Below are 57,671 nucleotides of genomic sequence, written 5' to 3'. Positions count from 1 at the left end.
GCCAAAGCTTATCTTCTATCATAAGGCTGCTGCAAATAGTGGCGCAAAGATAAAGATTGAGGTTGAGTTGCCCGACGGTACAACAAAGGAGGTTGCCAATATAGACGCAGCAAAGGATGGTGGCAATTGGACTGCATCGGCTGTTTCGCTTGCCGACTTTGCCGAAGAGGAGTTCCTCTCTGTAAACTTTGTGGCACAGGCCAATAAGGGTGAGGTGGTATACATCGATCGTATGTTCATACGCGATACATATACATACGACCTTAATGCCGAGATTGAAGCGCCTGAAAAGGCAAAGAAGGGCGACACCGAGACAGTTAAGGTTACTGTAAACAACTTTGGTTCTAAGGATGCACGTGGCTATAAAGTTGAGCTTTATGCCAACGGAGAACTGGTTGAGACAAAGACACCATCAGAACCATTGAAGGCTTATTGCTTTGAGACATTCAACTTTGAGTATAAGAGTAACATACTTGACGACAAGGAGGCAGTCGATTTGAAGGCTATCGTTATATACAACAACGACCTCAACACCGACGATAACGAGGTTTCTACATCAACTAAGTTTGAGCTTTCAAGCAAGCCACGTCCTGAGGCTGCAACTGCTAAGGAGACTGAAGGTGGAGTAGAGATTGCATGGACAGCTGTAGATTCTTCGTCTAAGACAACAACAGAGAGCTTTGAGTCGTACACTCCTTGGAGCACAGATGTATTTGGCGATTGGAAGTCGGTAGCTAATATCACTGGCACAACAGGCGGACCGCTTACTATAAAGTATCCGTCTCAGGGCACATCGTTTGCATTTACACTTGCCGATCCTCTCAGCAATTGGCTTACAGCAAGTCAGCTTGATCAGCTTCCGGGCTTTAAGGCACATACTGGTAATAAGTATCTTGCATCATTCTTCCGTGCCGATAACGATGGCAACAATGTATCGCAAGACAACTGGTTATTTTCCCCAGAACTTTCGGGCGAGAAGCAGACCATAACCTTCTGGGTAAAGAACGAGAACGACGAGGAGTACAACACCAAGTATCCTGAGACATTCGACGTGCTATACTCTACAACCAACCGCGATCAGGCTTCGTTTACAAAGATAGGCGAGACACATACCACTTCTAAGGGCGAATGGGAGGAAGTTAGTGTTGAGTTGCCTGCAGGTACCAAGTACTTTGCCATCAACCAGAACACTTATGCATCAAATGCCTTTGTGTTCATGATTGACGACATTACTTATACCTTCGGTCCTGGTGCCGTTACCGAATATAATATCTATCGTGACGGAACACTTGTAGGTACAGTATCAGCCGACAAGACATCGTTTGTGGACAATACCGCCAATGACAACACAACATATATATATGGTGTGACAGCTGTTTATGCAGACGGCGAGTCAGAGGCTGCTGTTGCTACAGCCATAACAACAGGCGTTGAGAGCATCTTTGCTTCGGGCAAGGCTTACGATGTCTATACTGTAGACGGCATTTGTGTTGCCAAGAACGTTAAGAATCTCTCTACATTAAAGAAGGGAGTATACGTTATTGACGGCAAGAAAGTTGTAGTTAAGTAATTAAAAACAAGCTAGGCCCCACCCCTGGTCGGGGGTGGGGCTTTTTTTAATATTATATATATATGAACAATCTCAAAAGATATACAATCATTCCTATTGCCTTTGCGCTACTTGCTGCCAATGCTTCAGCAGCGCCGCGTACCAAGGCACAGATGCAGGAGATTGCTGCAAAACTGTTTGGCAGCGGCAAGCTAAAGGCTGTGGCAAAAGGCAAGGCTCAAGCCGATATAAATAAGTTGAAAGAGCTTAATACAGCAGATGGCTATGCCATTTATGGTTTTGACGGCAATGGTTTTGCGGTGATAGCAACCGACGATGCATCGCCTGCCATACTTGGATATAGCGATTCTAAGTATGGAACAACAATCTCAAATCCCAACTTTGAATGGTGGCTATCTATGGTGAACGAGGCTGTTGTGGCTCGTGCAAAGGCGGGCAAGGCTCCAATAAAGAGCAAGATGCCAAGCACGTATGGATATGCCGAGTCGGTGCCTGCACTTTGCGAGACTCGTTGGGGGCAGGATGCACCATACAATAATCTTTGTCCTACTGCCACAAACGGCACACGCACATTGACTGGATGTGCTGCTACATCAACTGCTCAGGTGCTATTCTACCATCGTGCTCCAGAGCATGGTATAGGTAGTCATACCATATACTATCCTGCCAACAATATGGCTGGTATGAAGATAAGCGTGGACTTTGAGAAGGATAACTACGACTGGAACGCTATGCTCGAGACATACGACGCTGGCTATTCTACAGAAGAGGGCGATGCCGTTGCTCTTATTATGCGCGACCTTGGTGTTGCATTTGATATGGAGTATGGCAGCGATGCTGAAGGTGGCAGTGGCGCATTACACGAGAATGTGGCTATAGGACTGCAACGTTATTATGGTATAGACGATGCCAAGTATATTGTACGAAAGGATTATAGCGATGACGAGTGGATGCGTATCATATACGAACAGATAAACGACAAACAGCCACTTGTATATGGCGGATTTGACAAGTCGATGGGAGGTCACTCGTTTGTGTTCGACGGATACGATGCCGAAGGTAAGGTGCATGTCAACTGGGGTTGGGATGGCTCTTACGACGGCTATTATGATATGTTTATTCTCGATCCATCGGCTTATAAGTTCTCCAACAATCAGGAGGCAGTTATAAATATTGTTCCAGACAAGTCCTCATCAACCTTATCTGCCGATATCGCCCTTAATGAAGCTGGTACACTTGCTTTAAAATTGGATGCCGACAAATTATTCGGTTACGACTGCTTGAAGGTTAGCGGCAATATCAATGCAACCGACTTGCGCACTATACGCAGTATGGCTGGACGAGATGCCGAGGGCAACCGTACTCGTGGACATTTGCGCGAGCTTGACCTAACAGATGCTAATATTGTTGTCGGTACAGATTACTATATGATGGAGAATGGCAAGAAGCTGGTTGTGGAAAAGGACGCAAGTGTGCCCGACAAGGTGTTTGCACAGACCAGATTGCAGAAGATAATTCTGCCTAAGGCTGGAATAAAGAACTTTGGCAAGGGTGTGTGGGCTTACGCCAACAAACTAAAGGAGGTTCAGATGACGGCTACTGCCGATGCCGACTTCTGTTTTGTGGATGGTATCGTATATAATAGTGATAAGACTATTCTGCTTGAAGCACTTCCGTTGCAGACCGAGGGTGTGGATGTGCCAAAGGGTGTTACGACGATAGCCGACTATGCTTTTGCCGGTTGCAACCTTATGCCGCGCGTTTCGCTAAGCAACGATGTTAAGACTATAGGCAAGGAGGCCTTTGCCAATTGTTGGTCGATGAAGGAGTTTAAGGTTTTTGCTAAGGATGTGCCACAGCTTAATGGCGCCAATGTATTTAATGGTGCTAACATAGAGAGTTGCTTGCTTACAGTGCGTGCCGGACAGAAGACACGTTTTCAGAATACTGCCCAGTGGAAAGACTTTGCCAACATTGTTGAGTTTGGTACAACCATAAAGGCACGCAACGTGGCTCGTGAGTATGGAGACGAGAATCCACGTCTTACCTTTACTGTAAGTGGCGACAAGGTAGAGGGCAAGCCTGTACTAAAGTGCGAGGCTACACCCGAGAGTCCGTGTGGACGCTATACTATACATATTGAGCCAGGAACGGTTAATGATGAGGCTGTAGAGTTTGAGGATGGATATCTTGTAGTGACACAGGCTCCGCTTGACGTAACAGTAGAGGATGCAACACGTGAGACAGGCATGGACAATCCGATGTTCAACATTGTTTATAGCGGATTCAAGAATGGCGAGACCGAGGAGGTTATTGATGTTAAACCTGTTGCAACGTGTATGGCAGATGCCTCATCGCCCGCAGGATTATACGACATTACCGTTGGTGGAGGCGAGGCCAAGAACTATGAATTGTTCTACAACAACGGCGTGCTTACGGTGACACAAGCTACAGCCATAGACAGCATCCTTAATCATCCCGCTGCAATGGACATTTACACCCCTCAAGGCGTATGTGTTAAGCATAAAGCCACAAATTTTGACGGCCTTGCGCATGGTATATATATCGTGAACGGCAAGAAAATAGTGAAGTAATAAATGAGTGGGGGAGGTACGACATTAGGCCGTATCTCCCCCTCTTACTTTTTTTAGCCTTGTTTCAAATTGTCCATACACCATGCAAAGGCCCTTGCTGTGCGTTGAGGCTCGTCGCCAAAGTGTCCACCGTGGTTCCACTCCAGAGTGGTGCGGTGGTTGCCCAATTGCGTTTGCATAAGCAAGTGTTGCCTGCGCACGCTGTCGCCAATAAGCCTCATACGCTGGTTGCGGCAATGCTCCTCTCTGTCGCCCAGACTAAGGTATACGCTTTGTGCCATTATGGGGTTGGCCTGTGCATAGATGCTCCAACCATCTATCCACAACGAGGGCGAGGCGGCAGCCACAGCACCGAACTTGCCCGTTTGGCATGCAGCCCAAAGAGCCCACATAGCGCCTAAGGAATAGCCGCCAACAATGCACGGCATACGGCCGTAGCTATGCTCCAGCCAGGGCAGCAGCCGGTGTAGCACAAAACAAAGTGTATGGCGTGCATGCAGCCCCACCTCGCAGTCGGCAGACACAGCATCGTCGTGCCAAGGCATAAGGGCCCGAGCCCATTGGCAGGTGTCGAAGGCAGCAAGCACAAACCCTCGGGTGGAGGCTTGCGCTATAAGCTCGGCCTCGCGGTTCAGTCCGTCGTTCTTAAGTTCGTGCCGTGCCGAGGGCTGTATCAGCAGATATTCGGGGTGCTCGGTGGCAAACGTCCTTACAGGTGTAGAGTCTATGATCTGTTGTATAGTTTGCATAGTTGTATGGTTTGGCTTATAGTTTACGTTCTTTCTTTGGTTCATCCGATATTTGGAGTGATACAAACTGGAGTTAGTCGGGGAGGATTATATTTTTTTTTGAATACGGATTTTTCTGATTTTACTGATTTTATTGCCTCAAAAGCGAAGCTTCAGTTTAATCGGAATAATCCGTATTCATTTATTATTGAATATAGATTATTCTGATTTTACTGAAATACTGGCTCAAAGCAAAGCATCAGTTTAATCGGAATAATCCGTATTCATTTATTATTTAATATAGATTCTGCTGATTTACTGAAATACTGGCTCAAAGCGAAGCATCAGTTTAATCAGAATAATCCGTATTCATTTATTTACAATTCTGTCACTCCATATTCTGGATAAACCTTTTCTTTTTATTAGCGTAGTGAGGGGGGATGCTATTTCACCACAATCTCATCGGCAAACACCCATCCCTTTGCAGCCTTGGCCTTAATCCTGATGTATCGGGCGCTGGCCTTTCCACGCCACGACAGTTGCCGGTATTCGGAGGTAGGGGTTTCCTCGATAGGATATGTATTGCTGTATATCTCCTTAAACAGGGTGTTGTCGTGGCTTATGCCGACACGATATTCGGCAGGGAAGTAGATTTCGGGACCGCAGCTCTGCATAAAGTCGGTAGCTATGTACGATATGTTCTGCACCGACCCGAGGTCGAGGGTAATGTCCATGCAATAGTCCTTGCCAATGAATCCCTGCCATCGTCCGTCGCCAAATGCCCATCCGCCAAAGCAGCCGTCGGTAAGTGTGGCTTGGCCCTGAGCCCGATACTGGTTGTTGTAAGGCTGGTTGTACACAACCTTGCAGCCCCGTGCCTTGTGGTTTGCTATGCGCAACGAGGCAGGGCGCTCGCCATACTCGTGCTTAAGACAGAAGGCGTTGACCCCCCTTTGCCTAAGAAGGGCGGTATGAGCCAAGGCACGTTTGCGGAAGTCGGCAAAGTTCTTGGTCTTTGTTCCGTTCCATGCTGTCTCGGCTATGGCCAGAGCTCGGGGGTACAGCATGTATTCGGCATGCTGCTGGGTAGGCACATACTCGCACCAGAGGTTGCCCTGAATGCCGATAATCTTGGATTGCTCGGCTTCGGGCAAGTCGGCACCAGGCACATATGCGTAAACCTTGTCCAGCGGCAGGTATCCGCCTATAGCCTCGGGCTGTGTATGCGGAGCATCCTGATAGGCATCAAGATAGCAATAGGCACCAGGCGACAGCACCACGCCATAGCCATGCTGCAGGGCACGGTGGGCATATTGGGTGTCGCGCCACACCATAACAGTGGTGTTGGCAGGCAAGTTAGCGGCTATAACCTCGTCCCAGCCAACAAGCTGTCGGCCGTGGCGTTGAAGAAAGTTTCCCATACGAGCAATGAGGTGGGCTTGCAAACCGTCCTTGTCGCACGCCAGTTGTCGCATCATTTGTTGGCACAAGGGGCAGCTGTCCCACGACTTCTTGGCAGCCTCGTCGCCACCTATGTGTATGTATTTGGATGGAAATACGTCCATAACCTCGCTAAGCACATTCTCCAGAAAGTCGTATGTGGCAATGCTACCAGGGCAGAAGTCGGCTTGCTGGTAAGGCTGGTGTGTGCACGACAGTTCGGGATATGCTGTAAGCACCTCCTCGGAGTGTCCAGGCATTTCTATCTCGGGCACAATGGTTATGCCCCGTTGGGCAGCATAGGCAACAAGGTGGCGCAGCTGGTCTTGGGTGTAATAGCCACCGTATGCATTGCACGAATCGGCGTAAGTATACCTATGCCCATTGGCAGCCCATTCCTTCCATGAGGCTTGGGGGCGCCAAGCGGCAAAGTTGGTAAGGCGTGGATAGCGTTTAATCTCAATGCGCCAACCAGCAGCATCGGTAAGGTGCAGGTGCAGATAGTTGAACTTGTATTGAGCCATAATGTCCACCTGCTTCTCAAGGAAGCTGATGGGGAAGAAGTGGCGCGACACGTCAATCATAAGTGAGCGCCATTGATAGGCAGGGACATCGTCTATGTCGCAAGCCATTATGCCGTGCTTGGTGGACAGTTGGGCTATAGTCTGCCAGGCACGCAGAAAGGCAACGGCCGAGGCAGCACTAATAGACAATGTGTCGGTGGTGATGTGCAGACGGTAGGCTTCTGGCGAGGAGGCATTGTTGAGATGTTGCAGTAGGACAACGTGTTGGGCCTGCAAGGAGTGACGGTCGAGCACATGGGTGCTGTATATGTTGCGGGCATCGTTGCCAACAAGGTTAGTCACCTTAAACTTATCGGCATTGATGTTGAACGAGCCCTTGTTGGCCTTAAACGTTTGTGGCTTTGGCAAAAGGTTTTGCGACGCTACCGGTATTGTGGCGAGCAACGCAGACAAGAGGGTGGTGATAAGAGGCTTGATAGTCATATATATAATAAGGTGGAGAATTCAGTAGTTAAAGGAGTTAAGAAGTTCTTGCAAGCAAGCGGCAAAGCCGAGCGAAGCCAAATGCTTTTAATGCTATAAATCATGCAAAACTAATGGCTTCATTCGGCTTTGTCGTTTGCTTGCAAGTAAACGAATATTATAATAACACGCCCTGTAAGGGCAAAAGCATTCATTATCAACGCTTCTGCCCTTACAGGGCGCTTTGCTTTGGATGTATTACACCCAGGGCGCTGCCCTGGGCTAGGAGCTTCTGCCCCTTCGGGGCGTACCACTTGCGGCTTTTGACACACCCTCAAAGATATATTGCTTTGTTTGAAAGCTGTTTAGGGGGGATTGACAGCGGCGTTTACTGCATGTCGTAAACTACCTGCATAAGCTTCTTGCCCAGGGCGTCGGCCTCCTCCATAGTGGCAGCCTCGCTGTATACACGGATGATAGGCTCGGTGTTAGACTTGCGAAGGTGAACCCACTTGTCGGGGAAGTCGATCTTAACGCCGTCGATATCAGTAATCTTCTCGCTCTTGAACATCTCCTTAACCTTCTCGAGAATAGCGTCGATGTTGGTAGAAGGAGTAAGGTCGATGCGGTTCTTTGCAATCTGGTAGCTTGGGAATGTGGCACGTAGCTGGCTTGCGGTGCACTTCTTGTGAGCCAAAGACGAGAGGAAGAGGGCAATACCTACAAGAGCGTCGCGTCCGTAGTGGCTTTCAGGATAGATAACACCACCGTTGCCCTCGCCGCCAATAACGGCATGCTCGGCTTTCATCTTGGTAGTAACGTTTACCTCGCCTACAGCCGATGCAGCATACTTGCCGCCATGTTTCTCGGTAACATCGCGCAGAGCACGTGTAGAAGAGAGGTTGCTTACGGTGTTGCCAGGTGTGTGAGACAGAACATAGTCGGCTACGCTAACGAGGGTATATTCCTCGCCAAACATCTTGCCATCCTCGCAGATGAAAGCAAGACGGTCTACATCAGGGTCGACAACAATACCGAGGTCGTACTTGCCAGTCTTCATCTCGTCCATAATGCCAGTAAGGTTCTTCTCCAATGGCTCTGGGTTGTGGGCAAAGTCGCCGTTAGGAGTGTCGTTGAGTATAGTGAATTCTACACCGAGAGCCTTGAGCAATCCAGGGAGTATAACAGCACCAACGCTGTTTATAGCGTCGACACAAACCTTGAACTTAGCGTTCTTGATAGCCTCTACATCGGCAAGCTTAAGGTTGAGCACGCTTTCGATGTGGCGCTGGTCCATAGAGTTGTCGCGTGTATACGAACCAAGGTTGTCTACATCAGCATAGTCGAAGTCTTCCTTCTCGGCTATTTCGAGCACCTCGTTGCCATTCTCCTTAGTGAGGAATTCGCCCTCGCTATTGAGCAATTTCAATGCGTTCCATTGGCGTGGGTTATGGCTTGCGGTGATGATAATGCCGCCAAGTGCGCCAGTCCAACGTACAGCAAGCTCTGTAGTAGGAGTAGTAGCGAGGTCGATGTCGATAACGTCGAGACCCATACCCATAAGAGTACCGCAAACAATGTTGCGCACCATGTCGCCAGAGATACGTGCGTCGCGACCAACAACTATTTTGCCGCGTCCCTCTGTTTTAGCGTTGCGCTTCATGAAAGTAGCGTAAGCTGTTGTAAACTTAACGATGTCAAGCGGGTTGAGAGTGTCGCCCGTGTGTCCGCCGATAGTACCGCGGATGCCTGAGATTGATTTGATCAATGTCATAACGATAGAGTTTTTGAATTTTTAATAGATTTGACTTTTGTGTTTTTAGTATGTCTTTTTTTTTAAAGACAACGTTCGTATGTTATTTCGTACAGGCAAGGGTATACGCTCTGTGCAGCCGCACTCTGTCCCTGGGAATGTGGTACAATAAGCTTAACCTTAGCCAACTCGGCATCAGCGCTATCGTATCTGCCGAGATTGATGTATGTGAATGGTACAAGCCAGCCCGAAGGCACAGCAGTCGAGCCGTATGTAGTGTACATAATGCAGAACTGCTTAGAGAATGTACCCTTGAATGTGCCAGATGTATTCTTAACGTTCATCTTGTCGTTGCACCAAGCATACTGGTATATGTTTGTAAGCTGCAATGTCGAGTCTCCCTCAAGAAGGTTGTACTCGTTAAATCGGCATGTTACGTCAACATCCTCTCCATCCTTGAGTTTCTCGCCGGTGCCCTTGCTGCGTATCTGCATATATACGCCAGTGTTCTCGAACAGCACAAATTCGTTCTTGGCTGTATCGGTGGTGCAACCTTGCTGCTCGAACTGCGATTCCGATATAACATTTATCTTTTTGTTGGTAATGTATCGGTTTATGGCAGAGCGTTCCTTCTTCTTCATGTCGGCATAAGTCTCGGTGTCGCTGCACGAAGCAAACGCAAGTGCTGCAAGCACTACGCATATCAGCAATTTAAAGTTCTTCATTGATGTCTTCTTCTGTTTATATAATGTAATTTAAGTTTCGCAAGCGAAAGTAGTTAAGAAGTTAAGGAGTTGTCGCGCCCTACGGTCGCTAAGGAGTTCTTGCAAGCAAGCGGCAAAGCCGAGCGAAGCCATTAGTTTTTTTGCTTGATATAGCATTATAAGCATTTGGCTTAACTTCTTAACTCCTTTAACTACTGAATTCTCTGAACTTGCGAAAGTTCAGTAATGTAATATCCAATTACAAAAGTACAACTTTTATATTTAATTTCTATATAATAGGTGCTTTAAGTTGGCTATATTTAACTTTTTTCGCCATTATTTTGTCAATAAGTCCTCGTAATGGGCAAATGCTCGACGCACAACCCGCTCGGCTTCATCTAATGTGCAATGCAGACGTCCGCCGCTGGCATTGAGGTGTCCGCCACCGTTGAAGAATTCGGAAGCAACAAGATTGCAAGGAAAATCGTCTACCGAGCGCAATGACACCCAAATGGTATTGTCGCGTCGGTCGTCCTCGCGCAACGATATAGACAGGCGCATACCCTTAATCTTAAGAGGCTCGTTTACAAGCCCCTCGGCATCGCCTTTAATAAAGTGGAAGTCGCGCATGTCGCGTCGCGATATAGTGAAGTAGGCAGCGTGCAAGTCGTTGAAAATGTTTAGCTTCTGACTCATCAGGTATCCGCGCAGACGTATAGCCCAAGGGCTGAAGTTGTTGAACACGTTGCGGTATATCTTGTCCTTGTCGATGCCTTTGGTAAGCAACTGACTTACGATGAAGAAAATTTCGGGTTGGTTGCTGTTGTATGTGAATCCGCCAGTGTCGGTCATCATACCGCAATATATGCATACGGCACACTTGCGCGACATCTCCTCAAAGCCTCCCAACTGCCATATAATGCGGAACACAAGCTCTGATGTGCTTGACATCTGAGGATGCGACACCGTGAGCACAGTATCCATCGAAGGATCGAGGTGATGGTCAATCATAATCTTATGGGCAGGCGATTGTTCAAGGGCGTATTTCATCTCGTCCACACGATTGGTTCCGTTGAAATCGAGACAGAATATTAGGTCTGCCTTTTGCAATATCTCGTCAGCCTTGTCGGCAGCGTGCTTGTCGTATCTTATGATGCGTTCGGTGCCTGGCAACCATTGAAGGAAGTCGGGATAGGCATCGGGCACAATAATGTCTGGCTCCTTGCCTTGCGTGCGCAGATATTCTGCCCAAGCGAGCGAAGAACCGAGTGCATCGCCGTCTGGTGACTTATGACAGCATATCACAATGCGGTTTGAGTTGTCTATATTCTCTTTTAATGTGGCAATTTCTGCCTCGGATAACAATTCTATTTTCATTGCTTACGTTTGATTGAGCTGCAAAGGTAATAATAATAGGTGGGTTTACCAACTAATTATAGGTAGGTTTACCAACTTTTTGGGATATTTGCAACTTTTTGTTGTTGGCTTGCGTCAAATTAACATAAACATCAAAAAACATAAGTTGTGCAAATTTTAAAATATTAAATAAACAATTATTATGAAGACACTACGACATTTATCAGTATTGTTGCTGCTCTTGGCAGTGGGCGGCGTGTGTATGGCTTGCTATTCGAGCAAAGACCTAAAGGCACACGGCAAGCGTGTTACCGTTACACGCGATGTGGGTTATTTCTCTAAGGTTGACGCCTCTGGTTCTGTAGACATAGAGTTTGTGCAAGGCAAGGAGCAAGCTATGCGCATTGTGGGATCAAAGCAGTTTGTCGACAATATTGTTGTAGAGAAGAAGGGCGAGACGCTGTATGTATCGCATAAGAGCAACAGCGTTATCTCATTTTTCGACGACGATGTCACCTTATATATATATTCACCCGACCTTACTGAGGTAAATCTAAGAGGTTCGTGCACGTTCGACGTAAAGGGCGCGCTTGATACCGACAACCTTAAGGTGTCGGTTATGGGTTCTGGAGAGGCAGACTTTGACTCAATTGTGTGCGATGCTATCAACTTTGAGGTGCGTGGTTCGGGAGATATCGGTGCAAAGCGCATTGATACTAAGAATGCTGTGGCTAATGTATTTGGCTCAGGCGACCTCGACTTCGACCTGCTCAAGGCAGACAATGTACAGTTTACGGTGAGTGGAAGTGGCGACCTCGATGCTATGCTGTCGCAGGTAAAGACCATGCAACTAAATGTTGTGGGCTCGGGAGATATGGACATAAAGGCACAGAACTGTGGTGTTGCTAACTGCACTTCTGCTGGCAGTGGCTCGATAACACTCTCGGGTACAATGCGTGATGTTGTGAAGAATGTCACAGGCTCGGGCGATATAGATACAAGCAACTTGAGAGCAGTGTTGAAATAAAAAAATAAGTGTTTATTAAACCTTTTTATCTGTATATCGTCTATTTTTGTATAAAGCTAAGGATGTGTCAAAAAAGGAGTTGAAATTCCTGTTTGACACATCTTTCATGACTATACAGAAATAAAAACAATAAAACAGATAATGAAACAATTTCTAATCTCACTCCTGTTGCTTGTCTCTGCTACAACGGCATTGGCTCAACGCAACATCACGGGTACCATTACCGACCGCGACACACATGAGACAATGGAGCAAACTGCCGTACAATTGCTTAAGGCAGACAGCAGCTATGTAGCTGGAACAGTAACCAATGCCGATGGAGCCTTTAAGTTGCAGGCTCCACGTAATGGCAAGTATATTGTAAAGCTCTCAAGTGTGGGATACAAGACGCTGTTCCGCAATGTGACTATAAGCAACGACAATGACGCCAACCTTGGTAAGATTCAGTTTGCCGCATCGGCTATAGCTCTTAAAGGCACCACGGTTACTGCCCAGGCATCGAAAGTTGTGTTAAAGAAGGATACCTTTGTATATAATGCCACGGCATTCCGTACACCCGAAGGTTCTACAATTGAGGAACTTGTGAAGCGTCTGCCAGGTGCCCAGGTAGATGACGATGGCAAGATTACGATTAATGGCAAGGAAGTTAAGAAGATTAAGATAGATGGCAAGGAGTTTATGGTGGGCGATACCAAGACTGCCATGAAGAATTTGCCAACAAACATAGTTAACCAGATTAAGGCTTACGACGAGAAGAGCGACCTTGCAAAGGTTACCGGCATTGACGACGGTAATGAGCAAACGGTGCTTGACTTTGGTCTGAAGAAGGGTATGAACCGTGGTATGTTTGCCAATGCCAACCTTGCATATGGCACCAAGGACCGATATTCGGAGCGTTTTATGGGTGCTGCTTTCAGAAGCAACATGCGTTTTATGGGATTCGGATCGTTTAATAATACCAACGATATGGGACCTCATGGTGGCAGAGGTGGCGCCTGGGGACGTGGCAAGGATGGACTTAATGCTCCTAAGATGCTTGGCACCAACTTCAACTATGATAATGGAACAACTCTTTCTTGGGACGGTTCGGTGCGCTGGAACCATAAGGATGGCGATGCTTTGAAACGTTCTTCATCCGAGAATTTCGTAAGTTCGTCTTCATCGTTTGCCAATTCCTTGAGCCATAACTTTACCCGAAGCAATTCGTGGAACGCACAGATGCGTTTGGAATGGAAACCAGATACCCTGACCAATATTATGTTCCGTCCTACAATGTCGATAACATCATCCGACGGAAGCAATACCAACAACTCAGCCCAATTTAATGACGATCCTTATCAGTATGTCAATAATCCGTTGGAGGCTGAGTCGATTGAGATGCTTGCACAGCAGGGTAAAATGGTCAACACATCGAAGACAAGTTCTATAAACTATTCGGATTCGAAGAATTTTGGGGCTATGCTCCAACTTAACCGTAAGCTTAGCTCTAAGGGACGCAACGTAACATTGCGTGGCGACTTTAGCTATACAGATGGCGACACCAAGCAGTTGTCTACCAACAACGTACATCTGTATCAGACTAAGGATAAGTTTGGCAACGACTCAACATATCAGACAAACCGCTACAATGTTACACCTACCAAGAACTATAGTTACTCGGTACAGACCACTTACAGCGAACCAATATGGCGTGCCACTTTCTTGCAGTTGAGTTATAAGTTCAATTATTCTTACTCGAAGAGCGACCGTGCTACATACGACTTCTCTAATCTTGGCGAAGATTTCTTTGCAGGACTAACACCGAAGTATCGCCGTTGGGACGATTGGCTTACACGTCTTCAGAATCCATATACCGACTATGAGGACAAGTCGCTGTCACGCTATTCGGAGTATCGCAACTATACCCACGACATCGATCTTATGATACGTATGCTGCGACAGAAGTATCAACTCAACTTTGGTGTTAAGGTTCAGCCACAGACATCAAAGTTCATACAAAACTATCAAGGCGTGTATACCGACACGGTGCGCAATGTGGTTAATGTTACTCCTACTCTCGACTTCCGCTACAGATTCTCTGATGTCAGCCGACTGCGTATCAACTATCGTGGTACAACAGCACAACCATCGATGACCGACCTTCTCGACATTACCGACGATAGCGATCCACTCAACGTTACAAAGGGTAACCCTGGATTGAAACCTTCGTTCACCAATCGTCTGCGTGCCGAATACAATAATTATATAGAGAAGCGACAGATGGCGATAATGGCGAGTGTCAACTACTCTAACACACGCAACAGCATTGGATATAAGGTTACATACGATGAGAATACAGGTGGTAGAACAACACGACCTGAGAATATCAACGGCAACTGGAATGCAGGTGGTATGTTTATATTCAATATGGCTGTAGATACAGCTGGATACTGGAACATAAATACCTTTACAAATGTGGACTATCAGAACCGTGTGGGATACCTGTCGATTAATCGCAATGCCGACTCTGACCGCAATGTTACTAAGTCGACAACAATTATTGAGCGATTGGCTACCAGCTACCGCAACTCTTGGCTTGAGGTAGAACTCGACGGTTCGCTCAACTATATGCACACTCGCAACAACTTGCAGGCCACATCTAATCTTGACACTTGGCAGTTTGCTTACGGTGGTACAATCAACATCACTACACCATGGGGCACAAGTTTGTCAACCGACTTGCATCAGAACTCACGACGTGGCTATTCAGACAATTCGATGAATACAAATGAGCTGGTATGGAATGCTCAGCTTTCGCAAAGTTTCCTTAGGGGACGTAATCTAACATTGTCATTAGAATTTAACGATATATTGTCTAACCAGAGCAACTTCTCACGCACAGTGTCGGCAATGAGCCGCAGCGATGTAGAGTACAACTCTATCAACAGCTACGCTATGCTGCATGTAATCTATCGCCTTAATCTCTTTGGAGGCAAGCAGGCACGACGCGATATGATGAAACAGCGTCCTGGAGGATTTGGTAGACCAGGCTTTGGAGGTCGTCCACCAATGGGAATGCCTATGGGTGGCGGTCGCCGACCAATGATGTAAAAATAAAATTGGGTGTTTAGAAACTCGCAACTAAGAGTTTCCTAAACACCCAATTCTTTTATTCTACCTTAACCTTTTCATATCCCATAGACCTCAACATCTGCTCAAACTGCGCCTTCGCATTATTGCGTGCGGTTTGATAGTTGGCCTTTGTTAGGCAGCGCCGTTTCATCATCATGACAGCCCGGTTATACATATCCTTTCGGTCTTGGTGGCTCCACTTTCCCGATTCTATAAACGAACGTGTGCGAGCCTCATCAATAAAGTTGTTGTCGAGTAGACGTATCGGTGGCAATATGGCACGCAATGTGTCGTTTTCAATGGCAAGCCATCCCTCGTGTGCCTCTTTCATATTGATGCCAAGGCGTAAGGTTCCGTAGTATATGCGCACCAACTTGTCGTCGGAAAAGAAACCATGGCGCACAGTGTCTACCATCTCTTCGTCGTTAATCTCAAGAAACGACCACTCGCCAATTTGCTCAATAGAGCGTATCTGCGATGGTGTAATGTCTATCTTCTCGTTCTTGGTTATTACGGCAGGCGTTGATGTAGACGACACCTTATTTATATAGTGGCGTGCTACGAGCACAATGGCGACTACCGCCACCACCACAAGCACCACCTTAATTATTAAGGCGCGTACCGGGGCAAATATCCAAGAGCATCGTTTGTTCTTATCCATATTATCAAGTCTTTTAAGTATCTATATTGCTACAGTAGGTGTGGCTTGTTGCCGTACCATGCCAGTGGCTTTTTCTTATTTCTTTTTCTTCTCAACCGTTGTCTTGTCAATCAGAGCCCCAACACCATGTTTTGTAAGGTCGTGCCTGAAAGAGATGGTGATGTTTTCGGCCTTGAACCCCATCTGTTGCAACATTGGTACCAATACGTTAGCCGCTCCAATACGAGCCGACTCTAAGATATTGGTCTTTCCTATATCGGCTATTATGGCTTGGCGCCCTTGCTGTTCGAAGGCAGACAGCTCAGCATCGGTAAATCGGCTGCGTGTAAGTGCCACGTACTCTTGTATGTCGTTGTGATTGATACGTGACGACGACAGTACGATATGCGGATCGGGCAATATTATTTCTATATGCGACGAATCGCGCACCACATTCTCCGCAGAAAAGTTGGCAAAGTCGATGTATGCCTTTACTGTAGCATCTACCGGTATGGCAACCTTTCTTTCGCCAAAAGGCAGCTTTACGTCGTAGTCGTGGTTTAGCACCTTGCCCTTGAGCGACAGTTGGTCGTCGTGTGTAATTACCTTGTGCATACGATACTCTGTGGTGTAAAGGCGCGAGCACTTTTGCGCTTGCATTACAAGCACTGCAGTTGTGTCTACTTTGGGTTGTTCAACCTCCACCTTTTGTTCCTGTCGTTTGCTGCACGAAACGGCAAGCAAGGCTATCATCAGAAGTGATACGAATGTTATTCTTTTTGTCATAATCGTCTTGTTTATATTAAACATGGATGCCCGCTGCCACAATACGTTTATTCGGCCTGATTGTCTAAAGGCTTGCGATAGTTGCATCCCTCACGCCAACGGCTGCATCCGTAAGCCGTTTTGCCCTTAATGATGGTTCCCTTGCCACATATTGGGCATGTTGTACCTACAAGAGGGTCGTTGTTTGATGTTGCAGTCGGTGTGTCGGTTGATGTTGTTGAAGTGGCTGCCTTCTTCTTTGGTGTAGCCTTCTTCTTGGCTTTCTTCTTAAGGTCTTCCTCGCTAAGGGTGGTAACGCGACGGTTGCTGTTGTCGCGCAGCACATCATTCACAATCTCCGTAATCTGCTGCTTCAGACCATTAATAAAGTCGGCTGCATCGTCCTTCTTGTGTTCTATGTCACGCAGACGCTTCTCCCAGATACCCGTCAGCTCGCAACTCTTAAGCAGTTCCTCATGAATAGTGTCTATCAGTTCTATGCCAGTAGCTGTAGCCACAAGGTTCTTGCGCTCGCGTCGTATGTAATGGCGCTTGAATAGAGTCTCTATGATTCCTGCTCTGGATGATGGACGTCCTATTCCGTTCTCCTTTAAAGCGGCTCTCAATGTTTCGTCTTCTACAAATTTGCCCGCTGTCTCCATAGCTCGCAGCAATGTAGCTTCGGTATAATACTTAGGAGGTGTGGTCCACTTCTCGGATAGAGTAGGTATATGCGGTCCGCTCTCACCCTTTACAAATGTAGGCAGTGTGCGTTCCTCGTCGCCTTTGCGTTCGTCATCATCAGCTGTTGCATTCTGTTGTGCATAAACATCACGCCATCCAGCAGACAATATCTCCTTTCCAGTAGCCTTAAACTCCACATCCTCCACAGTTCCAAGAACAGTAGTTGTAGAGAATTTGCAGTCAGGATAGAACACGGCTATAAATCGGCGTGCAATAAGGTCGTACACATTGCGTTCCATATCTGTAAGGCCGGTTGCTGGCACTCCTGTTGGTATGATGGCATGGTGGTCGGTAACCTTAGATGTATCGAACACACGTTTCGACTTAGGCAATTTTTTGCCCTTTAGTGGTTCCATCAGTGCCTCGTATTGCTTACTTATGCCCGAAAGTATTGATGGACACTTTGGGTATATGTCATCGCTAAGAAACTGAGTGTCTACACGTGGATATGTTGTAAGTTTGCGTTCGTACAAACCTTGTATAAGCTTGAGTGTTGTTTCAGCACTGTACGAGAACTTGCGGTTGCATTCCACCTGCAACGATGTAAGGTCAAACAGACGTGGTGGTGCCTCTGTACCATTCTTCTTCTGTACAGCTGTAACGGTGAATGGCTTGTCGGCAATGGTGGCAAATGCAGCCTCGCCTTCCTCCTTTGTACTGAACTTGCCCTTGGTTGCGGTAAATGTAGTGTCGCGATATACGGTTGCAAGCACCCAGTAAGGCTCTGGCTCAAACGAGTCAATCTCCTTCTGTCGGTTAACAATAAGCGCCAAAGTAGGTGTCTGCACACGTCCAATACTCAGAATCTGTCTGTTCTGTCCATATTTAAGAGTATATAGTCGGGTGGCATTCATACCTAAAAGCCAGTCGCCAATAGCACGGCTCAATCCGGCAATGTATAGCGATTGGTATTCGTTTTGGTCTTTCAGCGATGCAAATCCCTCGCGTATGGCTTCGTCAGTCATAGACGATATCCACAGACGTTTAACCGGACACTTTGCACCAGCCTTTTGCATGACCCAGCGCTGTATTAGCTCACCTTCCTGTCCGGCGTCACCGCAGTTTACAATGCCGTCTGCCGATTGCATAAGCTTTTCTATCACGGCAAACTGTCGTTTAATGCCGTCGTCGTCAATTAGCTTTATTCCGAATCTTTGAGGTATCATCGGCAGTGATGACAGGCTCCAATGCTTCCACATCTCTGTGTAGTCGTTAGGCTCTTTAAGCGTACATAGGTGACCAAATGTCCAAGTCACTTGGTAGCCGTTGCCCTCCATATATCCTTGGTGCGAGTTTGTTGCGCCCAGAATACGGGCGATATCCTTAGCAACACTTGGTTTCTCGGCAATGCAGACAATCATGTTTTCTTTCTTGAGTTTTATTTGTTTATGATGCAAAGTTAGCTATAATTTTGCTATTATGTGGGTGCCTTGGCGAAATAATTATCACATATATGTGTCTTCAATGTCCTAAAAACTTGCCCGAACGAAATAAAAGTGTTAGCTTTGCATTATCTTTTTATTGACCACATGAAGAAAATATTGTTGTTAGGTTCAGGCGAGTTAGGCAAGGAGTTTGTCATCGCCGCAAAGCGTGCAGGACAATATGTCATTGCATGCGACAGATACAAGGGTGCTCCGGCAATGCAGGTTGCCGATGAGCATGAAGTGTTCAACATGCTTGATGGCGATGCTTTGACTGCTGTTGTTGAGCGTCATCATCCCGACATTATTGTGCCTGAGATTGAGGCTATACGCACCGAGCGTCTTTTCGACTTTGAAAAGGAAGGCATACAAGTGGTGCCAAGTGCCCGCGCCGTGAACTATACAATGAACCGTAAGGCTATTCGCGACCTTGCAGCTAAGGAGTTAGGACTGCGTACTGCCAAATATTTCTACGCTACCACTCTTGAGCAATTGCGCGAGCACTCAAAGGAGATTGGTTTCCCATGTGTTATCAAGCCTCTTATGTCGTCGTCGGGTCATGGTCAGAGCATTGTTCGCAAGCCCGAAGATTTGGAAAAGGCTTTTAACGATGCTATGGAAGGAAGCCGTGGCGACGTTAAGGAGATTATCATTGAGGAGTTTATCCACTTCGACTCTGAGTTTACATTGCTTACCGTTACACAGAAGGATGGCCCCACATTGTTCTGCCCGCCTATAGGTCATGTGCAGAAGGGAGGCGACTATCGTGAAAGTTGGCAGCCGTTCCAGTTGCCTGAAGACGAGCTTCGCAAAGCAGAGGATATGGCAGAAAAGGTTACACGCGCGCTTACCGGAGCTGGTCTTTGGGGTGTGGAGTTCTTCCTTACCAAGCAGGGTGAGGTTATCTTCTCTGAACTTTCGCCACGTCCGCACGATACAGGTATGGTTACGCTTGGTCATACCACCAACCTCTCCGAGTTTGAGTTACATTTCCGTGCCGTTATGGGACTGCCTATTGCTGGTATACATCTTGAGCATGCTGGTGCAAGTGCAGTTGTACTCTCGCCTTCAGAAACCAACGACCCTCTGCCATACAATCTTGTTGATGCATTGAAGGAAGACTATACACGTGTACGTATCTTCGGCAAGCAAGAGGCTCATGTTGGTCGCCGTATGGGTGTGGTTCTGTGCTATGGCCAACCCCAAGACGATACAACCCTACTTCGTGATAAGGCTAAGCGATTGGCAGCTACCGTGCTTGGTACCGATCCTTATATGGAGAAGTAAGATATCTAATTTAAGTTTAGCATGTCTTCCACATGCTTACAGTAAACGAGTAGACAAGTAAACAAGGAGATTAGCCTTATAGGTTTAATCCTTGCAAACAGCGATAATCAAGGAAAATATATTTCCTTGTTTACTCCTCTACTGGTTTTTAATTCCTCACCACATGAACTACAATTCGTTATTCTTTCTTTGTGCATTTCCCGTAATTTTTATTTTATATTATGTTGCAACCTCTATGTTGTCAACATCTGTTCGTACGAAGACCGGAAACGCATTGCTACTATTATTCTCTTATGCCGTACTTACATTCGAAAATTCGTTAGCTTGTATATGGCTTGCGTATGTAACGGTGGTTACGTTCTTTGGTGCTAAGTATGTTGTTCGTCATCGTTTGCCATTGTTTGCCACGTTGATGCTTGCTGTTTTGCCACTTTTAGTGTTCAAGTATTATGGCTTTGCTTGTGCTATATTGACAGATATAGGTTTGCCTTGCAGTAGCCATAGCCTTGTGGTGCCTATAGGTATATCTTTCTTTACACTACAGTCTATAGGCTACATCATAGACGTATATCGTGGCAAGATGCAGCCCGAAACAAGTTTGCTTGATCATTCGCTATTTCTTGGTTTCTTTCCACAGATTGTTGCAGGCCCGATAAATCGTTATAGTAAGTTGATGCCTCAAATCAAGGGCAATCGTGTCTTCAACAGTCAGCAATCAGTCGAAGGTCTGCGTATGCTTTTATGGGGAATGTTTCTCAAGGTAGTAATAGCCGACAGGCTATTGCTTTATGTAGACAATACAGTAGAGCATCTTGCTGCAGCCGATGGTTCTGCATTGTTGTCTATGGCTTTATTCTATTCGTTTCAGATATATAGCGACTTTGCCGGCTATTCGTTAATGGCTATAGGTACAGCCAAAATATTAGGTTTCGACTTGACCGACAACTTCCGCCGTCCATATTTCTCTATTAGTGTTACCGATTTTTGGCATCGTTGGCACATCTCTCTATCCTCATGGTTGCGCGATTATGTATACATATCGTTGGGCGGAAATCGTTGTAGTCGTTGGCGCCATTATGCCAACATCGTACTAACGTTTCTTGTAAGTGGTCTATGGCATGGTGCCAACTACACTTTCTTGGTGTGGGGATTGCTTCATGGTGTATTTCAGTGTATAGAGAAAGCAGCAGGTTTAAATAACAAGGTAGCCAGTGGCAAGCTATTAAAGGCTTTGCGCATATTGGTTACGTTTATCATTATTACGCTGTTGTGGGTTGTGTTCCGTATGCCAACACTTGCTGATGTATGTACCGTGTTTGGCAGAATAGCTACTATAACCAACTTCCACCTTGTTATGCCAGAGAAGTATGTACTACTTTTATTGTCTATAGCATTGCTAAAAGATGCTGTTGATGAGTATCGTCCGCAATACGATTTGTTTCATCATCGTTCGCAATGGCTTAGATGGGCAACCTATGTGTTTGTAGGAATGTCAATAATACTCTTCGGAGTGTTTGATTCTGGTCAATTTATTTATGCTAAATTCTGATAGTTTTATGAGGAGTTTTTTATTTCGACTATTATGCTATGTTGCTTTAATGGCTGCTGTTTGTGGTGGTGCTATACTGTTGCTACACCTTGCCGAACGTAAGGCTGGAGGAGCAACGGGTCGTACATTATATATCAACGATTCGCTTATGGCAGACGTCTTAGTATTTGGCTCGTCAAGAGCACTACACCATTACGATCCTACAATTATGCAGCCCCTACTCCAACATGATGTTTATAATTGTGGCGAAGACAAGATGGGCATAATATTTAATTATGGAAGATACTGCATTGTGTCGCGTCGATATGCGCCTAAGGTCATTGTATATGATATAGAACCCGATTACGACTTGCTTTACGACGACAATACCTCGTATATATCTGGCTTGCGACAGTATCAAGATATGGCCGAAATTCGCAACTTGTTAGTTGATGTTGACTCATCCGAGCGTATCAAAACCTTGCTATGGCCTTATCAGCTTAACAACAGGTTGCTACCAATGATTAAAGATATAGTGTCGCCTGCTGATATTTTTAAATTAGGATATCTGCCTTATGAGGGCATAATGGAGGTGTTCTTGCCTGAGAAACTTCCACAGGACAATTACGATTTGCTGAAACGTAAGTATCTTGAGAAGTTAGTAGCCCACTGTCAAGGCCGTACACAGATAGTGTTTACTGCCAGTCCGCAACTGTCTTATAGAAGCGATAGCGTGTATGTGCCGCTAAAGAAGTATTGTGCCGAGAGTGGCATACCATTTCTCAACCACTTCTGCGACACCGCCTTTACCAATCATCCGCAACTGTTTCATGATGCCAACCATCTGGAGCGTCGCGGAGCCGAACGCTTTTCAGCTATGATATCAAAGGAGATAAAGAGGTGCCTAAAGTAGAACCAACCAATATGGCAAGCCTTATTGACACCTTTACTTACAATAAAAATATACAATTTGCGTTATACTAATAGATAGGGAGGCATTGTGTCCTGCCGTCAATTTTATCATAAATGTAGTATCGACAATGAAAGTTTCTGACGCTAAGATAATTGAAATACAAAAGATAGAAGACCGTCGTGGCAATCTGTCGGTTGTTGAAGAGTTCAAGGACGTGCCCTTCCATATTGCTCGTGCCTATTGGTTGTATGATGTGCCTGGAGGTGAGAGTAGGGGAGGACATGCACACCGTAAGCTCAAGCAGTTGCTTATAGCCCTTAGCGGCAGTTTCACAGTTACATTAGACGATGGTAGGGAGCAACGCAAGTTTTTGCTCAATCATCCCTACCAAGGTTTAGAGATAGAAACAGGCATATGGCGCACACTCGACGATTTCTCGTCGGGTGCTGTATGCCTTGTGCTTGCTTCTGAGCCTTACGACGAATCGGACTATATCTACGACTACGATGAATTCTTAAAATACAAGGGATGCTCACGGTAATAAGATACAATCACGATAGAGCTGCCGAGTGGGATGCGTTTGTTGCTGGAGCCAAGAATTCAACCTTTCTCTTGATGCGTGGTTATATGGACTATCATAGCGACCGATTTACAGATTGTTCGCTGATGATTTATAAACATAAAGACGAGGTAACAATTAATGCTACGCTTGTTGCACTTCTTCCGGCAACTATTCATGGCGATGAGCTGCGCTCGCACGGCGGTCTGACATACGGTGGACTAATTATGAATGCTGATATGACAGCCGAATTGTGTCTTGATGTATTCGCTGCTATCAATAGTTTCTTACGCAACGAGTGCGGTGTAAACAGAGTTGTGTATAAGCCAACACCATGGATTTACCACACAATGCCTGCAGAAGAAGACCTTTATGCTATTGTCAAAGTGTGCAAGGCGCAGATATTGGGTCGCGAAGTATCTTCAACCATTTGTCTCTACAACCCACTCAAGTTTACAAAACAACGTCATCGTGGTGTCAACAAGGCGCGTCGCAATGGCATACGAGTGGTAGAAAGCAATGACATTAAGGCTTTCTGGCATATTCTCGACAATAATCTTATGGCCAAGTATGGTGTGCATCCCGTTCATACCATAGCCGAGTTGGAGCTTCTTTGCTCTCGTTTCCCCGACAATATACGTTTATTTATGGCTTATCTTGGCGATGAGGCTCTTGGCGGAACATTGGTGTTTGAGTGTGGCAGAGTGGTTCATACTCAGTATATCTCTGCTTCGCCACGTGGCAAGGAGCTTGGAGCCTTAGACCTTGTTTTCTATTGGCTTGTCAACGAACACTATAATGGTATTATGTATCTTGACTTTGGCAAGTCTACCGAAGATAAAGGTAGCTATCTTAACAGCAACCTTATACACCAGAAAGAGGGATTTGGAGGTCGTGGTGTATGCTACGACATTTACGAATGGACTATAGAATAAGAACTACGAGATGATAAAATTTCTTGACTTAAAGGACGTCACGGCATTGCATAAGGACGAAATCAACCAAGCCGTGGCAAATGTTGTCAATGGTGGATGGTATCTACAAGGTGCTGCCAACGACGACTTCTGCCATAAGTTTGCCCAGTATATAGGCACACGCTATTGCATAGGCTGTGGCAATGGGCTTGATGCCCTTACCCTTATCTTGCGTGCATACAAGGAGATGGGAGTGATGAAGGAAGGCGACGAGGTTATTGTGCCTGCCAACACCTTTGTGGCTACCATACTTGCCATTACCGAAAACCGTCTTAAGCCAGTGCTTGTAGAACCTCGATGGGATACTTTCCAAATAGACGATAGCCTTATTGAGCAAGCTATTACCCCACGTACCCGAGCCATATTGTTGGTGCATCTCTATGGTCGCTGTGCTTATACCGAGCTTATTGGCGACATATGCCGCCGGCATAACCTAAAGCTTATTGAGGACAATGCCCAGGCTCATGGCTGTATGCATGGTGATAGACGTACTGGTTCACTTGGCGATGCTGCTGCCCACAGCTTTTATCCTGGCAAGAATCTTGGTGCCCTTGGCGATGGTGGAGGCATAACTACCAACGACAAGCATCTTGCCGATATGGTAAAGATGCTTGGCAATTATGGCTCCGAGCGCAAGTATGTCTTCTCGCATGTTGGTGTCAACTCGCGCCTTGACGAGATACAGGCTGCCGTGCTTGCTGTAAAACTGCCCTATCTTGATCAGGAGAATGCGCGCCGTCGCGAGCATGCACTATATTATATAAGGTGTATCAACAATCCTGCAGTATCGGTTCCTACCGAGGATTATTGGCAAGAGAATGTATTCCATATATTCCCGCTAATGTCTCCGCATCGCGACGAGCTGATGCAGTATCTTTTGGACAACGGTGTTCAAACCGCCATCCATTATCCCATACCGCCGCACAAGCAGAAGGCTTATGCCCAGTGGAACAATATGTCATTGCCTATTACTGAGCGCATACATAGAGAAGAATTGAGTCTACCTATCAGTCCAACGCTCACCGATGGCGAGCGTCAGAAGGTGGTAGATTTAATCAACAGCTTTGTTCCGTCACGTGTTTGACGTGTCGTCTTGGCACATATCTACCTGTATTACACATTATACATAATATATACACTACACAAATGAGCAATAACAACAATCATAAGCTTGGCGAGGCACCTTGGTTTCACGTCATCATATCTACAGGTTTTGGCACGGGTTTCTTTCCTTGGGGGCCTGGCACCTTTGGCGGTCTGATAGCCTTGCTTATATGGATAGGTCTTTATTTCGTGCTTTCGCCATTATGGCTATGTGTTGCAACAGTGGCCTTGGTGTTGGGCTCGTTATTTATTGGCGTGTGGACCGATAATGTAATGGAGCGTTATTGGGGCGAAGACCCGCGCACGGTAATCATAGACGAGTACTTTGGCACATGGATGGCTACGCTGCCCGCTCTATTTGTAGACGGTCCGGCATGGCGCCCAATACTGCTTGCATCTCTTGGTTTTGTGCTTTTCCGCATAATAGACATCACAAAGCCTCTTGGTTGCCGATGGGTAGACCGCAACATACATGGTGGATGGGGATGTATGCTTGACGACGCATTAGCAGCATTCTATGCTATAATAGTGGTGACGATTGTACGCTTTGTGATATAAAAATGTTTAACAAAGTTTGGCTTTTTCGTCAAAAGTGCTTATCTTTGCACAATCCTAACATTAGGATGATAGTTATCCAACAATAAAAAACAATCAAAAGCATTGCCTATCGGAGCACATTTACTTAATTATAAAAGATTTAAGAAATGAAAAATTTGCAAGATATGACCGACGAAGAGTTGGCCTTATCATACGCTGATGGGAACAACCGGGCTTTTGATTTGTTGTTGCTGCGCAACCAGTCTAAGTTATTCTCATACATACTCTTCGTGGTGCACGACCGCGAGACTGCCGAAGATATCTTCCAAGAAACCTTCGTCAAGGTAATTTCGCGCCTACAGGAAGGACGTTATACGGTTAGCGGTAAGTTCGGTGCGTGGATTATGCGTATTGCGCATAACGCCATAATGGACTGGTATCGCGACCAGGCTTCTATGCGCATTGTCGACACTTCTGCCGACAACGACCTCTCAAATATCCCTGGTGCCGATATCTTTGAAGGCAATATAGAGAACCGTTTTGTCAATTCGCAGATAATGACAGATGTGAGACGTCTGCTCGACGCACTGCCTCCAATGCAGCGCGAAGTGGTATATATGCGCTTCTATCAGCAGTTGTCGTTTAAGGAGATTGCCGACTCTACCGACGTTAGCATAAACACTGCCCTTGGACGTATGCGATATGCGCTACTCAATATGCGACGCATGGCAAAAGCAAACAATATGGTTCTGCAACTGGCGTAAAAAAGAAACTATAAAAAACAAAAGAGGTTGGTGCAGGATGCTACCAACCTCGTAAAGACGGATTTCGTAAAAAACGAAATCTCTAAAAATGATACCGCAAATATATAGCTTTATCTTGAACAAAACAAATATTTAGTGCAAAAAAGTGGGTTATTTAACATATTAAGCTATTTTTGCACCTTGTTAGGCATATAAACACTTATTTATACTATGGGTAGAAACAAATACTCGAACAAGGAGATTGACGGCATTGCTAAGCTGTTGCGACTTAAAAATTCGGCCAATCGTGCCAAGCAAAAGGAATTGAGACATAAGTTGCGCGTGGAATATGAATTCAATATTTCCGACTTTAATGTCCCAGGTCGTTCCTTTGGCGAACAAGAATTGTACGACGCTATAAACCGAAGAGCTATAGTTATACTCGACGATAAAACCATTGCTGATATGAAGGCTAAGCGCCAACGCGATCGTGAACGCGATGAGGCTATACGCCAACAAGAAGCTGTAGAAGCTGGCGAACAGACCGACTGGAAAGAAGCTATGAAGCAGTGGGAAGACTGGGAAGCGCAAGAAATGTCGAAGATAGAAGATTAATTGTGTCTTCTATCTTCTTAAAAACATCAAACTCTAAACCTGTTGAAAATCAGTGTGTTGTACTAATAATGAACTTATTTAGACTTTATTGTAACAAATAAAGATTTAAAAATTCTTGCCGTAATATTTAATTTGCTTATCTTTGCAAACGTGTTACGGACAACACTCAACGTGGTTGAAGCAACACGACAAATAAAACAACTATCAAAATTTATAAAATTAAAATCTGTATTATTAACTAAAAAATCAAAACTATTATGATTAAAAATTTACGCTCAATCATTGCAGTTGCATTCATGACAGTATGTGCTTCAGTTTCTGCACAGTCAACATTCGATTTCAACGCTCTTTATGAAAGTAAGGTAAATAATAAAGGTATATTCTATTTGGGTGACCCAAAGAAGCCTAAAGAAATAACCGTTACATCTACAGTGGATGATGTTACTCTGTCTTTTATTGCAGGTAATTGTAGTTCTGCACCTCAGTACATAAAGTATGACGAAAATGCTACTAAAGCTACAGGCTGTGTTGCTCTTTATGGAGGTAAACCAGGTAAAGATATTGCAGCAGAGGGTTCACAGATGAAATTTGTCAAGGCTAATGGTAACATGAAAGAGATTATCTTTGAAGCCAACAAAGTTGCAGGAAATGGTATATTTACTGCATCTACTGGAGAGTTGAAGATGGACAAAAAAACTCGTAATTACACTTGGACAGGTGATGCAAGCGAGGTAACATTTACAATTGGTAAGAAGGATCTTGCAAAAACATCTGCTCTAAATTTTAATGGTGTAATTGTTAACACAACAATTACTGGTATCACTAACATCACAGCCGAGAAGGCTCAGAACGGTGTTCGTTACAACCTCGCTGGTCAGCGTGTAAGCAAGGACTTCAAGGGCGTTGTTATCGAGAACGGCAAGAAGATGATTGTAAAGTAATCGGGAATATATTTAAGAATCTTAATGAGTTAAGGGTTTGTTGAGGCTGCAGTCTCGACAAACCCTTTCTTCTTTTATGTCATGGCATATGGACTTATTGGCTCTGTTTTCACACCATAAATATGCCTCCAAAAAGTAATATAATATACTTTGCCATTTAATATAATATACTTTGCCATTTAATATAATATACTTTGCCATTTAATATAATATACTTTGCCATTTAATATATATTACTTTGACCTTTTAATATATTGACTTTTCTTTGTTTTTTTCCGAAACGTCCTCTTAATATTAAATTAACCTATTTTTAACCCCATATCCCTTTGTTCGTATATATTATTTGTATAACTTTGCAATATCATAGGGTGCTACCCTAACAATGTGTAAGAAACTATATACATACAAACATCTATAAACTTTAAAACAAAACTATTATGATTAAAACTTTACGCTTTACATTGATGGCTGTGATGATGCTCATTTGCGGAGCTATATCAGCACAGACTGTTGTGACATTCACTGCTGGCACAGATAAGTCAGAAGGTGCAACTCTTACTAAGGGTGGTATTACACTTACCTTGGATAAGGGAACATCTACTTCAGGCCTTGGCAAGTTGGCAACAACAGAGTACAGATTATATAAGGGCAATGTCCTTACTGTATCTTCTACAATAGGGGACATTACTAATATTGAGTTCACTTGTACAGCTAAGAATACTGCTAAGTACGGTCCTGGTTGCTTTGCCTCTCAGACTGGTTATACCTTTGAAGGTACTGTAGGTACATGGGTTGGTAGTGCTACTTCTGTAGATTTTACAGCTGAAACAGCTCAGGTTCGTGCTAAGACTATTAAGGTTACTATTGGTGGTGCTGCTGGCGAGACAAAGAAGGCTGCTAAACTTGCTTTCTCTGAAGAAAAGGTTAACCATGAGGTAGGTACAGATTTTACATCTCCTACTTTCTCATGGGAGACTACTGCTACAGTTAAGTTCTCTTCCGACAACGAGGCTGTTGCTACAGTAAATGCTGAGGGTGTTATTGCTCTTGGTACAGAGGAAGGCAAGGCTGTTATTACAGCTGAGTCTGCTGAGAACGACGTATACGCTGCTGGTACGGCTACTTGCACTGTATATGTATGGCACTACGTAACATACAAGAAAGCTACTGCGATCGAGTCTGGCAAGAAGTATCTCATCGTTGCACAGCGTGATGGAAATACATATTATGCTATGCCTTGCAAGGAGAGCTATAAGTATGGTTACCTTAGTACAGTGATGAAGGAAGGAACTTTGGACGAGTTGAAGGTAGAGTCTTCTTACGACGACAACTTCGTATTTGCTGAATGCGAGGATGGTTACTCTATTCAGGACTGCTATGGTCGTTACCTCTATATGGATGATGATCCTAACCACAAGAGCTTCCAGCTTGGTACAGAGCCTGTAGCTTGGGAACTTGAGGCTTCTGATAACGGCACATTCTCTCTTACAAACAATGGTAAGTTTATCCAGTTTGGTCAAGGTACATTCAAATCATTCGGTGCTTACGCTACCAAGCAGGACAATACAGTTCTTCCTATGCTCTTCAAGATGGTTGAGGGTACGACTGGTATCAACAACATCCAGACTACAACAGCTGTTAAGAACAATGTGATGTACAACATCGCTGGTCAACGTGTTAACAAGGACTATAAGGGTCTTGTTATCATGAACGGCAAGAAGATGATGGTTAAGTAATTATAGGCTTGTATAAGTCTTTTGTACAACAATAAAATTAATTAAAAAACGTCCATTACATGCGTAATGGACGTTTTTTAATTATAGGAGGTACGGTCTCCGAACCGTACCACTCAAGCAATTTTTTATCTATTTGTTTTGTTATACCCTGTCTTTTTATTACTTTTGCAACCCTAATCAATAAAAGAAAGACACAATGATAGTATTTGCAGACAAACAGGATATAACACGTGTAGGATTGATACACGTGGCCGACAGTTTGAGCGAGGCACCACAATATCGCAGCGTAGAAGACAAAGCTACGCTGATAGAAACACTTAACGAAGAGTCGGATGCTGCGGTTTATCTCGACTATACTATGTTCGACATTAACGATGTGGCAGAGCTTCAAATCATAGCCCAGCGTTTTCCAAATGCCTTATGGGTATTGTTTTGCGACGAACTAAGCTATGAGTTTATCAATCAGACTGTGGCAAACAACCGTCAGTTTGGTATTGTGATGAAGGATTCGCCATTGTATGAGATACGCGAGTCGATGATGTATGCCTTGCGCCACCAAAGGTTTATCTGCCAACATATAGCCGAGATGTTGCTCAATCCGCCTGTAGTAGACGATATGTCGCCAGCTATTGCCTGCCTTACCAAGACAGAGAAAGAAATACTGAAGCTTATAGCCATGGGACTTACTACAAAGGAGATAGCCGAACGCCGATTCTCCTCATTCCATACAGTAAACACTCATCGCAAGAATATCTTCCGCAAGCTTGGTGTCAACAATGCACACGAGGCTACCAAGCTGGCGCTACGTGCCGGAGTGGTTGATAGTGCTGAGTATTATATCTGATGTTACCATAAGGCAACTTTGCCGTAGCCACCCATATCGAAGCTTGCGCTAATTCCCATTGCACGGAACACTCTTGCAATAGTTCCAAAGGATAGGTTTTTACCATTTTCAATACGGCTAACTTGCGACTTTGTTACCCCCATTAACTCACCAAGTTGTTCTTGGCTTAGTTTCTTGGCTTTACGGGCTTTCTTAATAGTCTCGCCCATTAGGTAGGAGTTTATATCCGCTTCGTATTTGTCGCGTAGCGGTTCTCCTTCCTTTCCTAATACTTTGTCAAGCATTTCTTCATGCGTGTATAGTTTCATCTGTTCCATAATCTTTATTTTTTAGAGTTGAAATATTTTGTTCGTATAGTCTCAGCTTTGTCTATTTCTTTTTGGGGAGTTTTTTGAGTTTTCTTTATAATTCCATGAGTTGCTACTACCAATTTGTTCTCGTCTGTGTCCCAAAATGCAAACAGACGATATGCTTGTTTATTGTAGAGAGTTCTAAACTCCCATATTTCGGTGTTTTCTAATTTCTTGAATATCTCTTTGTCTATATAATACATACTTTTTCCGATGTTGTATGTTATCTTGCTTTTCACCTTGTCATCAAGTGAAGCAAGAAACTCTATTGCTTCTTCTAAGTATGCAATTTTAAATAATGGATCTTCTTTCATAGGCTGTTTGTTTGTTATTCGTTCAACTTGTTCATTGCAAAGATATGAAGAATAGTTGATATATAACTCAACAAATAAAAATGTTTCTCTTTCTAATATATTATTTAACATTTGGTTGATGCCATACAAAAAGGCTCACGAACCAATCCCGGTCCATGAGCCTCAAAGGTAAATATAGATGTTTAGAAATTAGTCGTTTTAGTGCATTTGCACTATATCTTAGAATGTCGCCATAAAGGCGAATCGTATACCGTTTTCCTTGATGTCCGGTCCGTGATAGTTCATACGGCGAACATAGTCTATAGCAAAGAACTTGAATATGTTGTGCACACCCACTACTATTTCCCAGTATGGTGTCTTCTTGTCCATAACCTTAGTGCCTTCAGGGAACTGGAACAACAATGGGTCGTTCTGGTTCTGTGCCAGCATTGGGTTGTTCTTGTCGGTAAGTGTGCTCCACATACCCTTTACTCCAATCCACTCACGCCACTTAAGTTTGCGTATCAGCGGTATACGGTTTAATATTTTTCCGTTTAGGTCCCACGATATAGAACCATAGCAGTAGCGGTCGTTAAGGAACTCCATGTTCTTCATCATCGACATAGTGTTCTCAAGCTCAAAGTAGGTAAGGTTTACTGGAGGCATGCAAAGCAATGGGAAAGGCACCTTGTTCCACTGTGCTCCCGCATTGATGTGCGTGTCGATATATCCCCAGCTACCCATCCAGAAGCGTTTGTATATTCCGGCTTCGGTGAAGTTGAGCTTGTATTGTCCGCCAAGCACATTGTTCAAGCCAACTGTATGGCTTACCGTAAACTCAGGAGCGTCGAGGTTTACCGGCCAGCGTTGCTGCTTGGTGTTGATAAATGTCTGTCCTGGGCAGTAGCGCAATCCAATCTTGAATTCGGTTGTGCGTATACGGTTTACATATTCGTTGCCGTCGGCAGTAGGATTAGTTATTGCTCCAGGCATCTTCTTGAATACAAGGTCGCCAGTTGGACGGTTGCTTTCTGCCTTTACAGATGTGTTTATAGAGAATCCCCAGTCGGTTTCATAGTCGAACGACAGCTTCTGTCTGTTGTAGAAGTACATCTGTTCTACCTTCTGTGTGCGCAACGACATAAATACGTTATCCTTGTTGTGTATGAGGAACTTGTCGGAAGGCGACATAACATCATATCCCGTCTCGAAGGTGATGTTGCGCTGTGGAAACTCAAACGGCACATTCTTCTTCTTGTTGAGCGAGTAGGTTATCTCCGTGCCATAATAGTGTTTTTGCGACTCTGTACCATAGGCATAATATCCCTTCCAGAAGAGATGCTTGTTGAGGTTGGCTGTAGTACGGCCACTGACACGCAGACGATACTTGTCGACAAAGTTGGAAGATATAATGGTGTTAACCGGACCAAAATCGAACTTCGACTTTGTTCGCATAGAGCCCGTCTCAACATAGTTTTCGAGCAAGGCACGCAGTCCGAATATAATCCATTTAAAGTTCTTCGACTGTTCGATGCGGTGTATAAAGGCATTCATCGACGATTCGCCCTTAGTAAGTTCCACTGCACGATATTGATTCCAAAAAGCCTCGTCGCGCACCATAGCATCAGCCTCATGCTTTACTTTAGCTTTGCCCTTAAACAGTTTCTTAGGCAAATCGTCGAAGGCATAGTCGTCGTATCGTGTAGTTTTGGTAACAAGAACCCCACCAAGGAACTTGTTTACCTTAAGCTCAGCAGTAAGATCATCCACCGAAAGAGCCCATTCGCCGTTAGGCAACTTGGTGTACTCTTGTGTAATCTTCATATCCTCAACAAAGTTCACATCTGTGCGCTTAGGCAAGGTGAATGTGCACTTCTTGACATGAAGTGTAGAGTCGGCAAGCACAAACAGCTCGCCACGGAATCCAAAGTCCTGCTGGTTGTTAGGTATAAACTCAAGATGATAGCACAAGTCGTGGTTTACATACACTGTATCCTGGATGTAATAGCGATAGAACGAGATAGCGGTCTCGCCTATAGGCGATACAAACTGATACTGCATAAGGCGCATGTGGTCGTCGTAGATATCAACATCGGTGAAAACCTCCTTAAGCATGGTATTAAGAATCTCGCCAGTCTGAAGCAAGTTGTTAACACCCTCTTGGCGCTGACCTTTAATAATGTCTTTCTCCTCCTTAGGGTTCTTGCGGTAGATGTGCTGAGTAACAGTTTCGTCTACCGACACTGGAAGTATAAGCTTGCCGTTGTATGGCGAAGTCTCTATCTGGTCCTTAACATACGACTTGTTCTTAAATCGGCCCGTAGTAAGGTCTTCGGGCTTGATGTCGTTAAGGGCAAACGAAATCTTTTGGTACTTGTTATACTGATAATAGTCGTTGTTTTCGAGATGGGTACGTTTCTTGGCGGCAATGACACGCTTCATAAGCTCCACTGCCGGATTGTTCTTGCGCGAATAACGTTCGCGCTTCTGTTTGATAACCACCTCGCCAAGCGAGCGTGAGTCTTCCTTAAGCACAATCTTTAGGTGCGATGGTGTGCTTGAGCTAACCTTTATAGTTTGCGGTTGGAAGCCTACCGAACTGAACGTTAGTTCCCATCCGTTATGACGTGCAATAGAGAACTTGCCGTTAATATCGCTTGCTTCGGCCACATGGTGCCCCTTGTATATAGCACTTGCCAATGGGATGGGATAGCCATCACTATCGTATATCTCACCTGTAATTTGTTGTGCGCTTACTACGGTTGTCAACAACAATAGCAGCAATGTAATACCAAAATACCTTTTCACCTGTAATTAACTATTTATCCTTTTAGATTTCTACTGCAAAGTTATATATAATAAATGAAAAAAGGATAGAAAACTTTTCGCATTTAAATATTTTTCTATAATTTTGCATCCTTAGTAGGGGATGAGTGCCTAATAAGTAAGGTTTAAAAGAGGTATAGTCCCCATTTTCTACATTATTATATATAGTAACAAAACAATTATATTTTACAGACATAACGTGCGATGGGCAATCTTAAGAATACTATTGCCACGTTTGCCAAAGCCCAATGTTCGGCATGGGTAGCATCATGCGTAGACTTCGGTATAACGCTGTTGCTTGCTAATGTGCTGGGTATGTGGTATGCTTATGCCACATTGTTGGGAGCCTTCAGCGGTGGACTTGTCAATTGTGGCATCAACTACCGTTGGGTTTTTCATGCAATAGGGCTTAAGAAGAAGTACGTGGCGTTGCGCTATGTGTTTGTGTGGATAGGCAGCATAGCCTTCAACACCTTAGGCACATGGCGGCTAACCGAACTGACGGGTATGAATTACATCATATCAAAGACCATTGTGGCTGTGCTGGTAGCTGTGCTGTGGAATTATCAGATGCAGCGCACCTTTGTGTTCCATTATGGAAGGTCGTGCGGGCAATAATGCTTGATATCTGCCACCGACGATGGCAAAGCATAGTCAACCAATAAAAGAAACAAAATAAATTAAAGAATATGAATTATAGGGATTTTTTACAGAAGGTGATATATGTCATCATCAACCCTCTGATTAAGGGAATGATAAAGATAGGCATCACTCCCAACTTCATTACAACAACGGGTTTCTTGCTTAATGTTGTGGCAACAGCAATGTTTATTTATGCAGCCGAACTGCCTTCAGAAGAGGCAATGGCATGGATAGGATGGGGTGGAGGTGTAATCCTCTTTGCCGGATTGTTTGATATGATGGACGGTAGATTGGCACGTATGGGCAATATGTCGTCTACATTTGGAGCATTGTGGGACTCGACACTCGACCGATACAGCGAGCTTTGCACCCTCTTTGGCATATGCTACTTCTTGCTTAGCATAGAAGGATGGGAATGGGCAGGCATCGTTACCTTTGTAGCTATGGTAGGCTCGGTAATGGTAAGTTATGTGCGTGCGCGTGCCGAAGGTCTGGATATAGAATGCAAGGTTGGACTAATGCAGCGCCCTGAGCGTGTAGTTGTTACAGCCATAGGTGCAATATTCTGCGGCGTGTGCAGCAATGTATGGGTGCTTGTAGTACCTATGATTATCATCGCTGTGCTTGCCAATATCACTGCCTTTTGGCGTGTGGCACATTGTTATAAGGAGTTGAACAAGCGCGACGGCAAGAAAGCCTAAGCCAGTTGTAGGCAATAGAAAATCTATTTGATATAAAATGTTCAGCATTTACATTATATTATTCTGGTTGCTCCTTGTGGTCTTGCGTCCTACACGCAAGGTGGCATTGGCTCTGTTGCCGTGGCTTCTCTTTGCCGTGAGCTACGACTCTATGCGCTTTTATCCCAACTACAAGGTAAATCCCATTGATGTTAGAGGACTATTTGAGGCCGAACGCTCGCTGTTTGGAATAGCCACAACATCGGGAACAGTTATACCAGGCGAATGGTTCAACATGCACAACTGTGCCGTTGCCGACTTTATGGCAGGCGTGTTCTATCTATGTTGGGTACCGGTGCCGTTGGGTTATGCCATTTGGTTGTACCTTAAGGGCAAGCGCGAGATGTATCTTCGCTTCTCGTTTGCCTTCCTCTTTGTCAACCTTGTAGGCTTCTGTGGATATTATATACATCCGGCAGCGCCACCTTGGTATGCCCTTAACTATGGTTTTGAGCCTGTGCTTAATACCCCAGGCAATGTAGCAGGCTTAGGTAGATTCGACCAGTTGCTTGGCATTCCAGTGTTCAAGTCTATTTACGGCAACAACAGCAATGTGTTTGCTGCAGTTCCGTCGCTGCATGCAGCCTACATGCTTGTAGCTACCATATATGCCGTAAAGGCGCGCGAGCATAAACTTACCATCGCCGTTTTTGCCTTCATCTGTATGGGTATATGGTGGACAGCTGTCTACAGCACACATCATTATATTATAGACGTATTGCTCGGTATACTTACAGCCATTATTGGGGTAGTGGTGCTTGAGGGCTGCATACTGCGCAATGCAGCTGTGGGCAATGTGTTGAAGAAATATATTGCAAAGATATCCTAACAATAATGAAGTATATTGCAGTATTGACAATAGCCGGTTCGGACAGTTGTGGCGGAGCCGGAGTGCAGGCAGACATCAAGACGATGTCTGCCTTAGGTGTTTATGCGGCATCGGCAATAACATCGATAACCGTGCAGAACACTATGGGGGTGAAAGCCATTCAGTCTATTAAGCCCGATATTGTATCGGGACAGATAAAGGCTGTAATGGACGACATCAAGCCTGAGGCGGTGAAGATAGGAATGGTAAACGATGTGGCAACAATAAAGTCAATAGCCAATACTCTGCAAGAGAGCAAGCCGGGCATAATGGTTATTGATCCAGTAATGGTGTCTACCAGTGGATCAATGCTTATGCAGCCCGAAGCCTTAGACATATTCTGCCGTATGTTGTTGCCAATGGCTACATTGCTTACACCAAATGTGCCCGAAGCCGAGGTTCTGTCAAACATCAAGATAAACAGTATGGACGATATGGACCGTGCCGCACATAACATACTCGACATGGGATGTAAGGCTGTGCTGATAAAGGGAGGACATCTTGAGGGAAACAAGAAGATAGACCGACTGTATATTAATAACGGCGAAACGCACCAGTATGTGCACGAAACCATACATACACGCAATACACATGGCACTGGTTGCACTCTATCCTCGGCAATAGCCTCTTTTATGGCACGTGGCGAAGATATGCCACAAGCTGTGGCAAAAGCCAAGACATATCTTTCTATGGCTCTTGTAGCCGGAAAGGATGTGAATATAGGCGAGGGACACGGTCCTGTTGACCATTTGTTTAATCCTGAGAAATTGATAATAAGATGATACAATTCATAACACACTCAAATACACGTTACGATTATGTGGAAGGCGCACGTCTTGCTCTTGAGGGCGGATGCCGATGGATTCAGTTGAGAATGAAGGATGCCCAAGAAGTCGACTTCTTATTGGCTGCCAAGCAGATTGGTGCTATGTGCAAGGAGTATGGCGCCACATTTATTCTTGACGACCATGTAGAATGGGTAGGAATTACTGGTGCCGACGGTGTGCACTTAGGCAAGAATGATATGCCAGTGGACGAGGCACGCAACCAGCTTGGTGCAAACCGCATAATAGGAGGCACGGCAAACACCTTTGAGGATGTAGAACGCTTGTGGCGTCAAGGTGCCAACTATATAGGTTGTGGACCCTATCGATTTACAACAACCAAGAAGAATCTGTCTCCGGTATTGGGACTTGATGGCTATCGACACATTATCAGTAAGATGAAGGCGCATGACATCAACATCCCCGTTGTAGCCATTGGCGGCATCTTGCAGCCCGATATAAAGGATGTAATGGCAACAGGCGTTAGTGGCATAGCTGTTAGTGGCGCTATACTTAATGCCGAGAATCCGATGGAAGAGATGAAACGCTTTATAGACAGCTTGTTGTAATGTTTATATTAAGACAAAACTTGATTGTATGAAATGGATTGTTATAACCTCTCCAAAGTTTCTGCAAGGCGAGGCACACCTCATACCCCGGCTATTTGCCCATGGTGTAGACCTTCTTCACCTTCGTAAGCCAGGTGCAAGCATAGAGGAATGCAGCCAGTTGCTTGACAAAATACCTCAGGAGTGGCACAACCGTATAGTGTTGCACAGCCATTTTGAGTTGGCAAGCACTTACCGTCTGCATGGCATACACCTCAACCACCGCTGTCCGCAAGCCCCCGAAGGCTTCAATAAGAGCATATCATGCTCGTGTCACAGTTTGAAGGAAGTGGTGCACAACAAGCCAAGGATGAATTATATGTTCCTTAGTCCTATATTCGACAGTATATCCAAGGAAGGCTATGGAGCCGCCTTCACACCCGAAATGCTGAACGACGCAGCTGCCAATAAGATTATAGACAATAAGGTGATAGCATTGGGAGGCATAGACGCCAGTCATATACAAGCCTTAAAAGAGTGGCATTTTGGTGGCGCAGCCTTCTTGGGCGACATATGGAACCGCATCGACGACAAGGATGTGGACAATTATTTAGACCTTTTAAGCCATTTGCTTAAAGGCTGACAACAGGTGGTACGGCCTAATAACTGTACCACTCAAATTACTTTTATCCTTCGTTCCTATTTGCTACTATTGATAGTTTTGCTTTCTTGTTTTGTAAGAAATTGTCATTTTTCTTGTCTTTTTAGTTGCTATAACATTTATTTTTCGTAAATTTGCCGACACTTTATTAAACTTAATGTTACGACACGGTGCCACACGCCCCACTGTCGCGCAGTAAGCTAAGCAGACAAAGGTGTCTTGCTCATACCTCTCTCGTATTGAGGATTGGGACAGAAGCCAGTCTCGCTGCGTAGACAAGCTTAGGCATCGAAACACAATCAGCCTCCTTTGTATGGAGGCATTAACCAAAGAACAAGAAGAAAATGAAAGTATTAAAGTTTGGCGGAACCTCGGTAGGTTCCGTGGAGAGCATTCTTAGTCTCAAGGCTATTGTAGAGAAACAGGCAGAAAAACAGCCAGTAATTGTGGTGGTTAGCGCCCTTGGAGGCATTACCGACAAGCTCCTTGCCACATCCCAACTTGCCCTTAAAGGTGACGATGCGTGGAAAGACGAGTTTCAGGCTATGGTAGACCGCCACCACAAGATGATAGATACCATCATTACCGATACACGCAAGCGTGAGAAACTGTTTAATATTGTAGACTCGCTGTTCGAGCAGTTGCGCTCTATCTATTTCGGCGTCTACCTCATCCACGACCTTTCCAACAAGACACAGGATGCTATCGTAAGCTATGGCGAGCGTCTTAGCTCAAATATTGTAGCCACACTTGTGCAAGGAGCTAAGTGGTTCGACTCGCGCGATTTTATAAAGACAGTGCAGAAGAATCACAAGAACATTCTTGACTCCGAACTTACCAATCGTCTGGTACGTCGTACATTCAGCGACCTACCACGCGTATCTCTTGTTCCTGGTTTTATAAGTATGGACCGCGACTCTAATGAGACAACCAATCTTGGACGTGGTGGTTCCGACTATACCGCTGCTATTATTGCAGCTGCCCTCGATGCCGACATACTCGAGATATGGACCGATGTCGATGGCTTTATGACAGCCGACCCGCGTGTAATAAAGACCGCTTATACTATAAACGAGCTTAGTTATATCGAGGCAATGGAGCTTTGCAACTTTGGTGCAAAGGTTATTTATCCGCCAACGATATATCCTGTATGCGTAAAGAATATTCCAATTCGTGTTAAGAACACATTCAATCCCGAAGCAGAGGGAACTATTATCAAGGCACAGATAGACAACGACTCTAAGCCAATCAAGGGTATATCGAGCATCAACGGCACTACGCTTATAACAGTAACGGGTTTGTCGATGGTGGGTGTCATTGGTGTAAACCGACGCATCTTTACAGCCTTGGCCGACAATGGCATAAGCGTGTTTATGGTGTCGCAGGCTTCTTCGGAGAACTCTACATCTATAGGTGTGCGCGATCAGGATGCCAAGGCTGCCGTAGATGTTCTTAACAGCGAATTTGCCAAGGAGATAGAGACTGGTGCCATGTTCCCTATGCACGCCGAGAGTGGACTTGCCACCATCGCCATCGTAGGCGAGAACATGAAGCATACACCTGGCATTGCCGGTAAATTGTTTGGCACATTGGGCCGAAGCGGCATTAGCGTTATTGCCTGTGCACAAGGTGCATCCGAGACCAATATCTCGTTTGTAGTAGACTGCACCTATCTGCGCAAGGCATTGAATGTGTTGCACGACTCGTTCTTCCTTTCAGAATACAAGGTACTAAACCTCTTTGTCTGCGGTGTAGGAACAGTGGGCGGACAACTTCTTGAGCAGATACACGATCAGTACGAGGAACTTAAGCGTACCAAACGACTTAAGCTGAACGTTGTGGGCATAGCGTCGTCGAAGAAGGCCATATTCAATCGCGACGGCATCGATCTTGCAACCTATCGCGAAGAGCTTGAGAAGGCTCCGGCATGCAACGACCAACTGTTGAAAGACGAGATTATAAAGATGAACATCTTCAACAGCGTGTTTGTGGATTGTACGGCAAGTAAGGATGTGGCTGCATTGTACCAATCGCTTATCGAACATAATACATCTGTCATTGCCGCCAACAAGATAGCTGCATCGTCGTCGTACGACAATTATATTAAACTTAAGGAAACTGCCCTTGCGCGTGGTGTCAAGTTCCGTTATGAGACCAATGTGGGAGCCGGACTACCTATCATTGGCACCATAAACGACTTGCGCAATTCGGGTGACGTAATACTTAAGATTGAGGCTGTGCTTAGCGGCACGCTCAACTTTATATTTAACGAGATATCTGCTGATGTGCCTTTCTCAGAGGCAGTGCGCCGTGCCAAGGAGCAAGGCTACAGCGAGCCCGATCCACGTATCGACCTTAGTGGCAAGGACGTTATACGCAAACTTGTAATCCTATCAAGAGAGGCAGGCTATAAGGTGGAGAAGGCAGATGTGGAGAAACATCTATTTATACCCGACTCGTTCTTTGAAGGTAGCATAGACGACTTCTGGCAGAAACTGCCAAGTCTTGATGCCGACTTTGAGGCTCGTCGCAAACAACTTGAGGCAGAAGGCAAGCGCTGGCGATTTGTAGCCACATTCGACCATGGCAAGACTTCTGTGGCCTTGAAGGAAGTTGGACAAGCACATCCGTTCTACAACCTTGAAGGCAGCAATAATGTTGTGTCTCTAACAACCGAGCGTTACCGCGAGTTCCCAATGCTTATCCAAGGCTACGGAGCTGGTGCCAGTGTTACTGCTGCCGGCGTGTTTGCCAATATTATGTCAATAGCTAACGTATAAAGGTCTTTTGCGTATGAAACACATTATAATACTTGGCGACGGTATGGCCGACCATGCCGTCGACCGTCTTGGAGGAAAAACACTTCTCGAATATGCCAATACTCCTAATATGGACCATTTGGCACGTATTGGACGTACCGGACGCCTGCTTACCGTGCCCGATGGTTTTCTGCCTGGTAGCGAGGTTGCCAATGCTACTATCCTTGGCTATGATATGAATAAGGTGTACGAGGGTAGAGGTCCATTGGAGGCAGCCTCTATAGGTTACGAAATGGAACCAGACGACCTTGCATTGCGCTGCAACATCATCTGTCTTGAGAATGGCAAAATAAAGAATCATCATGGCGGACATCTTACCACCGACGATAGCACTCAACTGATTGACCTCCTTAACGAGCGTCTTGGCAGCGACCGTATACGCTTTGTAAAGGGAATACAATACAGACATCTCCTTATTATAAAAGGTGGAAACAAGTACATCGAGTGTGCTCCACCTCACGACCATCCCAATGAGGAATGGCGCAAGCTACTTATCCGTCCAAAGAAAGGATACGAGCAAGAGGCTTTGCCAACTGTTACATTGCTCAATGAGCTTATCATCAAGTCGCAAGACGTGCTGTACGACGCTCCACTTAATGTAAAGCGACGTGCCGAATGTAAAGACCAGGCTAACAGCATATGGCCATGGGGTGGAGGATATCGTCCGCAGATGAAAACCCTTTCGGAGATGTATCCACAGATAAAGCGTGGCGACGTGATATCGGCTGTAGACCTAATACGCGGCATAGGCCATTATGCAGGGCTGCACAATATCATTGTGCCAGGAGCAACTGGACTTGCCGATACAAACTATGAGGGCAAGACACAAGCGGCTATAGAGGCCCTACGTAAGGACGATTTTGTATTCCTGCATGTTGAGGCAAGCGATGAGGCTGGTCATGATGGTGACCTTGAACTAAAGTTGCGCACTATAGAGAACCTTGACAAACGTATGGTGGGTCCTATCTTTGAAGAAGTGTCCAAGTGGGACGAGCCTGTAGCAATAGCTATTATGCCCGACCATCCTACACCAGTAGAGATACGCACACACGTCAAGGAACCTGTGCCATTTGTGATATGGTATCCAGGCATCAAGCCAGACGATGTAGAGACATATAGTGAGGTGAGTTGTGTAAGTGGCAGCTACGGCATGCTGCACCTGACAGAGTTTATGAACGAGTTTATGAAGGAACCTTCCCTCTAAAAGAATAGGATTCTTCACTCTTCCCTCTTCCCTTATAACAATTGGATTCTTCACTCTTCACTCTTAACTTTTCACTTAAATTATGAAATATTACAGCACCAATCATACAGCACCCCAAGCCTCATTGCACGAGGCAGTAGTAAAAGGACTTGCTCCCGATCGTGGACTCTATATGCCAGAGCGTATTAAGAAGTTGCCTAAGGAGTTCTTCGACAACATAGACAAACTCTCGTTTCAAGAGATAGCATATAAGGTGGCAGACGCCTTCTTCGGCGAGGACGTCAAGGCCGACGACCTAAAGCGTATAGTATACGACACTCTGGCGTTTGACTGTCCTATAAAAGAGGTAGAGGATAATATTTACTCGCTCGAACTATTCCACGGACCAACACTTGCATTCAAGGATGTAGGTGCACGCTTTATGGCGCGCATGCTGCAATACTTTATACGCGAGGAAGGAACTAAAAACGTTAATGTACTTGTAGCCACAAGTGGCGATACAGGTTCGGCTGTTGCAAACGGATTTCTTGGTGTAGAGGGCATACATGTGTATGTGCTCTATCCCAAGGGCAAGGTAAGTAAGATACAGGAGAGCCAGTTTACCACACTCGGACAAAATATCACAGCAATTGAAGTGGACGGAGTGTTTGACGACTGCCAGGCTCTTGTAAAGCAGGCATTCATGGACGATGAGCTCAATAAGCATATGAAGCTGACGTCTGCCAACTCTATCAATGTGGCTCGTTTCTTGCCACAGGCATTCTATTATTTCTATGCCTATGCCCAGCTAAAGCGTATGGGCAAAGAGCATGGCTACGTGATATGTGTGCCGAGCGGCAACTTTGGCAACATCACGGCAGCTATCTTCGGACGAGAAATGGGCTTGCCCGTGAAACGTTTCATAGCTGCAAACAATGCCAACGACATTGTATACAAGTACTTGCAGACTGGCGAGTATAATCCACGTCCAAGTATACAGACCATTGCCAATGCTATGGATGTGGGCGATCCAAGCAACTTTGCACGTATATACGATCTCTTCAAGGGCGACTGGAAGAAGATTTCGAGCCTCATGAGTGGCGCAACATATAGCGACGAACAGATACGCCATGCTATGCGCCAATGCTATGAAACCAACCACTATATTCTCGACCCGCATGGAGCATGCGGATATCAGGCATTAAAGGACTTGTTGCTTGATGGCGAGGTTGGTGTATTTGGCGAGACTGCTCATCCCGCCAAGTTTAAGGATACAGTAGAATCGGCAATAAACGCCGAGGTTGCAATACCCGAACGTCTTGCAGCCTTTATGAAGGGCGAGAAGAAGAGCATCGCCATGTCGAAGGAGTTTAGCGACTTCAAGAACTTCTTGATGGTTCAGCCGTAAAGGTGTGTAGATTGAATAAAAGGTATGACGGATGGTCTTACGAGAGCGAGCTCTCGACACCCATCCGTCATACCTTTTATTTTCTGTCCATAACCCTCCAGACATAAGCTATATACCCGAACACAAACGGCACGAGCAGCGACACATAGAACATTGTGCGGAGCGTGAACTCGCTACTGCAACTGTTGGCTATTGTCAACGAGCATTGCAGGTCGGTGTTTGAGGGATAGTAGGCAGTGTTGCCCCATCCCGCAACAAGCAGCAACGACAGCACAACAAGCACCACGCCGATACCAGCCGGCCATATACCTTTGATATATGTAGAGCTTAGAATGGTGCGCACTATTCCATACAGCAACAGTACAACACCTATAACCGTGAGCACAGCCAATGGCCACATGTCGAGATAGTTGTGCAGATACTTCATTGGTTCCATAAATACCACCACAGTTGCAGGGTCTACTGCATATCCGTCTTTAAGCATTGTGCGTATAAAGAAAGCCAGGAAGAACACAAGGAAGGGCACCGTGCTGCCTACAAGTCTAACCGAACCTCGGGAGCGTATGTCCTCGTCGTCCACATTATTCATAATATACAATATGCCGAGAATACGGGCAAGGAACATTACGGCAAAACCTAACACCAAATTCCATGGGTCGAGCAAAGCATCAAGCCCTGCCGAGGCATTAGCCCAACGGCTTATAACGGGAGCGCTTATGTTTGTAAGCGACGCCTTCTCCACAAAGAAGTTGGAACCATTGAATAATGTGGCTACAGCCGCGCCCAAGAGCAACGGACCTATAATGCCGTTCAATACAAGGAACCAGCGGTATGTACGTGTGCCAAGCAGATTGCCTTTGCGGTGTTGAAACTCATAGCTTACGGCTTGCAGTACAAACGAGAATAGTATAATCATCCATAGCCAGTAGGCTCCGCCAAAGCTTGTGCTATAGAACAATGGGAAAGAAGCAAAGAAGGCTCCGCCGAAGGTGACAAGAGTGGTGAATGTAATTTCCCACTTACGTCCGGTCGACTCTATAATCTTGCGTTGTCCATCTTCAGTATAGCCCAAGCTGTATACAAGCGAGTTAGCCCCCTGTACAAACATTAGAAACACGAGCAACGCTCCGAGAAGTGATATTATAAACCACCAATATTGCTGAAGAAATATATATGTCATAATACGAATGTTTAATTTTTTTGACGATGTGGTTGAGTTTAATCGGCTTGTTCTATTTGTGGCTTATAGTTCTTTATCACGTGACACATTATCCTAATCTCCGCAAAGAGTAGAACGCTGAACAACACGAGGAAGATGAAGAATGTTAGAGCAACGCTGCCTGAACTAATATCAGAAATTGCTGCAACAGTAGGCAGCATATCTTGTATAGCCCATGGCTGTCGACCCAGTTCGGCTACAATCCATCCAGCCTCGCTTGCCAGGTATACAAGCGGAAGCATAACCAATGCAGATATCCATAGCCAACGACCACGTTTTGTAATGTCTTGACGCCATGCCACATGACCAATGATGAGGAAGAACAACAGCAGCAATGAGCCAATACCTACCATAATGCGGAAGGCATAGAAGTTGATGGGGATGTATGGCACAAGCTCGGCACGGTCTTTAATGTAGCCATATCCAAAGTATGGCATGTCTTTCTTAAGTTCTTCAGCAAGCACTGGCAGACGTTTGTCATTGTCATTGAATGCCTTAAGCTTGCGATATTCGGCAAGGGTAGTTATGGCTTTACGACCTCGTTGTATTTTCTCTTCTGCCGACAATTCTTTTGTTCCATCGGCGCGTGTATAACCATTAAGAATGTCGTTAATGCCAGGTACATATCCGTCAAGTGTATTTGTGGCAAGCACGGACAATCCATTGGGTATGGCTATGCGCAATGGAGGTTCTTCGCCTTTGGTATAGTCGGGTTGTCGTAATGGATTAATGGCAGCCACCATAGTGAGCGAGGCACTATTACCTCCATTGTACAGTCCCTCCATTGCTGCAAGTTTCATAGGCTGAACTTCTGCCACCTTAACAGCCGACGAGTGACCTGTATACATTGCCAATATCGAGGCAACAATACCAACGATGCTTGCTATCTTGATGCTTTGACGTGAGAGTTCGCATTCGCGGCTACGCAACAGATACCAGCAACTAACGGCACACACAAACACGGCACCTACTATCCACGATGATATTACGGTATGGAAGAACTTGTCTACAGCCATTGGCGACAATGCCACATCGATAAAGCTTATCATTTCGTTGCGCACGGTATCTGGATTGAACTCGCAACCTATAGGGTACTGCATCCAAGAATTGGCTACCAGTATCCACCATGCTGATATGGTGGCGCCTATACCCGTAAGCCAGGTAGAGGCAAGATGAAAACCGCGCGAAACTTTCTGCCATCCAAAGAACATAACAGCAACAAACGTGCTTTCCATAAAGAAAGCTACTATGCCCTCTATGGCAAGCGGGGCACCGAAGATGTCACCAACAAACCAGGAATAGTTGCTCCAGTTTGTTCCAAACTCAAACTCTAGAATGATGCCAGTTGCAACACCCATGGCAAAGTTTACTCCAAAGAGGCGTTGCCAAAACTTGGATGCCTCTTGCCAGAAATGTTTTCCTGTGCGATAATAAATAGTCTCGATAATGCCCATGATAACGGCCAAACCCAATGTAAGAGGCACAAACAGCCAGTGATAGATGGCGGTAAGCGCAAATTGGGCACGCGACCAGTCGATGAGCGAAGCGTCAATTGTTAGCATATAATTCATAAGCTTAATTGTTTATAGTTAATAGTTATCATAAATTGAAATGTTCATTATATGCCGTTAGTGCTAACGGTCAATTAGTTCTCTTGCCACATAGTCGGCTTGGTTGCCTCCTTTTGCCTTCTGTTCAAGCACGTCAGGGAAGAAGAATAGCTTGAGTATCAGAAAGATTACAGCAAGCTTTATCAATATAACCGTCCATAGCACACGTCCTACAGTCATATTGCGGAATCCGTCCACATAGAAACGGAACACCTTATTTAATATATTAGTATTTGCCATAACAAGTATTTAAAGGTTGTAAATTATACAGGTTAGTAAACTTTTGCAAAGATATAAAATAATTCAATTAGTTGTTTTGTTTTTGGTATAAAAAAATGCCTCAACCTTAAACTTATGTCTTAAACATTTTGCCGTATCACTTGAAAGTAGTAACTTTGCATTACGAAAAACGTAAAGGCGACTCAATCTTATATGGGTCGTGCCAGTTCGATCGGGATACTCATCAATAAAAAAATCGAAACCGAGAAGACTTCTCTTGCTAATGGCGGGCCATATAAAACCTTTAGTGGACTAAGCTGTAAAGCCGGTGGATTACAAAGGCGGAGAGCTCTCAAATCTTGTATACTCGGAGTTTCATCACATCACTGGGCGGCCCTTTTTAAAATATAAAAGGAGACAAAGGATTTTCTGATAATCCATTGTCTCTTTTTTTGTATCTAATTGCTAACACTCAATTGCCATTAAAGGGGGTCAGTGGAAATTTAGTGGGGATAAGCATAAATCTTTGCAAGTCGATACAGAAAGAACTTTTCATCAACGATACCCCTTAGTGATGCTCTGAAGGCTTTGATTTTCGCATTAAAGGATTCAGCTGCAGCATTAGATGATCTATTTTTATAAAAGTTAAGAATATCATCGTAATGTTCATAGAATGTTGCAGCAATAACATTGAAAGAACGGAAGCCAGCTTCTTCCACTTTGTTGTACCATTTAGCCATAGAAAGTCTTGCGGCATCCTTAACAGTATTTTTTGAGAAAATCATTCTCAAAGAATGCGAGAGTCCATAAGCTGTCTTCAAATCTGGATATTCTCTAAATAGGATCTCTGCTCTCTTGCTTTGTGACAGCGTCCATTTCTCTCCTGATTTGAAAAGAAGATACCTACTCCTTGCTAGCAATTCCTTTCTCGTATCTCCGTTCTCATATCGAAAAGGCACGTATTCGCGTCCTTCAAGTTTTGCATTCTCCATGTCGTCATTGGCCTCTTGTATAGCATCCCAACGATGCTTAATGCGCATTTCTTGCACAGCATCGCAAGCAAGCTTCTGTATGTGAAATCTATCAATTACTCTCATTGCTTTTGGAAAGCATGTGCGAACAATCTTTCTCATGGAGTCTGACAAATCTAATGTAACCTCCTCAACGATATTCAGAAGTGCTTCCGGTATATGCTTCAAGGCATTGATAACGTCCTCTGACTTAACACCCTTGACAATTGCAACCAGACATTGATCTTTTCCGTGTCTGTCCCTGTTGGTGACGATTGTGCGCAATTCACCGTTAGACATAGAGGTCTCGTCTATTGCCAAATTACGACCTACGTTGTCAGGAAAGACAAGCCATTCATCGGCATGTTCTAGTTCTGACCAGGTACGATAGTCACTCAAGACATCCTTGTATTGTTTATCCAACGTATTGGAGTTTACATGGTAGTATTGCTCAAGCGTACGGCAGGTCGTCGGGGATATGTCCATACGTCTCTTTTAAAAAAGCCGCAAACTCTTTCGAGTAGCGGGTTCCTGATTCGGTAACACTAATACGGTCGACAAATGTCTCTCCTGTTTCCTTGTTTCTCCATCTACGACGACGAAGTACAAGAATCACTTTATGGTCACGAATCGGAAAATCAGTTATGCGTACAGCATCCATAAAACCTTTGGATTCGTAGTCCTCAGATTTTTGGAGATAAGCATTCATACGCTCGTCTAGATAGATGGTCATACTCATTGAGTCAATATCAGACTCATCTGTTTCTATCTTGACGATATCGAAATTGTCCAGTATTTCTTTGGGAAGAACTATACGGGCTAATTGTTCAAGCATGTTCATAATGCAAAGATACAAAATACTATGAAACAAAAAAAACATCCACAGTACTTTTCCACTGAGCCATTAAAGGTATTGCTCAAAGAGGCAAATGTTCTATGGGATGGTTTTTCGGTTTTAAGCTTCACCTAATATGTAATGAAAAAGGAGAATTGCTTAACTTTATGATTACTCCTGGTGACATTGACGACCGTAAGCCCTTGGAATATAAAGCATTTGTCGATTTTATCTACGGCAAACTTGTTGGAGATAAGGGATATATAAGCAAGAATCTATTCGATAAACTTTTCGTTGATGGAATACAGCTTATTACGAAACTAAAAAGCAACATGAAAGGCTCTATTATGAAAATATCAGACAGGCTCTTGTTGAGAAAACGGGCTATCATTGAGACCGTAAACGATGAACTTAAGAATATCGCACAGGTGGAACATTCCAGACACAGATCTTTTGATAACTTCATTGTCAATACTCTTGGAGCTTTGGCTGCATATTGTTTCTTCCCTAAGAAACCAACAATTGCAGTCCAAAGGACTATAGATAGACAATTAACCTTATTCTAATTCGTCGAACTCACGTTATATTACGTTCCAGACATTAGTATTACGATTGTAAATGGTAACATATTTGCATGCATCGTTAGTTGTAGCCCTGTGTCGTCACAATTAATCACTCCATATTCCGGATGAACCGTAAAATAGTTACCATCAGGCTCTTTTGACGCAGTGAAATCCTGTCAACTCATATTTACTAGTCTGTATAATATGTCTACCTATATAAGTATAAGACAGTATCACTAATTCAAGCATGCCTTTTCCAAAAATTAAACTATAACAAGTCATAATCAACAACATAGGAAATGGCCTCAGAAATGTTCAAGACGCCTAGTTTTTTGAAAATTGCCTGCTTATGTGATTTTATTGTTGCTTCTGATAGATGCATAAAAGATCCAATTTGCATAGCACTAAGACCTGTTGTAGATAGTGATAATATCCTTGATTCAATCTCTGTTAATTCTGTATTAGTAGAAATATCCCAACATCCGTTATTATATTGATAATGAAATTTAGAACGCTTCATCTTTATAATAGCATTTCCTGTGTTTGCTCTAGAAGGAAATGTAAAAGCACACAATGAAAGCCAAACATCCCCATTGACATCCAGAGCATAAGGCGTTATTGTTCTATGTAACAGAGTTTTATTGCCATTTATAAACATGCATAAATCAGTATGTAATATGCATTGTGTTTTTTGCTCATTGCTTAAAGTCTTCAGGAATGAGTAAAATGCACTATCTATTTCTCTAATTTCCTTTATTTGTACTTCTGAAAACATATTCTTGACACAATAGTCTATGTCTTTCACAACGTTGTCATTCGAGAAGGGAAAATCATCTGGAACATATGGTAGATAGCCGTCGTGATAGTCTATCAATAATATTCTATTACTCACAAGGCAATCCATAGCTTTTGCAGACTTAATATAAAATGGGAGAAGGTCGGCAGTTTGATCAGAGATACAGTCTGCGTAATTTATTGTTGTTATGAAGTTCACTCTTTTCATGGTGCAAAGTTAATAATAAAGAGCGAAATACAACAACAGTTTGATACTAAAGTATGAAAAATAAGAGAAAAACTTCACTTATTTACATAAAACTATGTACGTTTGCTAATTTTAATCTATCTTTGTAATCGTTAGGTATTAGTAACCCTCATACATAACCTGAGCACAACAGATATTGTGTCGTTTAAGTAGATTCGTGAAAACCTGCATTGTTATGTTCTTTTTCTAAATCATATCACTAATGAAAAAGGTAGTTTTTTATTTCGTGAGCTTGTTACTCGTTTTCGCGAGTGTTAGTTGCTCATCTGAGACAGAATCTGTTGTGGCAGAAGAATCTGAAAGTAATCAAGAAGCAGTGTCTCTCCTAAAAGAGGATATTGCAGCTATCAACAATGCGTATCTCCCACAGCAATCATCAAAGGGAGTACGACGTATGCCAAAATGGTTGCGATGGATTATCAGTGCGGCAGCAGATGCTGGCGGAACTTTGCTAAGTGGAGATCTTAGTACAGGTATAAGTGCGTCTACTTTAATTTGGAATGTTACAAAAGAAGAAAAGTCTGTAGCAACTGATAAAAATTTTAAAACCGAGAATATAGGCTATATAGAGCCAAATTCTTTGGGAGACATGCACAATAGAATAACAAGGGAATTGTATGAGAAATATGGCGATAAGGTAGATACCATGTCTATTCAAACTATAGTTGAACGTGTTGCAGAAGTAAGTCATAAATCGATTTCTAGCACAGAGAAGGAGAAAATGATACGTATGTTAACAGTTGTAAAGGATAATTTCGATACAAATTCGTCCATATCTGAAAATATCAATCGTCTAAAAACGTTAGCTGATACACAAGACAAGAAAGATGCTTTGGAAATTAGCGGAATGGTGCTGGATGGTTTGCAGTATGTAGAAGATGCAGATACTACCTATATAAAGCGTATTGACCGAACTATCACAGACTCAAATATAAATCCTAATTTAAAAAGGATGGTAAAAGATGGAGTGTCTGTTGCTAATGCGAGTGCCCTTCTTTGGAATGGAGATGCTGTACGATAATAACATTTGTGAACAACATTTACATATAATACATATAAAATGCCAGTAAGCCATCTTGATTGTTGTGAAATAATATATAGTCACATAGCAACACTTTTGTGTTTATTATTCATACAGGTGTCTTATTGGCATTATTATAAGCTTTAGTATTTGAATGTGTTACACATGAAGATTTTTGACTTTTTAAGTATCAAGCAGAATATAATTAATTATAGAAGATTTTCTCTGTTAACTCCCATTAATAATGAGAATTGACTAGTATACCTATAACGAAGTATTGTGATTGATACGTATAAAGATTTAACAAGATGCGAAAAATTATTCTAATATTCTTTATATCTGCGTTCCCTATACTGGCCTTTTGTCAGACCGGAAAGTTTAATCTTGGTATCTTTACTCAAGGCGGTGGTTTCAATAAAGAGTTTACGCCTTATGAGGTAGGATTCGTCTTAGACTATGAAGTCTTGAAACGCTTTTCTGTTGGTATACAAGCAGAACACAATATTTCATTATTCAAAGAAAATAATATCCAGTCATATGCAACAAATGAAGTAATTCAAGGTCGTATTGGTTATTCGGCATACCATAGTGCAGAAAGTGATTTGTCTGTTTTTCTTGGACTTGGATGCCCTGCAAAATGTCATAACGACTGGAACTATATGTTCTATGAGGCTGGCTTGAAGTTTAAGTTAATGGCATGTCACAAGCTCAAGCCATTTATTAGACTCTCTGTAAGAGAATATGATTCTCACACTAAAGACATAAAAAGTAATCTACGTCTAATGGGATCTCTCGGATGTGAAGTTACTCTTTAAGACAATATAATTATGGCTGGCAGCCGTATAGTTTTTATAATATGGACTATGCGGCCGCTTACTTTTTAAATTGTGTTCTACCCAGGTTGGAAGATTATTTGATCCTTAATTGGGATCAAATAATATTGTTGTGTTTTTAACAATCCAATATTATTGTTTATCTTTGCGTCATGAATAGAACTCAGCCCATAGATTACAAGTCCGTATTGTCCTTGTTTCTTCCCGCAGGACTCCTTGACTATTTCGACATAACAGAAGCTTCCAACATGGGAGATTATTTTATGTTGGTCTTAGTTGAGAAAGATATTGTGCCTGAAAACTTACAAGACCTTCCTTTAATTTCCAATGGTTTCCACAAGCCAATAACAGTTACAGACTTTCCCGTCCGTGACCATACCATGTATTTCAGAATAAAGCGACGCAGATGGCTTGACAAGTCTACCGGCAAGAGCTACAGTCGCGATTGGAATCTTGTTGCATCTGGAACCAGAATTACCGCTGAGTTCGGAGCTTTTTTAAAAGAATTACCTTGATACCCATGCAGTGAGCATCAAGAGTGTAGCAGAGTTTACGCATTTGAAGGCAAATGTCCTAAATGACTACTACAAGAACCATCTGAGTGGATTTCACTCCTGGAATCAGAAAAAACATTCAGAGGAGTTTACGCTTTATGCCTGCAATCTCGGTGAACATCTTGCCATAGACGAGTCTTCACTGAGCAATGGAGAATTGTACACAATTGTGACCAATAAGGACGGGCATGGAAGGAAGGGTACGCTGGTTGCAATGGTAAAGGGAGTGAAATCAGACTTTATAATCAAGAAGTTACAGCGTCTTCCTGTCGGCAAACGTGCAATGGTCAAGTCTGTTACTATGGACATGTCAAACTCTATGTATAAGATAGTACGTAAGTGTTTTCCCAATGCAGAGCAGATCGTTGACCGATTCCATGTGCAGAAACTTATGTATGATGCTCTTCAGGACTTACGTATAAAGCACCGTTGGGAAGTGATGGCGGAGGATAATCGCATGCGTGCTTTGTACAAGGAGAAAGGGCTTGAATACAAGCCTGAAATATTAAGCTGTGGAGACACTCTTAAGCAGCTTATGGTAAGATGCAGCAGGTTGCTTGTAAGAAAGCCGAATGACTGGACCGAATCACAGGCAGAAAGAGCCAAGGTTCTGTTCAGTCGATTTCCGGACATGAAAGAGTTTTATTATCTTGCTTTAAGATTGGGTAAGATATATTCGGATTACGATAACAAGGACGTGGCACGACCCAAACTCGCATTATGGTTTAATCAGGTTGAGCAATGGAACTGTGAAGAGTTTAATACAGTCATCAAGACGTTTCAAAACCATTATGACAGAATACTGAATTTCTTCAATGACAAAAGAACTAACGCCAGTGCAGAATCGTTTAACTGCAAGCTAAAAACATTCAGGGCTGAATTCAGAGGAGTGAATGATCTGAAGTTCTATCTTTATAGGGTAAAACAGTTGTTTGCATAAGAAATACAGATTGTTAAAAACACAACAATATTATATGAGCCCTTAATTGTGTTGAACAATAATAGAATAAAAAAAAGAGAATGTTAAACTAATAACATTCTCTTTTTTATAAATTTGGTAATCTGAGTGACTCCGGCAGGATTCAAACCTGCAACCTTCTGATCCGTAGTCAGATGCTCTATTCAGTTGAGCTACGGAGCCAAACCTTTGTGGCAATTAGGTGTATTTCTTAATTGCGAGTGCAAAGGTAGGTATTTATTTTGTAACAGCCAAATTTTTACCGAATTATTTATCTAAAAAGTTTTATTTTATATATATATTCGGTTAAATTGCTTATCTTTGCACCTTATTATATTATATATAGGGAGAAACTTATCAGAAATAAAGATATATACTTGTGAGCAATGAATGTAGATAAAGATATTTTTATGCGTGCCGAGTTGCTTCTTGGCAGCGATGTGATGGAGCAGATCGCATCCAAGCGTGTAATTGTTTTTGGTGTTGGAGGTGTGGGCAGTTGGTGTGTAGAGTGTCTGGTGCGTTCGGGCATACGTAGGCTAACAATAGTAGACTGCGACAAAGTATGCGCAAGTAATGTAAACCGCCAGCTTATGGCCACTACCAAGACCATAGGTCGTGCCAAGGTTGAGGCCTTAAAAGAGCGTTTGCTTGAGATAAATCCCAATTGTGAGATAACGGCTTTGCAGAAGATGTATAGTGAGGAAACGCACGAGGAGTTTGGGCTCGACCAATACGATTACATTATCGACTGCATAGACTCGCTCAAGGATAAGGTGTCGCTCATAATGCGTGCATGCGAAACACATGCTGTGTTGTTCTCGTCAATGGGTGCCGCACTTAAGATGGACCCTACTAAGATTCAAGTAGCCGAGTTTTGGAAGGTTCGCGGATGTCCTTTAGGTTCTGCTTTGCGCAAACGCATGAAGAAGTCAGGGCTCAAGCCTGCCCATAAGTTCAAGTGTGTATATAGTGAGGAACTGCTTGAGAATAGAGGCAGCAATCCTAATAGCGAAACCAACCTGATAGTGAAGGCTCAAATCAATGGATCGATGGCCCATATTACGTCGATATTCGGTTTGACAATAGCAGGATTGGTGCTCAACGACATTTACCGCAAGGTTGTAAACGAAGAAAATATTGAAAAAGTGGAGTCATAACACAACAAAAAACCTTTTTGTTGGTTATATATATAATGTATAACAGTCAGAAAATCTAATTGTGCAATAATTCAAACAAAAAATATGAAAAAGCTTTTAATATATCTTATGTTCCTTATGCTGTTGCCGGTGGCTGGCATGGCACAGTCGATGAGCGACGACCAGGTTATGTCGTACATTGCCAAGGAGCATACTGCGGGCAAAGACAATGCCCAGATTGTAACACAGCTTATGCAGCGAGGAGTGAATATTCAGCAAATACGTCGTGTACGCGACAAGTATCAGAAACAGATGTCGCAAAATACATCACACTCGTATGGCAGTGCTGGCGACCCTACAGGCTCGTCTCGTATGCGCACTAACAATGGCAAGAAACGTACATCTGGCAATGAAAGTGCAGGTAGCAACTCTGATTTATCCGCATATTCTAATTATCGTATAAGCAACGATAGAGATAGTTCGGACAAGGAAGATGAAGTTTTGGAATATCGCGATGAATTGGGCAAGATGATTCCCGATACGGCTGCCATTGTAAAGCAGTATTATGACAATAAGAATACTAAGGTACACAAGGTGTTTGGTCGTGACATCTTCAATAACAAGGAACTCTCTTTTGAGCCTAACATGAATATTGCCACACCGCAAAACTATCGCCTTGGTCCTGGCGATGCTGTTATAATCGACATATATGGAGCTTCGCAAAAATCGGAGCAATGCACCGTGTCGCCTGATGGTGATATTGTTATAGAGGGGTATGGTCCAGTGGCTGTTAGCGGTCTTACTGTTGCACAGGCTAATGCTCGTTTGCGCTCTACACTTGGTAGCCGCTATTCAAGCAGCCGCATAAAGCTTACTGTTGGTCAGACACGCACCATTATGGTAAATGTAATGGGCGAGGTGAAGTTGCCTGGAACATACACCCTTTCGGCTTTTGCCACCGTGTTTCATGCCCTTTATATGGCAGGGGGCACCAACGATATAGGTACATTACGTAATATTAAGGTGTATCGCAACAACCGCCTGGTAACTGTGGTCGATATATACGACTACATACTCAACGGCAAACTTACTGGCAATGTGCGTCTTGCCGACAACGACGTTATTGTTGTTGGTCCTTACGACTGCCTTGTAAATATATCTGGCAAGGTTAAGCGTCCTATGTTCTACGAGATGAAGAAGAACGAGTCGGTGGCTTCTTTGCTTAAGTATTCTGGATCATTCACGGGCGATGCCTATAACAAGGCTGTGCGTGTAAACCGCAAGACAGGCAAGGAATATGCTGTGTTTAATGTAGGCGAGTTCGACTTTGCTAATTTCCACATAGCCGATGGTGACTCGGTAATGGTAGACTCTATCATACCACGTTATGCCAATACCGTTGAGGTTAAGGGTGCTGTGTTCCGTCCTGGTATGTACAATCTTGGCGAGCAGGTCAATAGTGTTCGCTCACTTATCGAGCATGCCGAAGGAACAACCGAGATGGCGTTTACCAATCGTGCCGTGTTACATAGAATGAAGGAAGACCGCACGCTTAAGGTTATCAGTGTGGACTTGGTTGGCATTATGAATGGTACTACCCCCGACATTCCGTTGCAAGAGAACGATGTGTTGTTTGTGCCTACCAAGACAGAGAATATAGAGCAGCGCACCATCACCATTAGAGGCGAGGTACAATTCCCTGGTGTATACAAGTATGCCGACAACGAGACCATTGAGGACTTTGTGCTTCAGGCAGGAGGTCTTACTGATAAGGCATCTACCGTAAATGTAAGTGTTAGTCGTCGTGTTACCGATCCCAAGGCATTGGCTCCCGACAGCGTTATAGCCAAGTTGTATACGCTGTCCTTAAAGGATGGATTTGTGGTTGATGGTGAGCCAGGATTCACACTAATGCCGTTTGATGAGGTGTATATACGCAAGAGTCCGGCATATATGGAGCAGAAGAATGTGTCGGTAGAGGGCGAGGTGATGTTTGCCGGAACCTACACTCTGTCGGCAAACAATACTCGTTTGAGCGACTTGTATAGAAAGTCTGGTGGTACTAACGGACTTGGTTATATACGTGGTGCACGACTTATGCGCCGTGCCACTGAGGCTGAAAAGCAGCGTATGCGTACCGCATTGCAGATGGAGATGGAGCAGCAACAGAAGAACATATTACAGCTTGCCGCAAGCAGCAATGGTGCCAATCTGCAACAGGCAGCCGAAGGTGCCAAGAATGCTAACTTGTCCAAGTTTAATGTTCCAGACGAATATCCAGTAGGTATCGACCTTGAGCTTGCTATCAAGAATCCTGGTGGCGATGCTGATATGGTGTTGCGCGAAGGTGACCGTCTTATCGTACCGCAGTACAACGGAACTGTTAAGGTTAATGGTGCCGTGATGTATGCCAATACAGTGGCATTCGAGAAGGGCAAGCGTGCAAGCTATTACATCGACCAAGCTGGTGGTTATGCAGGTGATGCGGTAAAGAGCCGTGCATATATTATATATATGAATGGCAAGGTGGCTAAGTTGAGCCATGGTGCCAAGGTGCAGCCGGGTTGCGAGATTGTGATTCCTGCCAAGCTAAAGCGCAAGATGACTGTAGCAGAGACCATGAGTTTGGGTTCAAGCTTGTCGTCTATTGCTGCGATGATTGCCACTATATCGAATATGACAAAATAAGGCACACGTCAATTTTTACTATTCAAAACGTAGTAGGAGGCTATGGCTTTAGAGCCGTAGTCTCCTATATTTATAAATGCAATGGTTATGAAACATAGAACAGGTATCTTTGCGAAGACTAAAACGATGATGCTTATGAGTATTAGAGTCTTCCTGGGACTTATGTTGTTTGTTGGTCTTGTCAGTGGTAAGCCT

Annotated in this window: 49 protein-coding genes, 1 tRNA gene and 1 pseudogene (2 of these 51 running past the window's edge); 33 read left to right on the top strand and 18 right to left on the bottom strand. The window is 44.2% G+C overall.

Going from position 1 to position 57,671, the window contains the following annotated elements:
* Positions 1-1,570, top strand: partial view of a choice-of-anchor J domain-containing protein gene (locus tag C9991_RS15005; RefSeq protein ID WP_106813291.1) — the 3' portion only. 2,993 nt of this gene lie to the left of the window's left edge; 1,570 of the gene's 4,563 nt are visible here — the last part of the coding sequence; the start codon falls outside the window, past its left edge; it ends in the stop codon at positions 1,568-1,570.
* A 62-nt stretch (positions 1,571-1,632) separates the two neighbouring features.
* The gene (locus tag C9991_RS15000) at positions 1,633-4,164 is read left to right on the top strand and encodes a C10 family peptidase (RefSeq protein ID WP_106813290.1); all 2,532 of its coding nucleotides are present in this window, start codon (positions 1,633-1,635) and stop codon (positions 4,162-4,164) included.
* Between the two features lie 53 nt (positions 4,165-4,217).
* On the opposite strand, the gene C9991_RS14995 is transcribed toward C9991_RS15000, so the two are convergent.
* The 5 genes from C9991_RS14995 to C9991_RS14975 form a co-directional block, all read right to left on the bottom strand.
* Entirely contained in the window at positions 4,218-4,913 is a 696-nt protein-coding gene (locus tag C9991_RS14995; protein ID WP_157949505.1) for an alpha/beta hydrolase-fold protein, read from the bottom strand.
* A 422-nt stretch (positions 4,914-5,335) separates the two neighbouring features.
* On the bottom strand, positions 5,336-7,339 hold the full coding sequence (locus C9991_RS14990; protein WP_106813288.1) for a glycoside hydrolase family 20 protein: 2,004 nt from the start codon (positions 7,337-7,339) through the stop codon (positions 5,336-5,338).
* A 367-nt stretch (positions 7,340-7,706) separates the two neighbouring features.
* Positions 7,707-9,092 (bottom strand): phosphoglucosamine mutase, encoded by a 1,386-nt coding sequence (gene glmM, locus C9991_RS14985; protein WP_106813287.1) that lies wholly within the window; start codon positions 9,090-9,092, stop codon positions 7,707-7,709.
* A 62-nt stretch (positions 9,093-9,154) separates the two neighbouring features.
* On the bottom strand, positions 9,155-9,796 hold the full coding sequence (bamK, locus tag C9991_RS14980) for a BamK family beta-barrel-assembly machinery protein (RefSeq protein WP_106813286.1): 642 nt from the start codon (positions 9,794-9,796) through the stop codon (positions 9,155-9,157).
* A gap of 315 nt (positions 9,797-10,111) precedes the next feature.
* The gene (locus tag C9991_RS14975) at positions 10,112-11,152 is read right to left on the bottom strand and encodes a DHH family phosphoesterase (protein ID WP_106813285.1); all 1,041 of its coding nucleotides are present in this window, start codon (positions 11,150-11,152) and stop codon (positions 10,112-10,114) included.
* 181 nt (positions 11,153-11,333) lie between these two features.
* On the opposite strand from C9991_RS14975, the gene C9991_RS14970 reads away from it, so the two are divergent.
* Together C9991_RS14970 and C9991_RS14965 are read left to right on the top strand one after the other, a co-directional pair.
* Positions 11,334-12,158, top strand: coding sequence for a GIN domain-containing protein (locus tag C9991_RS14970; protein WP_106813284.1), 825 nt, complete (start codon positions 11,334-11,336; stop codon positions 12,156-12,158).
* A 141-nt stretch (positions 12,159-12,299) separates the two neighbouring features.
* Positions 12,300-15,248, top strand: coding sequence for a TonB-dependent receptor (locus tag C9991_RS14965; protein ID WP_106813283.1), 2,949 nt, complete (start codon positions 12,300-12,302; stop codon positions 15,246-15,248).
* A gap of 58 nt (positions 15,249-15,306) precedes the next feature.
* Here the strand turns inward: C9991_RS14965 and C9991_RS14960 are convergent, their stop codons facing one another.
* From C9991_RS14960 to C9991_RS14950, 3 genes are all read right to left on the bottom strand, one after another.
* Positions 15,307-15,930 (bottom strand): DUF4230 domain-containing protein, encoded by a 624-nt coding sequence (locus C9991_RS14960; protein WP_106813282.1) that lies wholly within the window; start codon positions 15,928-15,930, stop codon positions 15,307-15,309.
* 75 nt (positions 15,931-16,005) lie between these two features.
* A complete protein-coding gene (locus tag C9991_RS14955) occupies positions 16,006-16,695 on the bottom strand; it encodes a DUF4230 domain-containing protein (RefSeq protein ID WP_106813281.1) in 690 nt (229 codons plus the stop codon).
* Between the two features lie 47 nt (positions 16,696-16,742).
* Positions 16,743-18,779 carry a DNA topoisomerase 3 gene (locus C9991_RS14950; RefSeq protein ID WP_106813280.1) on the bottom strand — a complete coding sequence of 679 codons (2,037 nt, stop codon included), beginning with the start codon at positions 18,777-18,779 and terminating at the stop codon, positions 16,743-16,745.
* Between the two features lie 168 nt (positions 18,780-18,947).
* On the opposite strand from C9991_RS14950, the gene purT reads away from it, so the two are divergent.
* From purT to C9991_RS14890, 12 genes are all read left to right on the top strand, one after another.
* On the top strand, positions 18,948-20,129 hold the full coding sequence (purT, locus tag C9991_RS14945; protein ID WP_106813279.1) for a formate-dependent phosphoribosylglycinamide formyltransferase: 1,182 nt from the start codon (positions 18,948-18,950) through the stop codon (positions 20,127-20,129).
* 235 nt (positions 20,130-20,364) lie between these two features.
* Positions 20,365-21,678, top strand: a complete 1,314-nt coding sequence (locus tag C9991_RS14940; protein WP_232823363.1) for an MBOAT family O-acyltransferase — start codon at positions 20,365-20,367, stop codon at positions 21,676-21,678.
* Positions 21,679-21,685: 7 nt separating this feature from the next.
* Positions 21,686-22,570, top strand: a complete 885-nt coding sequence (locus C9991_RS14935; protein WP_157949504.1) for a hypothetical protein — start codon at positions 21,686-21,688, stop codon at positions 22,568-22,570.
* A 127-nt stretch (positions 22,571-22,697) separates the two neighbouring features.
* Positions 22,698-23,111: a sugar 3,4-ketoisomerase gene (locus C9991_RS14930; RefSeq protein ID WP_106813276.1), complete on the top strand. Its 414-nt coding sequence runs from the start codon at positions 22,698-22,700 to the stop codon at positions 23,109-23,111.
* The gene (locus C9991_RS14925) at positions 23,099-24,064 is read left to right on the top strand and encodes a GNAT family N-acetyltransferase (protein ID WP_106813275.1); all 966 of its coding nucleotides are present in this window, start codon (positions 23,099-23,101) and stop codon (positions 24,062-24,064) included. The genes C9991_RS14930 and C9991_RS14925 overlap by 13 nt, the downstream gene beginning before the upstream one ends.
* Before the next feature lie 10 nt (positions 24,065-24,074).
* Positions 24,075-25,187 carry a DegT/DnrJ/EryC1/StrS family aminotransferase gene (locus tag C9991_RS14920; RefSeq protein WP_106813274.1) on the top strand — a complete coding sequence of 371 codons (1,113 nt, stop codon included), beginning with the start codon at positions 24,075-24,077 and terminating at the stop codon, positions 25,185-25,187.
* 62 nt (positions 25,188-25,249) lie between these two features.
* Positions 25,250-25,765 carry a phosphatidylglycerophosphatase A family protein gene (locus tag C9991_RS14915; RefSeq protein WP_106813273.1) on the top strand — a complete coding sequence of 172 codons (516 nt, stop codon included), beginning with the start codon at positions 25,250-25,252 and terminating at the stop codon, positions 25,763-25,765.
* Positions 25,766-25,911: 146 nt separating this feature from the next.
* Complete coding sequence (locus tag C9991_RS14910; protein WP_106813272.1) at positions 25,912-26,508, top strand: RNA polymerase sigma factor; 597 nt, start codon at positions 25,912-25,914, stop codon at positions 26,506-26,508.
* Between the two features lie 210 nt (positions 26,509-26,718).
* Positions 26,719-27,102: a hypothetical protein gene (locus tag C9991_RS14905; protein WP_106813271.1), complete on the top strand. Its 384-nt coding sequence runs from the start codon at positions 26,719-26,721 to the stop codon at positions 27,100-27,102.
* A gap of 257 nt (positions 27,103-27,359) precedes the next feature.
* On the top strand, positions 27,360-28,043 hold the full coding sequence (locus C9991_RS14900) for a hypothetical protein (RefSeq protein ID WP_157949503.1): 684 nt from the start codon (positions 27,360-27,362) through the stop codon (positions 28,041-28,043).
* Between the two features lie 437 nt (positions 28,044-28,480).
* Positions 28,481-29,779, top strand: a complete 1,299-nt coding sequence (locus C9991_RS14895; RefSeq protein WP_157949502.1) for a hypothetical protein — start codon at positions 28,481-28,483, stop codon at positions 29,777-29,779.
* Between the two features lie 196 nt (positions 29,780-29,975).
* A complete protein-coding gene (locus C9991_RS14890) occupies positions 29,976-30,623 on the top strand; it encodes a response regulator transcription factor (protein WP_106813268.1) in 648 nt (215 codons plus the stop codon).
* A gap of 2 nt (positions 30,624-30,625) precedes the next feature.
* Here the strand turns inward: C9991_RS14890 and C9991_RS14885 are convergent, their stop codons facing one another.
* The 3 genes from C9991_RS14885 to C9991_RS14875 form a co-directional block, all read right to left on the bottom strand.
* Positions 30,626-30,940, bottom strand: coding sequence for a helix-turn-helix domain-containing protein (locus tag C9991_RS14885; protein WP_106813267.1), 315 nt, complete (start codon positions 30,938-30,940; stop codon positions 30,626-30,628).
* 5 nt (positions 30,941-30,945) lie between these two features.
* The gene (locus C9991_RS14880; protein ID WP_106813378.1) at positions 30,946-31,287 is read right to left on the bottom strand and encodes a type II toxin-antitoxin system RelE/ParE family toxin; all 342 of its coding nucleotides are present in this window, start codon (positions 31,285-31,287) and stop codon (positions 30,946-30,948) included.
* Between the two features lie 219 nt (positions 31,288-31,506).
* Positions 31,507-34,074: a DUF5686 family protein gene (locus tag C9991_RS14875; RefSeq protein WP_106813266.1), complete on the bottom strand. Its 2,568-nt coding sequence runs from the start codon at positions 34,072-34,074 to the stop codon at positions 31,507-31,509.
* 222 nt (positions 34,075-34,296) lie between these two features.
* Between C9991_RS14875 and C9991_RS14870 the strand changes: the two genes are divergently transcribed.
* From C9991_RS14870 to thrC, 9 genes are all read left to right on the top strand, one after another.
* A complete protein-coding gene (locus C9991_RS14870) occupies positions 34,297-34,710 on the top strand; it encodes a GtrA family protein (protein WP_106813265.1) in 414 nt (137 codons plus the stop codon).
* Between the two features lie 71 nt (positions 34,711-34,781).
* Entirely contained in the window at positions 34,782-35,435 is a 654-nt protein-coding gene (locus C9991_RS14865) for a CDP-alcohol phosphatidyltransferase family protein (RefSeq protein ID WP_106813264.1), read from the top strand.
* Between the two features lie 37 nt (positions 35,436-35,472).
* Positions 35,473-36,303 (top strand): phosphatase PAP2 family protein, encoded by an 831-nt coding sequence (locus C9991_RS14860; RefSeq protein ID WP_106813263.1) that lies wholly within the window; start codon positions 35,473-35,475, stop codon positions 36,301-36,303.
* 5 nt (positions 36,304-36,308) lie between these two features.
* Positions 36,309-37,124, top strand: coding sequence for a bifunctional hydroxymethylpyrimidine kinase/phosphomethylpyrimidine kinase (thiD, locus tag C9991_RS14855; protein WP_106813262.1), 816 nt, complete (start codon positions 36,309-36,311; stop codon positions 37,122-37,124).
* A complete protein-coding gene (locus tag C9991_RS14850; RefSeq protein WP_106813261.1) occupies positions 37,121-37,735 on the top strand; it encodes a thiamine phosphate synthase in 615 nt (204 codons plus the stop codon). Before thiD ends, C9991_RS14850 begins: the two co-directional genes overlap by 4 nt.
* Before the next feature lie 28 nt (positions 37,736-37,763).
* Positions 37,764-38,357, top strand: a complete 594-nt coding sequence (locus C9991_RS14845) for a thiamine phosphate synthase (RefSeq protein WP_106813260.1) — start codon at positions 37,764-37,766, stop codon at positions 38,355-38,357.
* 362 nt (positions 38,358-38,719) lie between these two features.
* Complete coding sequence (gene thrA / locus C9991_RS14840; protein WP_106813259.1) at positions 38,720-41,155, top strand: bifunctional aspartate kinase/homoserine dehydrogenase I; 2,436 nt, start codon at positions 38,720-38,722, stop codon at positions 41,153-41,155.
* A 13-nt stretch (positions 41,156-41,168) separates the two neighbouring features.
* Entirely contained in the window at positions 41,169-42,398 is a 1,230-nt protein-coding gene (locus tag C9991_RS14835; protein WP_106813258.1) for a cofactor-independent phosphoglycerate mutase, read from the top strand.
* A gap of 82 nt (positions 42,399-42,480) precedes the next feature.
* The gene (gene thrC / locus C9991_RS14830) at positions 42,481-43,785 is read left to right on the top strand and encodes a threonine synthase (protein ID WP_106813257.1); all 1,305 of its coding nucleotides are present in this window, start codon (positions 42,481-42,483) and stop codon (positions 43,783-43,785) included.
* 76 nt (positions 43,786-43,861) lie between these two features.
* On the opposite strand, the gene C9991_RS14825 is transcribed toward thrC, so the two are convergent.
* The 5 genes from C9991_RS14825 to C9991_RS14800 all read right to left on the bottom strand — a co-directional run bounded on the left by C9991_RS14825 (position 43,862) and on the right by C9991_RS14800 (position 48,684).
* Positions 43,862-44,965 (bottom strand): cytochrome d ubiquinol oxidase subunit II, encoded by a 1,104-nt coding sequence (locus C9991_RS14825; protein WP_106813256.1) that lies wholly within the window; start codon positions 44,963-44,965, stop codon positions 43,862-43,864.
* A gap of 38 nt (positions 44,966-45,003) precedes the next feature.
* Positions 45,004-46,575: a cytochrome ubiquinol oxidase subunit I gene (locus C9991_RS14820; RefSeq protein ID WP_106813255.1), complete on the bottom strand. Its 1,572-nt coding sequence runs from the start codon at positions 46,573-46,575 to the stop codon at positions 45,004-45,006.
* A 63-nt stretch (positions 46,576-46,638) separates the two neighbouring features.
* Entirely contained in the window at positions 46,639-46,854 is a 216-nt protein-coding gene (locus C9991_RS14815; RefSeq protein WP_106813254.1) for a DUF4492 domain-containing protein, read from the bottom strand.
* 482 nt (positions 46,855-47,336) lie between these two features.
* A complete protein-coding gene (locus C9991_RS14805) occupies positions 47,337-48,329 on the bottom strand; it encodes an ISAon1 family transposase (RefSeq protein WP_106810744.1) in 993 nt (330 codons plus the stop codon).
* Positions 48,295-48,684 carry an ISAon1 family transposase N-terminal region protein gene (locus tag C9991_RS14800; protein ID WP_106810743.1) on the bottom strand — a complete coding sequence of 130 codons (390 nt, stop codon included), beginning with the start codon at positions 48,682-48,684 and terminating at the stop codon, positions 48,295-48,297. The genes C9991_RS14805 and C9991_RS14800 overlap by 35 nt, the downstream gene beginning before the upstream one ends.
* 65 nt (positions 48,685-48,749) lie before the next feature.
* On the opposite strand from C9991_RS14800, the pseudogene C9991_RS14795 reads away from it, so the two are divergent.
* Positions 48,750-49,244: pseudogene (locus C9991_RS14795) on the top strand (IS982 family transposase); the annotation flags it as partial.
* Positions 49,245-49,509: 265 nt separating this feature from the next.
* Here the strand turns inward: C9991_RS14795 and C9991_RS14790 are convergent.
* Positions 49,510-50,016 carry a response regulator transcription factor gene (locus tag C9991_RS14790; protein WP_198643727.1) on the bottom strand — a complete coding sequence of 169 codons (507 nt, stop codon included), beginning with the start codon at positions 50,014-50,016 and terminating at the stop codon, positions 49,510-49,512.
* Between the two features lie 469 nt (positions 50,017-50,485).
* Between C9991_RS14790 and C9991_RS14785 the strand changes: the two genes are divergently transcribed.
* From C9991_RS14785 to C9991_RS14770, 4 genes are all read left to right on the top strand, one after another.
* Entirely contained in the window at positions 50,486-51,304 is an 819-nt protein-coding gene (locus tag C9991_RS14785) for a hypothetical protein (protein ID WP_106810871.1), read from the top strand.
* A gap of 308 nt (positions 51,305-51,612) precedes the next feature.
* Positions 51,613-52,119, top strand: a complete 507-nt coding sequence (locus C9991_RS14780) for a hypothetical protein (protein WP_106810872.1) — start codon at positions 51,613-51,615, stop codon at positions 52,117-52,119.
* Between the two features lie 170 nt (positions 52,120-52,289).
* A complete protein-coding gene (locus tag C9991_RS14775; RefSeq protein WP_007897329.1) occupies positions 52,290-52,652 on the top strand; it encodes an ISAon1 family transposase N-terminal region protein in 363 nt (120 codons plus the stop codon).
* A 10-nt stretch (positions 52,653-52,662) separates the two neighbouring features.
* A complete protein-coding gene (locus C9991_RS14770; protein WP_232823222.1) occupies positions 52,663-53,631 on the top strand; it encodes an ISAon1 family transposase in 969 nt (322 codons plus the stop codon).
* Positions 53,632-53,758: 127 nt separating this feature from the next.
* On the opposite strand, the gene C9991_RS14765 is transcribed toward C9991_RS14770, so the two are convergent.
* A tRNA-Arg gene (locus C9991_RS14765) sits at positions 53,759-53,832 on the bottom strand.
* Between the two features lie 203 nt (positions 53,833-54,035).
* Here C9991_RS14765 and C9991_RS14760 point away from each other — a divergent pair.
* The 3 genes from C9991_RS14760 to C9991_RS14750 form a co-directional block, all read left to right on the top strand.
* Positions 54,036-54,809, top strand: a complete 774-nt coding sequence (locus tag C9991_RS14760; RefSeq protein ID WP_106813253.1) for a tRNA threonylcarbamoyladenosine dehydratase — start codon at positions 54,036-54,038, stop codon at positions 54,807-54,809.
* A gap of 84 nt (positions 54,810-54,893) precedes the next feature.
* Entirely contained in the window at positions 54,894-57,476 is a 2,583-nt protein-coding gene (locus tag C9991_RS14755) for a polysaccharide biosynthesis/export family protein (RefSeq protein ID WP_106813252.1), read from the top strand.
* Between the two features lie 87 nt (positions 57,477-57,563).
* Positions 57,564-57,671 carry the 5' end (the start) of a calcineurin-like phosphoesterase C-terminal domain-containing protein gene (locus tag C9991_RS14750; RefSeq protein WP_198643833.1) on the top strand. The gene runs 1,401 nt beyond the window's last position, so the window shows 108 of its 1,509 coding nt (coding positions 1-108); its start codon is at positions 57,564-57,566; the stop codon falls past the right edge of the window.

It is taken from the genome of Prevotella merdae, from assembly GCF_900290275.1.
In the GTDB taxonomy this organism is placed as follows: domain Bacteria; phylum Bacteroidota; class Bacteroidia; order Bacteroidales; family Bacteroidaceae; genus Prevotella; species Prevotella merdae.
This window is presented reverse-complemented; position numbering and strand designations above follow the sequence as displayed.

What these genes read in the sequence shown, in the direction of transcription:
- C9991_RS15000 (WP_106813290.1), top strand. Translation starts at nt 1,633, where the DNA reads ATGAACAATCTCAAAAGATATACAATCATTCCTATTGCCTTTGCGCTA.
- C9991_RS14995 (WP_157949505.1), bottom strand. Translation starts at nt 4,913, where the DNA reads ATGCAAACTATACAACAGATCATAGACTCTACACCTGTAAGGACGTTT.
- C9991_RS14990 (WP_106813288.1), bottom strand. Translation starts at nt 7,339, where the DNA reads ATGACTATCAAGCCTCTTATCACCACCCTCTTGTCTGCGTTGCTCGCC.
- glmM (WP_106813287.1), bottom strand. Translation starts at nt 9,092, where the DNA reads ATGACATTGATCAAATCAATCTCAGGCATCCGCGGTACTATCGGCGGA.
- bamK (WP_106813286.1), bottom strand. Translation starts at nt 9,796, where the DNA reads ATGAAGAACTTTAAATTGCTGATATGCGTAGTGCTTGCAGCACTTGCG.
- C9991_RS14975 (WP_106813285.1), bottom strand. Translation starts at nt 11,152, where the DNA reads ATGAAAATAGAATTGTTATCCGAGGCAGAAATTGCCACATTAAAAGAG.
- C9991_RS14970 (WP_106813284.1), top strand. Translation starts at nt 11,334, where the DNA reads ATGAAGACACTACGACATTTATCAGTATTGTTGCTGCTCTTGGCAGTG.
- C9991_RS14965 (WP_106813283.1), top strand. Translation starts at nt 12,300, where the DNA reads ATGAAACAATTTCTAATCTCACTCCTGTTGCTTGTCTCTGCTACAACG.
- C9991_RS14960 (WP_106813282.1), bottom strand. Translation starts at nt 15,930, where the DNA reads ATGGATAAGAACAAACGATGCTCTTGGATATTTGCCCCGGTACGCGCC.
- C9991_RS14955 (WP_106813281.1), bottom strand. Translation starts at nt 16,695, where the DNA reads ATGACAAAAAGAATAACATTCGTATCACTTCTGATGATAGCCTTGCTT.
- C9991_RS14950 (WP_106813280.1), bottom strand. Translation starts at nt 18,779, where the DNA reads ATGATTGTCTGCATTGCCGAGAAACCAAGTGTTGCTAAGGATATCGCC.
- purT (WP_106813279.1), top strand. Translation starts at nt 18,948, where the DNA reads ATGAAGAAAATATTGTTGTTAGGTTCAGGCGAGTTAGGCAAGGAGTTT.
- C9991_RS14940 (WP_232823363.1), top strand. Translation starts at nt 20,365, where the DNA reads ATGTTGTCAACATCTGTTCGTACGAAGACCGGAAACGCATTGCTACTA.
- C9991_RS14935 (WP_157949504.1), top strand. Translation starts at nt 21,686, where the DNA reads ATGAGGAGTTTTTTATTTCGACTATTATGCTATGTTGCTTTAATGGCT.
- C9991_RS14930 (WP_106813276.1), top strand. Translation starts at nt 22,698, where the DNA reads ATGAAAGTTTCTGACGCTAAGATAATTGAAATACAAAAGATAGAAGAC.
- C9991_RS14925 (WP_106813275.1), top strand. Translation starts at nt 23,099, where the DNA reads ATGCTCACGGTAATAAGATACAATCACGATAGAGCTGCCGAGTGGGAT.
- C9991_RS14920 (WP_106813274.1), top strand. Translation starts at nt 24,075, where the DNA reads ATGATAAAATTTCTTGACTTAAAGGACGTCACGGCATTGCATAAGGAC.
- C9991_RS14915 (WP_106813273.1), top strand. Translation starts at nt 25,250, where the DNA reads ATGAGCAATAACAACAATCATAAGCTTGGCGAGGCACCTTGGTTTCAC.
- C9991_RS14910 (WP_106813272.1), top strand. Translation starts at nt 25,912, where the DNA reads ATGAAAAATTTGCAAGATATGACCGACGAAGAGTTGGCCTTATCATAC.
- C9991_RS14905 (WP_106813271.1), top strand. Translation starts at nt 26,719, where the DNA reads ATGGGTAGAAACAAATACTCGAACAAGGAGATTGACGGCATTGCTAAG.
- C9991_RS14900 (WP_157949503.1), top strand. Translation starts at nt 27,360, where the DNA reads ATGATTAAAAATTTACGCTCAATCATTGCAGTTGCATTCATGACAGTA.
- C9991_RS14895 (WP_157949502.1), top strand. Translation starts at nt 28,481, where the DNA reads ATGATTAAAACTTTACGCTTTACATTGATGGCTGTGATGATGCTCATT.
- C9991_RS14890 (WP_106813268.1), top strand. Translation starts at nt 29,976, where the DNA reads ATGATAGTATTTGCAGACAAACAGGATATAACACGTGTAGGATTGATA.
- C9991_RS14885 (WP_106813267.1), bottom strand. Translation starts at nt 30,940, where the DNA reads ATGGAACAGATGAAACTATACACGCATGAAGAAATGCTTGACAAAGTA.
- C9991_RS14880 (WP_106813378.1), bottom strand. Translation starts at nt 31,287, where the DNA reads ATGAAAGAAGATCCATTATTTAAAATTGCATACTTAGAAGAAGCAATA.
- C9991_RS14870 (WP_106813265.1), top strand. Translation starts at nt 34,297, where the DNA reads ATGGGCAATCTTAAGAATACTATTGCCACGTTTGCCAAAGCCCAATGT.
- C9991_RS14865 (WP_106813264.1), top strand. Translation starts at nt 34,782, where the DNA reads ATGAATTATAGGGATTTTTTACAGAAGGTGATATATGTCATCATCAAC.
- C9991_RS14860 (WP_106813263.1), top strand. Translation starts at nt 35,473, where the DNA reads ATGTTCAGCATTTACATTATATTATTCTGGTTGCTCCTTGTGGTCTTG.
- thiD (WP_106813262.1), top strand. Translation starts at nt 36,309, where the DNA reads ATGAAGTATATTGCAGTATTGACAATAGCCGGTTCGGACAGTTGTGGC.
- C9991_RS14850 (WP_106813261.1), top strand. Translation starts at nt 37,121, where the DNA reads ATGATACAATTCATAACACACTCAAATACACGTTACGATTATGTGGAA.
- C9991_RS14845 (WP_106813260.1), top strand. Translation starts at nt 37,764, where the DNA reads ATGAAATGGATTGTTATAACCTCTCCAAAGTTTCTGCAAGGCGAGGCA.
- thrA (WP_106813259.1), top strand. Translation starts at nt 38,720, where the DNA reads ATGAAAGTATTAAAGTTTGGCGGAACCTCGGTAGGTTCCGTGGAGAGC.
- C9991_RS14835 (WP_106813258.1), top strand. Translation starts at nt 41,169, where the DNA reads ATGAAACACATTATAATACTTGGCGACGGTATGGCCGACCATGCCGTC.
- thrC (WP_106813257.1), top strand. Translation starts at nt 42,481, where the DNA reads ATGAAATATTACAGCACCAATCATACAGCACCCCAAGCCTCATTGCAC.
- C9991_RS14825 (WP_106813256.1), bottom strand. Translation starts at nt 44,965, where the DNA reads ATGACATATATATTTCTTCAGCAATATTGGTGGTTTATAATATCACTT.
- C9991_RS14820 (WP_106813255.1), bottom strand. Translation starts at nt 46,575, where the DNA reads ATGAATTATATGCTAACAATTGACGCTTCGCTCATCGACTGGTCGCGT.
- C9991_RS14815 (WP_106813254.1), bottom strand. Translation starts at nt 46,854, where the DNA reads ATGGCAAATACTAATATATTAAATAAGGTGTTCCGTTTCTATGTGGAC.
- C9991_RS14805 (WP_106810744.1), bottom strand. Translation starts at nt 48,329, where the DNA reads ATGGACATATCCCCGACGACCTGCCGTACGCTTGAGCAATACTACCAT.
- C9991_RS14800 (WP_106810743.1), bottom strand. Translation starts at nt 48,684, where the DNA reads ATGAACATGCTTGAACAATTAGCCCGTATAGTTCTTCCCAAAGAAATA.
- C9991_RS14790 (WP_198643727.1), bottom strand. Translation starts at nt 50,016, where the DNA reads ATGTTTTCAGAAGTACAAATAAAGGAAATTAGAGAAATAGATAGTGCA.
- C9991_RS14785 (WP_106810871.1), top strand. Translation starts at nt 50,486, where the DNA reads ATGAAAAAGGTAGTTTTTTATTTCGTGAGCTTGTTACTCGTTTTCGCG.
- C9991_RS14780 (WP_106810872.1), top strand. Translation starts at nt 51,613, where the DNA reads ATGCGAAAAATTATTCTAATATTCTTTATATCTGCGTTCCCTATACTG.
- C9991_RS14775 (WP_007897329.1), top strand. Translation starts at nt 52,290, where the DNA reads ATGAATAGAACTCAGCCCATAGATTACAAGTCCGTATTGTCCTTGTTT.
- C9991_RS14760 (WP_106813253.1), top strand. Translation starts at nt 54,036, where the DNA reads ATGAATGTAGATAAAGATATTTTTATGCGTGCCGAGTTGCTTCTTGGC.
- C9991_RS14755 (WP_106813252.1), top strand. Translation starts at nt 54,894, where the DNA reads ATGAAAAAGCTTTTAATATATCTTATGTTCCTTATGCTGTTGCCGGTG.